Genomic DNA, 51,148 nt, shown 5'->3' with positions numbered 1-51,148 from the left:
AGCTACCCGACTCGTGACGAGCGGCGTCGTCGGCATCGACTATAATTTGGTTATCGTCGACTTTTAGGCCAAACTGAAGAATGCGCTCATAGATTGATCCTAGCTGCTGAACTGATAGGTCGCGAAAATTGATATATCTCGGCTGCCCATCTACGTCTTGATGGGATAGCCCGTATAGAACGTCGGAAATTACTCGATCCGACAGTTGGACACGCTGGAGCAGAGGGGCAGTCTCTTTAGCAAACAGACCACCGTTGTAAGGAGGAATGCCTAGCGTATCATCGCCTTCGGAGATCGCATTGAAGATCGCTTGCAGCTTCGGCCAGTAAGTTGAAACCTTGTCGGAAACGGCTTGCCCGCGGCTAGCGGCGATATCTAACCGGAGTTTCGTTACTGAATAGGGTTTGTAGTTCTCCTGATAGCGCGGGAGCAGATCACGGTCTTCCGCGTAGACTACGAATAGAAGCCTGTAGAGCAACACTAGAGCGTTTTTTCGCACCTCTTCTAGGTATTCACGATCGATGCCCTTCGGCTTGGATTGGTCATGCCGCGGTAGAGCGTCTACGAGACGGGGGAACAGCTGTGAGAAGACGATGCGAGAGAGGTCCTTTGCGACCCTTTCCTCCCACGTCTTGCCGGCCTCACGCGATATCTCATGGAAAGTCCGATTGCCTTCCGACGGCAAGAAGGCCGCCTTGCTAAACATGAGTATGAAGAGGCGCAGCGTCCGTTCCGGATCGAATCGTTCATCGACCCGATCGATCAGATCAAGGCCAAAGCCCGGCAACTCGAGTGCCTTTGCCAGGTCAACTTCGAAGAAGTCCTCAGCAACCGATAGAGCACCTTGAAAATACAAACGCCAGCGCCTGCCATCGGTCAGGATTCCAAAGCGCAATCGACCGCTCGTTTGAACATCGACCCTACTAAGATATTGGAGCATTTGAGTTGAGGGCACACCATCTTCACTCTCGCGACGCTCTGCGCGGTCCAACGAACGGTTCCAACGCTTAGCTTCGACAATGGCTATGCCCGACTGATATCGCTTCCAATGATCCGTTTCTTTGGCGGCTCTCTGCTTAGAGAGATTGTCCGAAAACAGAAGCGCGTCGGGAACTTGTTTACGACCCTTAGTCGAGAGGTTCTGCTGGACCAGCATGTCCTTGAAGCCAAGTGATTCCAGAATAGGCCAAATGAGGTCCTTTTCCGTCTCAGCTTCGCTCGGCCTTTTGTTTTGCAAAAAGGTTCTGGCCAGGCCAGTCAATCTCTTTTTGTGGGCGTCGTATGCTTCGGGGTCCAACGACTTCCAAGCACTCGTGCCGTCAATTCCTTCGGCTAGGTAATCACGCGTGAAAAGATTGCCGGAAATCAAAAGTCGCCCCCCCCCTGCGCCTGAAAGCCGACGCAGGTAATGACTATGCGACCAGGGCTCTGGAAGCAATAATTCTGAAGTTCACGCGCTCGGAACTCGATACTTGCGGCACCTCTTTTGCCCCACGTTGATTCTACGTACCCCTGGACTGACTTGCTTACACCGGTTCCAAGGGGCGAATCCTCAGCGCTCTTTTGATGGAAAGGCCCGTTTCGTCTCGGGTATTAGCGCGAGCTCACGGCCCGGGGCGGTGGTTTCTTCACGAAGGAGGATAACAGAAATCCGCGCTTCACGAGATAACGCAAGGTGGCCGTTTCGGTATTCTCCTCGTAACCACCGACGATTTCGCAGGTCACATCCAGATTGTGGGTGAGGTAAATACGGTCGAAGAGAAGCGAGACTTTCTTGGCCACGCTCTCAAGGGGCCAGACAGCATCGCCGTGATCAGCGTCCGGCGGCCAATCAAGGCCATGGGCAAGGTTCGGCGATATCACCCCCACACGCTGTGACCGGAAATCAATGGGAGTGGCGGCGGCGGTCATTTCTTGGCGAGCCGCTGGAGCGCCTCGGCTTCCGCGTTCGTTAGCCGCAGCAAGACCTGCGGTGGATGAAAGCGATCCCGGATTTCCCGCAGTTCTTCAATCGTGATCGGGCCAACCCGCTTGACCGCGGCTAAGAGGATCGCAACCGCCTCTTGGGTGCCATTAAAATACTCCATGAAAGAGGCGTGGTCGACGCCGGCGCCGCCCCGATGCTTCTGCCAGATCGTACGCGGATGCGCCCGGTTGACGTCGCTGATCGTTGCGACCCCGACTACGGCCGCCGTCGGGCGCGTCGCATAAATCCAGAGCCGCGTACCAGTAGCGAGTTCAGGAATCCGGCGTCGCAATTCTATCGTCTTCGTTCCATCCAGGATCGCATTCGCATAGCCGGGATGGATCGAAATGATTGCGTCGCTTGCCTCAGGCACTTGACCATCCACGATCGAGAACCGCCGCCAACTGGGCGTTGGGCAGCGGAGTTGTTGTTTGAAGGTTCGACGATCCGTCGGCGCCGAGCTGCCTCAGTGTATCGAGTGTGACGGGATTCGGGAACCGAATTAGGCTGTCGAACGATGTCGCCAGAACGTCCGATGATGTCGTCAATGGCTCGAGATCCTCGACCACGGCCCGCTGCAGGAGCTCATCGGACACGCGTTGCTTGGGCAGGATAGTGGCATCCACGATCCGGCCAGCCGCCACAATGGCCGCACGGCCGCCGGAGCGCTTGGATTCGTAGAAGAGAATGGGAACGCCGGGCCGCATCAGCGGGGCGGTCCGTGGGCTATTAAAATAAGTCCGCAGGCTGACGAAGGCTGCGTTTGGGCGGCCGAACATGTAAAGCTGCTCGGCCGTACCAAGCAGGTCGTCGGCGAATGATTTTGCGATTGGAACAATGACGCCATCCCGGCCGGGCCTCACGATCAAGGTTGGCGCGAGGGCGGCTTCCAGCGCGGCGAGTTGAACAGCGATATCGCTTCCATCGGCGCCTCGGACGGAAAGGCCGGATTGAACCGCACTGGCAGGCGGTACGGCTTCGGGCAAGGCGAGGCCGGTCCGTCGGCGCGTCTGGCGTGCAATCGTGGTCCAAGTCGAGGGCGTGAGAGGGCGCCCTAACGCGACCTTGATCAAGATGTCTGAATTGGCAGCAGACAAAAAGCCTCGGAGCTTAGCTGCACGGTTGACGGTCGATTGCCCTGGAATGGCCCTTAGCTCAATGGTGACGGGACCCGAATGACAGGAATCCCGGATCGCTTCGTCGAGGAGATGCTCCGCGAAGGTCTCAGAGGACACGTGATCGGGCCGGACGTGCACCAGCATACGGGCGGGTGCATCGACGCTTGCCGGCGCCCGGTAAATCCCGATCGCCACGAGCTCTCCATCCTCAAAGATTCCATGCGTGTTCGCCCGCTGGAACGCCGCCGCCGACGGAAGATACTCGGCGACCACTCCCTCGCTGACGTTTTGGGAGGCAAGGTAGACTTTCGCTTCACTACTCGTGGCTGTTTTGGTTTCGCACTTCGTACCCTTGAGCTGGCCACGCTCGCGGTTCGGCTCCTCCGCGGGTAACAGCTCCACGAATTCATCCAGGCCCGCAATGTCCACACCGATGAGCTTCAGCAAATCGTCGCGGGCATTCAGCAGTGCATTGTCACTGGTGATATAGCCGGATGCCCGTATCAAAGCTGCTTCGGCAAGGTGCCGCGCGTCGCTAAGCGCCTGGCGTGTCCCGGCTTGCGCGTGGTTTGTATCGACGAATACGGTCTTGTGGATCGCAGTCGCCAGCGGCTCCACATCTTCCTTCGGGAAGGCGGGCAGCTTCGGCAGTTGTCGCGCAAGCTTCAGGGGAGTGTCGTTGCCAGGGTCCTTCGAGGTGCGTTCGAGCTCGATGATGAATTCGGGCGCGACCGCCAGGCGAACGAGATGCGCAAGGGCCGCTCCGAAAAGCCGGTTAGCCGTCGCAGATCTCGCGCGCTCTTTTACCAGGTCGAACAGGACATTGAGATCGATGAGGTACAAAGGTGCCTCAAAGGCACTGCGCGGCCGAAGGCCCAGGTTCACAACGCCCTGCCCGGAGACGGCAGGTGGCGCCATCAACGTGAAGAAGTTCGCTGTATCCAGCTCCCGCGAGCGCAACACGATACGGCGTTGCCGTGCCTGGCCGCCGCTGCGAACATGCCGGGCAATGAAGCCGCGGCTTTCGTAAAAGGCTTGTGCGGTTGCAAGATCGGAGGCGACGGCAGCGGTTATCGCAATGTATCCACGGCTTTCAAGGTGAGACACAAGCCCGCCGACCAGCGCCGACGCAACGCCACTGCGGCGATGCTCCGGGCTGACCGCGACGGCCTGTATGCGGGCATTGGGAAACACACCACTAAACAGGATAAAGCCGGCCACCTGCGACGTGCCGTTTTCGCGGGCCAGCATCACCCTTAGCCGCTTCTGCATGATGGCGTCGCGATAAGCCGCCTCCGGCAAGAAGCCCAGCGCTTCCTTTTCACGATCGGCCAGTGCGCGAATGGCCGTGAATTGCTGCAACAAGGCGGCGGGGTCAATCTCGGTGCGATAAATGAAGCGGCTCGCCGGCTTATGCGATATACCGTTATCCCTCATAGGCAATTACCTGGCGGCAAAACATCGGGCAGACTTTATGCGCTGTATCTTCTGCAAACGGGACTCAACCAAAAGTAGGAGTATAGAGCATATTATTCCCGAGTCCCTCGGAAATATCGATCACGTGCTTCCGCGCGGCGCCGTCTGCGATACCTGTAACAACTATTTTGCGCGCAAGGTCGAAGGGCCATTGCTGGATACGCAATGGTTTCGGCATGCCCGCTCACGGCAATGGGTGCCCAACAAGCGCGGGTTAATACCCCCTATGCGAGGGGTTGTCCCGGGGGCCCGTATGTCAGCCGATGTATGGCTGGACGGCTCGAAGCTTACTTTCGGAGGGAGCAATCAGCGGGAGCGGGATGTTCTTACTGACGCCATTCTGACGGGGCGTGCTCGTTCCGTGTACATTCCGATCATCGAAGCAATTGATCCGCGCTTGATGTCGCGGTTCCTGGCCAAGATCGGTCTGGAGGTGTTGTCGGAGCGGCTTCTCCCGGTTGACGGGTGGAATGAAAAGATCGTCGATATGACGGCGCTCGATCCGCTTCGGCATTTCGCGCGGGTCGGCGATCGCCCGGAGAAATGGCCCTTCTCACGTCGGCGGATTTACGGTGAGGACGATGTCCAACAGGAAGGTGATGATGGCTACCAGGTCCTGCATGAATTCACGATCCTATGTGAACCGTTGCCCGAGCCCGGGCAGCTCGATCTTTACGCCGTCGTGTGCATCTTTGGAGAGGAATTCGCCATCAATCTTGGAGAGCCCGAAATCGCCAGCTATGAACGATGGCTGACGGCTCACGACGGAACGAGCCCACTCTACATTTCCGACAGACTACCTCTCCCGTCTATATTCGAATAGCGCGTAGCCGGAGCGAATCGAAGTCGGTCCCAGCCGCAATTGCTCCGAAAATTTCAGAGATCATAGTAGATCCAGGCCACGCCGCGAACTGCTAAAGTTCTCTTACGTACGTTCTTGAATCCTTTTGAGGCTACGCTAACCCGCCAGCCCCAGAGCAACTCCAACAGATGGCTCGGACTAGGCGTTGTATGTTAGGAGCGTTTCGTCGATGGCGGCGCCTACCATCTGGTTTGAGGGCACCGTGACGAAATTCATCGCCTACTTCCGTGTTTCCACAGAACGCCAAGGTAAATCGGGCTTGGGACTCGCGGCTCAGCATCGGAAGATTTCCGATTTCGTCACTAGAGCCGGAACGCTAATTGCGGAATTTTGCGATGTGCAGTCAGGCAAGGACGATTCTCGCATCGAGCTGCAGCGCGCAATTCAGTTGGCTAGGCGCGAGAACGCCAAAATCGTAATCGCGCGCCTCGACCGCTTCTCGCGACGCGTCAGCTTCATCGCGAGCATTCTTGACCAAGGCATTGGGCTGGTCTGCGCCGAAATGCCAAACGCCACTGACTTCCAACTGCATATTTTCGCTGCGCTGGCCCAAGAGGAACGCCGACTGATTTCCGAGCGAACGAAAGCGGCCTTGGCTGAGGCAAAACGACGGGGAAAGATTCTTGGATTGAATGGTCAGTATTTGGCCGCGAAGAACCGCAAGGCCGCTGACGAATTTGCATCCCAACTCAGGGCGAAATTGGATGCGGATGTATTGCGGCGTTCGTACAGCGAGATTGCGCGGCACCTGAACGATGCGGGAATCACAACGGTGACCGGGCGGAAGTTCTATCCGCAGACGGTCAAGAACTACCTCAGTCGCGAGACTGGCGAGGCTCGACCTTCAGTTCCTCGGCCGAGCGATCAGCTGGGTTAACTCGTCCGGAGTTACAATTTCATACCTAATCAGCTTCGCGCGAGCGGCTTCAACGACCTCAGGGGAAAATCGGCCTGGAAAGTCGATGCCTACTATGTATTCGCCTACCCGATCTTTTAGCCCAAACTTAACCAACCGTTCGAAGCCGGAGCTCATTTTATTTGCGAGGCACCAGTCCATCAGAATTTGCTCGACTGCAGTCGTCCCGCCGCCCAGATCATGGAGCTTCTTTCGCACGCGGCTCGCTCGGCCCCTTTTCAAGGTTTGCTCGTAGACTGCCAGGAGCGAATGAAAAGCAGCCTCCAGAGGATCCGAATAGCCTACGCCGCCCAATTGGGCTAACCGGACATATAACGGCTTTACAAAGTCGACCTCGCCGGCTTGGGTCGCCCGTTTCAGCGCTAAGCGGCAATCGGGCACTGTTTTAAGCACATTGGGGTCGTACAGCATGAATTCTCCCGGCGTATTCGGCCTGCTGTGACAAGGCTCCCATTGTCGCCTTTGGATACACGACGCGTCAATGCCGCTTACGAACACTCGGGGGGACTAAGGTGGCGGCCAAACGCTTGGGAGCAATCCGAGATTCGAATGGTCGGCTCTTGGGGCGAATCTTCGGTGCCTCGTGCAGATCTGAGACCTCCGCAGGCGCTTACTTAATTTGAGCCGATTATTGCCCACGGCAGTTCGGGCCGAGCAACGCAGGAAAAGATCGCTTATGCTGTTGAGCGGCGCGGAATAAGTCGCTCTAACCATTGACCATCAAGAATCATCTGGCCCGACAGCGCGACTTTTCCGGCGTGGGAATTTAAGTTCTCTGAGTGACCTGGTTGGGAATCTTTATTTCTCATCCAGCGCTGGTTCGTCGGCTGGCAATTGGATGACCGCTCCATCAGCGGTAACCATCTCGAAATCCGGTCCCGCGCCACTGACCTTCTGGATGAACTTTGTCGGGTTCTCCGGATCGACGAACAAGGTCATTGCGTGTCCATCACGGAAAGCGACCTCGAACCGTTGGTTGTCCGAGAAGACCGTTAGGCGCAGTTCTCTAATTAGGGACTGGAGCTTCGAAGCGATCTGCGCGCGAAGCTTGTAGACGTCACCGCCCCTGCTCGACCGTACACGCTCGATTAGTCGCGCGACCTGATCAGGGTGCTGGTAGTACGTCAATTCCGTCTGTTCGAGGATCGCGATTTGAGCCCGAAGGTGCTGCACAAGGGTTTTCGACTCAGCGAACTCCTGCTCGCGTTTCTTGATCCTATCAGCCAAGAATTCGCTGTTAAAATCGAGCATCTTCATGCCAAGCTCGAATGCACGGCGAAGCTCCTCTTCAAGAAGCTTCATCCTTCCTTCCGTTGCATCAAGCTGCGAACCTAGCTCGGTCTTCTTGCTGGCGTGCTCGGTGGAGGAGACCAAGGAAGCCAAGTCTAGCTTCTCCACGAAACGCAAGAACATCGTCTCGAACTGATCATATCGCCAGCGTCCGGTCATTTCACAGCCGAGATTTCGGACCGCATTCGAACACACAAGGTACGCCTGCCCCTTTGGTGGCACACCCTTGTTTTGGTAGTGCATCGGCGACCCGCAGTAGTCGCAGACTGCAAGTTTCGAAAACAGGTTGGTGAAGTGCCTGCCTTTCGGTCCTCCACTGCCCTTCTTTCCGTTCTCGGGCTTGGTCCTGCGTGAAAGTCGGTCGCGCTGCGCGGTATCAAAGACTTTCTGCGAGACGACACGAGGGAAGTAGTTGCGGATCGGCTCGCCATCGGGCGTTCGTTTGCCACCCTCCATGCGATTGGGTTGGAACGTCCCAATCGCCGCTGCGCTGCTCAGGATTTTATTGACCGTCGAATTTTGCCAGCCTCCCTTGCCTGTGAAGGTCGGAACGCCATCTTCGTTCAGTCGGCGGACGATCGTGAACGTGCCGATCCCGGAAGCAGCCTCGTCGAAAATCCGGCGGACGATCGCAGATCTCTCCTCGATCACGTCGAAGCCAGTGCGGTCTGCAGTGAGACGCAGCCAGCTCGGACAACGGGCCGTGAGCTTCTTCTGACCAATACTGGCCCGTTTTGCCTTCCAGGCCTGTGACAGACGGTCGCTCTTCCGGGCTGATTCCTCGTTCGCCCGGCTCATCTTCGCGATCGAGATGATTAGGTCTTCGAAGCTGATCTTGCCGTTGAAAACGCGCTCATCATCCAGTGTGACCAGAATCAGGCCCGCCTCAACGATCTCCATGAAGGGCTTGAGGGCCACCACGGGCTCCTGCCGGCTCATCCGGTCGAATGACTCGACAAGCAGGTATGATCCCTTCTCGATCTTGCCCTCCCGAACCGCCTCCAGGAACCGTCCAAAAGCCCCTGATGCGAGATTTTTGCCCTTGTAAGCAGAAACCCCAATGTCATGGAGTTCGAAGTCTTCGACTAGCTCAAGGCCATGTCTTTCGGCGTATCTCGCGGAGGCCTCTCGCTGACGGCGAAGGCTGTCGCCCTTCAGCTGGAGGTCCGTGGACATCCTGACGTAGGAATAGGCCTTGGGAAGACCTTTTGGTTGATCTATAACCATCTGGACTCATTAGCATTTGATAATTTAATTGTCCACCATATCCTGATGATCGGTGCGCCCGGCGCTGGCAAGTCTATGCTCGCAGCGCGCCTGCCCTCGATCCTGCCGCCGCTGTCGCCGAGCGAGCTGCTGGAGGTCTCGATGATCGCCTCCGTCGCCGGCGAGATCGAGGGCGGCGCGCTGACCGCGCGGCGTCCGTTCCGCTCGCCGCATCATTCCGCCAGCATGGCCGCGCTGACCGGCGGCGGCATGCGCGCAAAGCCCGGCGAGATCTCGCTCGCGCATCAGGGCGTGCTGTTTCTCGACGAGCTGCCCGAGTTCGATCCGCGCGTGCTGGATTCGCTGCGCCAGCCGCTGGAGAACGGCGAGGTCGCGGTGTCGCGCGCCAATCACCGCGTCACCTATCCGGCGCGCTTCATGCTGATCGCGGCAATGAATCCCTGCCGCTGCGGCAACGCATTCGAACCCGGCTATGCCTGCAAGCGCGGCCGCATCGACCGCTGCACGGGCGACTATCAGGCACGCATCTCCGGCCCGCTGATGGATCGCATCGACCTGCGCATCGAGGTTCCAGCAGTCACCGCAGCCGACTTGATCCTGCCTCCACCAGCGGAAGGATCAGCCGAAGTCGCCGCGCGCGTGGCCGCGGCGCGCGATATCCAGCTTGCGCGTTACGCGGATGCGGGCCTGCCGCATGTCCGCACCAATGCCGAGGCACCCGCCTCCGTGTTGGAAGACATCGCAAAGCTCGACGCGCAGGGCCAGAAGTTGCTGCGCGACGCCGCCGAGACCATGCGGCTGTCGGCCCGCGGCTATCACCGCGTGCTGCGGGTGGCGCGCACGCTCGCCGATCTCGACGGCGCGGACAAGATCGGCCGGCTGCATCTCGCCGAAGCGCTGTCCTACCGCGCACTCGCGGAGGATGTGCGCCAGATGGCGTGACCGCGCCGTCCATCAACCCGGCGGTAACGAGTTTCCTTTACGCTCTGCAAACCATAAGGCCCAACTCGTGTCCCGGGGCCCGGCGAGTAGAGTGTCATGTTGCGTTTCAAGATCCTGGCCTCGGTGGTTCCCCTGCTGGCGGCAGCGGTGTTTGCCCGCAGCGAGATCGGATCGGTCTCGCATCCCTGCATCGCGCTGGGCGAAACCTCCGTCGAGTTGACCTCCCTGTTCTGGACCGCCGGCGTGCATGTCGCCTTCACCGAGGATCCGGCACGGGCCACGGTGCGGGTCCAGATCACCGACGACGCGGACGCCGCGGACTTCGCCGTGGTCGACGATGGTCTCGGCTCCGAGCCGGAATCCTGCCAGGCCAATCCGGCGACACGCCTCATTGCGATCGCTGCGCAGCCGGTCGACGGCGGTCCGGTGATCTATCTCTCCACCGACGGCCCCGCCGACTACCGTATCTATGTGCGCTCGAGGACGTTCTCGCAGCGCGAGGCGGCCGCGCTGATCGTCGGCGCCCATGGCGGCCTGCGTCCTCTCCAGGCCGCTTCGCTCTGAGGCGTTAACGCCTCGTCAACCCTGTCTGGAAGCCGCCCCGAAGCCTCAAGCTGTTCGCAAGGTCGGCAAGACATCAACGTATCGTCGCTCAGGCGTCCGCGGCAGGAACTGCTCGAAGGAACGGCGTTGGGTAGCATCCATCCCGCGCGACGCAGCAGGCGCTGCTCGATGACCCGTTTGTCAGTGCCCGTCGGCGCAACGACTTCAACCGGCCCGGAACACTCTCCGACGCTGCGCGCCCAGCACGGTCACCGCCGCACAGCACACCAGGTTGAGCACCGCGATCAGCGTGAAGAACAGGTCGTAGATGACGAAAGTACCGTAGGCCACAGCGGTCGCGTTGGCCACGACCCATGATCCCCAGGTGAACAGGGAGATGTCGCGTGCGCCGTCTGTGCTGCGCCAGACCGCCATCAATTGCGGCACATAGGTGAAGACGCGCGCCGCGTTGGTCATAATGTAGAGCCAGGCGATCATTGAGTCTGCCGCCCAGGGGACCGGAATGGAGAGCAAGGTCATCTCGGATGGATCACACCGCGGCTGGGGAAGCGAAACCGCAGTCCAGTTGCTGCTGGCCACCAACCAGCGCGTGGTGCAGCGGCACCGCCTGTGCGTTATGGGCGAATGACCCGCCGCAGAAGGCTGGCATGAAGCGTGAGTTCGATGTGTTGGCGATTTTGATTCTCCTGGTGCTTGCCGACACGGACCTTCTGCGCGCCTCGAACTGGGCGCCGCTGGTCGAAGCATCGCAGGCCGCGGACGACGACCGCGGCAGCAACGGCGTCCTCGCCGAACCCTGGATCCTACACACTGAATATCGAGCACCTCGATGCGCTTGGGTACTACCTAGAAAGGTGGTCCCATCTCTCTTATGCTCACCGAAGATCGGTGATCCGCTCACTCTTTTTGGGGACGACATGCATCCATCTGCGGATTCCACCAATCCACCAATCGACGACGTCTATGCACTTTGGGATCGGCTGGCCGAGTTCTCCGCTGGTGACGGCGATGCCGCACTGATCCATTTGCTAACCAGGCTCTGTGCCATGGTCGCAGCACAGAATGCGCTCTGGGCCGTTGTTGTGCGATTGCCTTCGCCCGCGCCAAAGGATCCTTTGTTCGGCTGGCGTCCACGCTTGATTCGGCTCCTGCATCCGGTACCGGCGGTGGCCGCTTCCGTGCAGGAGCAGTTCGACACGCTCTGGTCCTCCAACGTCGACCTCTCGCAGACCCTGGCCGTGTCAGGGGACGAGCCGTTCCGCACCCGCCTGCTCTTCGAGGCACTGCCACCCGAATGGTTCGAAGGCGAGCACTATCGGCGCCACTACCTCGAAGTCGGCCACGGCGACAGCATCTCGGTGCGTTGCGCGCTCAACGACGATGTGCGGATTCATCTCTTCGTGTTTCGCGATGTGCAGGCACCCCGCTTCTCTGCGCCGGACAGCGAGCTTCTGGGCTTCGTGATGCGTGGGCTGAGATGGTTCTACCGGCAGCAACTGCTCAGCCACGGCCTGCTCATCGCCAACTCGCCCCTGACGTCGGCCGAGCGAAGGGTGCTGCTGGGGCTGCTCGACGGATACACGGAAAAGCAGATCGCGCAGAAGCTCGACCAAAGTCCGAACACGACGCATTTCCACATCAAGTCGATCTACGCCAAGTTCGGCGTCCGGAATCGCTCAGCACTCGCCGCGCTGTGGCTCGGCAAGTTGCGATAGCGAACTGCAGGCGCCTTCTCCACGAACGTCTGCTTGTCCATACCAGCCCTGCCCCCTCACAAAATCAGCGTCTGTTCCTAGCACAAGCGGTTCCATCCCGGTGCGCTGGCGTTAACGCCTCGTCAACCCTGTTTGGAAGCCGCCCCGAAGCCTCAAGCTGTTCGCAAGGTCGGCAAGACATCGTCGCACGCGGCGGTGGCAGGTTTCGGACAAGAGTTCAGGGTTGATGGCGATGGGTCGAACGTTCCGGATCAAGGTGCGCATGCGCCGCTTCAGGCGCCGCTATCCCAAGACCGCCTTCGCGATCCGCTCCTTCATGATCTTCTCGGCGACCTTTGGCGCCGCCTACGGTTTCGTCTCCGGCAGCCGGTCCGAGAATTCCGGCTACGATCCCAACGCATTCGCGATCGGCGCCAGCTTCCTGTTCGCGCTCGCCTGCCTTGGCCTGGCCACGCTGAGCATGCGGCTGCGCTTCGTCAACAAGCGGCTGCGCACGCTGGCCGCCCACAACGAGGTGCTTATCGACCGCAATTGGGAGCTGAAGGAAGCCGAGGAACGCGCCCGCAGCCTGTTCGAACAGCAGGGCGACCTGATCGTGCTGCGCGATCATCAGGGCCGCATCACCTTTGCCAACGACGCTTATTGCGCCCTCGCGGGACAGGCGCGCAGTGCGCTGATCGGCACGCGCTTCGATTTCGACCTGCTAGAGCAGGGCGACAGCGCCCGCGAAGCCAGCGGCACGCGCATCCACGACCAGAAGATCGCCACACCGCTCGGCGCGCGCTGGATCGCCTGGCGCGAAGGCTATGTCCGCCTCGATGCCGGCCAGCCCGCCGAATTGCAGAGCGTGGGACGCGACGTCACGGACCGCACCGAGACCGAGCGTGCGCTGTCCGACGCGCGCGATCAGGCCGACGCCGCCAACCGCGCCAAGTCGCGCTTCCTTGCGATGGCCTCGCATGAGATCCGCACGCCGCTCAACGGCATCATCGGCATGGGCGGGCTGCTGCTCGACACCACGCTGACGCCGGAGCAAACGACTTACGCCAGGGCGGTGAAAACCTCCGGCGAAGCGCTGATGGCGCTGATCGAGGAGCTGCTCGACTATTCCAGGATCGAGGCCGGCAAGCTCGATCTCGAACAACGTCCTTTTGCGCTCTTCACCCTGATCGAGGAGATCACCGAGCTGCTCGCGCCCCGGGCGCAGGCGAAGAAGCTCGAGATCGCCGCCTATGTCGACGAGCGCCTATCGCTGGAGGTCATCGGCGACGCGGCGCGGCTGCGGCAGGTGCTGCTCAACCTCGCCGGCAACGCCATCAAGTTCACTGCGAGCGGCGGTGTCGCGCTGATCGTCGAGCCCGGCATCTGGCCGAACGAGATCAGCTTCCTGGTCCGCGACACCGGCATCGGCATCGCGCCGGAAGCGCAGTCGCGCATCTTCCGCGAGTTCGAGCAGGCCGACGAGCGCGTTGCCCGCACCTATGGCGGCACCGGGCTCGGCCTTGCCATCAGCGAGCGCATCGTCAACCGCATGGGCGGCCGGATCACACTGGAGAGCGAGCCGGGCAAGGGCTCGACCTTCGACGTCGCGGTCCCGCTAGCGGCATCGCAAGCCGGCGCAGGACCGTCGGCATTCCCGAGTCCCGACCTCGCCGGCAAGTCGATCCTCCTGATTGCCGACGGCATCGAGGCATCGCTGATCGCGCGGCGGCTGGAGCGCTGGGGCGGCCAGACCTGCATGGTCTCCGACGCGTCAGTCGCTGAGGCACTGCTGCCCGAGCGATCATGGCATGCGGTGCTGATCGACCGTGCGCTCGGTCCTGGTGTTGTCGACCGCCTGGGCGAGGTCGCCCGCGCGCATGCGGCCCAACGGCTGGTGCTGCTGACGTCGAGCTCGCGCCACGAGAAGATTTCGGCGGCCTTCACCGGCTTTCTGGTGAAGCCGCTGCGCGCGGCCTCGCTCGCCGCACGCCTGGCGCTGACGCCGGAGGTCGCCTCGCCCGATCTGGCGCCGGAGCCTCCGGTTGAATCCACCGCAGGTGCGGTGCCGGCGAAAGGCCTTTCAATCCTCGTCGCAGAGGATAACGAGATCAACGCACTCTTGATGCGCTCGCTGCTGAGCAAGCTCGGACATCGCGTCGTCATCGCCGTCCACGGCGAGGCCGCACTGGAATCCTGGCTCGCCGCTTCATCCGCGGGCACGCCCTATGATCTCGTGCTGATGGACATCCAGATGCCGCAGCTCGACGGCATCGAGGCAACAGAACGCATCCGCGCGCATGAGGCAGCCACGGGCGGCCGCCACACGCCGATCCTGGCGCTCACCGCCAATACGCTGGTGGAGGATCGCTATGCGTGCTTCGAGGCGGGCATGAATGGATTCCTGATCAAGCCGCTCGATCGCGAGAAGCTCGAGGAGGCGCTTGCCGGGCTCGCGGCGTCACGGCATCTGGCCGTGTAGAGAGGTCCCTCCGCCGTCATTGCGAGCGCAGCGAAGCAATCCAGAGTCTCTCCGCGGAAACAGTCTGGATTGCTTCGCTGCGCTCGCAATGACGATGTGGGGACAGTCAAGCCACGAAGCATCCAGCCGTAGGGTGGGCAAAGCGTAGCGTCCCCACCATTCACGTTCGACCACATCGATAGATGGTGGACACGGCGCGCGAAGAGCGCGCCTTTGCCTACCCTACGGAGCTGGGCCTACAGCCGCCTGAGCGCCACGCTCTCCACTGCGTGATCTGCGCCCTTCTTCAGGATCAGCGTCGCGCGGGGACGGGTCGGCAGGATGTTGTCCTCGAGATTGGCGAGGTTGGTACGCTCCCAGATCGCGATCGCTGTGGCGGTGGCTTCCTCGTCCGACAGCAGCGCGTAGCGATTGAAGTAGGATTTTGGATTGGTGAACGCGGTGTCGCGCAGCGCCAGGAAGCGCTTGACGTACCACTGCCGCAGCGCAGCCTCGTCGGCGTCGATATAGACCGAGAAGTCGAAGAAGTCGGAGACCACGGGCACCGCCTTGCCGTCACGCGGCAGCTTACCGGTCTGCAGCACGTTGACGCCTTCGACGATCAGGATGTCGGGCTGGTCGATCTCGATCCATTCGTTCGGCACGATGTCGTAGGTCAAATGCGAATAGACCGGCGAACGCACATGGCGGCGGCCCGCTTTGATATCGGACAGGAACCCGAGCAGCAGCGGCAGGTCGTAGCTCTCCGGAAAGCCCTTCTTCTGCAGGATGCCCTGCTGCTCGAGCAGGGCCTTCGGGTAAAGAAATCCGTCCGTGGTGATCAGTTCGACCTTCGGACGCGGCGACCAGCGCGCCAGCAAGGCCTGGAGCACGCGGGCTGTGGTGGATTTTCCGACCGCGACCGAGCCGGCGACGCCGATGATGTAGGGCACCTTGCGGTCGCGGATGTTGAGGAACTGACGCTCCGCGTAATACAGGCGCTGCATCGCATCGACATAGATCGAGAGCAGGCGCGACAGCGGAAGATAAATGTCTTCGACTTCCTGGAGATCGAGGCGATCGTGCAGCGAACGCAGCCGGTCGAACTCGCCCGGCTCCAGCGTCATCGGCGTGTCGTCGCGCAGACGCGACCACTCTTCGCGCGTATAGATCCGGTACGGATTATACTGCTGCTCGGGAGCGCGGATATCCATGACGCGACCTTCTCCGTTGGGATCTACTGGCCCTTGCGCGAAGCCTTCTCTTCCAACCCTGACATCGAGGTTCGCTTGTCCAGCGCGGCCTCGACCTCTTCCAATTTTACGCCGCGTGCCTTGAGCAGCACAAGGAAGTGATAGAGCAGGTCAGCACTCTCGGCGATCAGATGCGCGCGATCGTTTTCGACTGCTGCGATTACGGTTTCGACTGCTTCCTCGCCGAACTTCTTGGCGCAATGCTCGGCACCCTTGTCGAGGAGCTTGCGGGTGTAGGAGCTCTCGCCGCCGGCCGCCGCACGGGCGTCGATGGTCTCGGCCAGATCGTGGATCGTGAAACGCGACATAGGAATTACTCAGAAATACACCGGGCCGACGGAGGCCATTCCCCGTCGGCCTGTGTAGCACTCTTATGAACCGGAGTCGTCAGGGATCGAGGCGCATGGGCAACCCGCGCCGGGCCATGTGCTCCTTGGCTTCACGGATGGTGAATTCCCCGAAGTGGAAGATCGAGGCGGCCAGCACAGCGGTGGCGTGCCCGTCGCGGATACCGTCGACGAGATGATCGAGATTGCCGACGCCGCCCGAGGCGATCACGGGAACGGAAACGCTGTCGGCGATCGCCCGGGTCAGCGGGATGTCGAAGCCCTGCCTGGTGCCATCGCGGTCCATCGAGGTTAGCAGGATTTCACCTGCGCCGAGCGAGACCACTTCCTGCGCATATTCGATGGCGTCGATGCCGGTCGAGTTACGGCCGCCATGGGTAAATATCTCCCAGCGGTCGGAGCCGCCGGGGCGCTTGACCCGCTTGGCGTCGATCGCGACCACTACGCACTGCCCGCCGAACTTTTCAGCGGCTTCCTTGACGAACTCGCGCCGCGACACCGCGGCGCTGTTGATGGAGACCTTGTCGGCGCCGGCGCGCAGCAACGTCCTGATATCGTCGACCTTGCGCACGCCGCCGCCGACGGTAACAGGCATGAAGCAGGCCTCCGCGGTGCGCCGGACCACGTCCAGCATGATACCGCGGTTCTCATGGGTCGCAGTGATGTCGAGGAAAGTGAGCTCGTCCGCGCCGGCCGCGTCATAGGCGATCGCAGCCTCGACGGGATCGCCGGCATCACGCAGATCGACAAAGTTGACGCCCTTGACGACCCGGCCGTCCTTGACGTCGAGGCAGGGGATCACGCGCACCTTGAACATCTGATGTCTCCTACGCGGCGCGCGCGTTACGGATCAGGGTGAGGGCGGTAGCGGGATCGAGCCGGCCGTCATAGAGCGCACGGCCGGCGATCGCGCCGGCGAGCTTTTTGGCGCGCGGCGTCAGCATCGCCTCGACGTCCTCGATCGAGGCGAGGCCGCCGGAGGCGATCACGGGGATCGAGATGGCGTCGGCCAGCGCGATCGTCGCATCGAGGTTCAAGCCCTTGAGCAGGCCATCGCGCGCGATGTCGGTGAAGATGATGGCGGCAACGCCGGCATCCTCGAAACGCTGCGCGATCTCCAGCACAGTCACCTGCGAGGTCTCGGCCCAGCCTTCGACGGCGACCTTGCCGTCGCGGGCATCGAGACCGACCGCTACGCGGCCAGGGAATTTCTTCGCCGCGGCCTTCACCAGCTCCGGATCGCGCACCGCGGCGGTGCCGATGATGACGCGAGTAATGCCCTTGGCGAGCCAGGCTTCGACGGTCGCGAGATCGCGAATGCCGCCGCCGAGCTGCACAGGGATCTTGATCGTCGTCAGCATGGCCTCGACGGCCTGCGCATTCACCGGCTTGCCGGCGAACGCACCGTCGAGGTCGACGACGTGGAGATACTCAAAGCCCTGCTCGGCAAAGCTCTGCGCCTGCGCGGCGGGATTGAGATTGAACACGGTCGCGCGCGCCATGTCGCCTTGCTCGAGGCGCACGCACTGGCCGTTCTTGAGGTCGATCGCGGGAAAGAGAATCACGGTTTCCATCGCAAAAAGTTCGAGATCAGGGCCAGACCGAAGCGCTGGCTCTTCTCGGGGTGGAACTGGGTGCCGATGGCGGTGTCCTTCGCGACGATCGCGGTGACCGGCCCGCCATAGTCGGCACGCGCGAGCACGTCCGCCTCATTGGCGGCGTTGAGATGGTAGGAGTGCACGAAATAGGCGTGCTGGCCCTTGGGACCGAGCGGCAGCTTGTTCAGCACCGGATGCTCGCGCAGCACGTCCAGCGTGTTCCAGCCCATGTGCGGGATCTTCAGGCTTTCGTCGCGCGGCGTAATCTTTTCGACGTCGCCGCCGATCCAGTTCAGGCCCTCAGTGATGACGTGCTCCTTGCCGCGCGTGGCGAACAGCTGCATGCCGACGCAGATGCCGAACATCGGCCGCGCCTTGACGCGCACAGCTTCGGTGATCGCCTCGACCATGCCGTTGACCGCATCGAGCCCACGCCGGCAATCGGCGAATGCGCCCACGCCCGGCAGCACCAGACGGTCAGCGCCATAGGCCTGGTCCGGATCGCTGGTGACGAAGACCTTCTGCGGATGCTCCAGGCTGCGCGCAGCGCGCTCGAACGCCTTGGCGGCGGAATGCAGATTACCGGAACCGTAATCGATGATGGCGATGCTCATCTTGACCTTCCCGGTTCTGGAAACAATCCGATAATGCCGCCCGCCGGCAGCGGCGGCGGGTTCGAAAATTGCTGACCTGGCGCATTGCGGGTCGGTGGCGGGCCGCCGCGATCAACGGCCCATTGATCGTTGACGATGCCGTGCTGCTTCTGGCTCCAGCGCTCGAAGAAGCGACGCTCGGCGGTATCCTCGTCGTCGGCAATTACGACATCGAGCTGACGCCACTTGCCGCGCGAGAGGGTCCAGCGGCGCAGGCTCGAGGCCTCAAAGCCCATCAGCAGCGCGACGATGACATCGGCGAGGAAGATCGAGCTGCGGCCGATGCCCAGGCTGGAGAGCCCCGCGTTGAACGCGGCGACGAAGATCACCCAGCCGATCAGCGCCAGCCACAGCCGATTCCACAACAGCCAGAGCGGGCCGAAGATCATGGCCCAGAAATGGAAGCCGTCGCGCACGAAGACAAACCTATCGGTCGCGCGCAGATCGGCTCCGGCAGGGGAGGGAGCATGAACTGTATAGACAGGCATGGCGATGCCCCGTTCTTCGAATTCAGTGATACCGCAAGCGGCGCGCGCTGCCGGCCCGAGACGTCAGCCGCCGAGCGAGCCCTTGGTGGACGGGATTTCACCCGCCGCCTTCGGATCGATCGCGACCGCCGCTCGCAGCGTCCGCGCCAGACCCTTGAAGCAGGACTCGGCGATATGATGGCTGTTATCGCCATATAGGGTCTCGACGTGGAGAGTCACGCCCGCGTTCATGGCGAAGGCCTGGAACCACTCGCGCACCAGCTCGGTGTCGAACTCGCCGATCTTGTCGCGGGGGAAGTCGACCTTGAACACCAGGAACGGGCGGCCCGAGATGTCGATGACGACGCGCGACAGCGTCTCGTCCATGGGCATGTGGATGCCGGCATAGCGGGTGATGCCCGCCATGTTGCCGAGCGCCTGCTTGACGGCCTGGCCGAGCGCAATACCGGTGTCTTCGGTCGTATGGTGATAATCAATGTGCAAATCGCCCACCGCCTTGACCGTGAGGTCGATGCGGGAATGGCGGGCGAGGAGATCGAGCATATGGTCGAAAAAGCCGATGCCGGTCGCGATATTGGACACGCCGGATCCATCGAGGTTCACGGTCACCTCGATGTCGGTCTCCTTGGTCTTGCGCTTGATCGTCGCGGTGCGCATGGAAAAGCGGTTTCCACTTTGGTTTTGAGCATGATCTTCTCGGAAAACCGGTACCCACTTTTCCGGATCATGCTCTTTTGAGCCGAAAACGGCGGTCTTTTAACAGCCAAATGACGCCTTCGCTACTGCGGTAACGCCTTAGCAGGGCAGCACTTGAGCTTATCTTGGGCCTATGGTGAGCGAAATTTGAGGCCGGAACGGCCCGTTGTGCCCCTGCCCCTGACCGCCTAAATCAGGCCGGACAACGAGGTATTTCATGCAGAATTCCCAGAACAGCTCGCCGGTCTGGCACGGCACCACGATTTTGACGGTCCGCAAGGGCGGCAAGGTGGTGGTCGGTGGCGACGGCCAGGTCTCGATCGGCCAGACCGTCATCAAGTCCAACGCCAAGAAAGTCCGGAAACTCGGCAAGGGCGACGTGATCGGCGGCTTTGCCGGCGCCACCGCCGACGCCTTCACGCTCTTTGAGCGGTTGGAATCCAAACTCGAGCAATATCCGGGGCAATTGACCCGGGCCGCGGTCGAGCTCGCCAAGGACTGGCGCACCGACCGTTACCTGCGGCGGCTGGAGGCGATGATGATCGTGGCCGACAAGGACGTCTCCCTGGTCCTGACCGGCACCGGCGACGTGCTCGAGCCCGAGGCCGGCGTGATGGCGATTGGCTCCGGCGGCAACTATGCCCTGGCCGCGGCGCGGGCCCTGGTCGACACCGACAAGGACGCCGAAACCATCGTCCGCCGCTCCCTCGACATCGCCGCCGACATCTGCGTCTACACCAACCGCAATGTGACCATCGAAAGCCTGGCGACCGGCTAGGCCATGGCATTGGCCCGCAGCTCCAGCACGACCCAACCCGCGCTCGCGCCGGCACTATGGGTCGGCATCGCCCTGTCGCTGCTGGCGCTGCAGGCCTCGATCCTGTTCGCGATGGGGCGGGTGCCGATCTGCACCTGCGGCTACGTCAAGCTGTGGCATGGCGTGGTGAACAGTTCGGAGAACTCCCAGCACATTGCCGACTGGTACAGTTTTTCGCACGTCCTCCACGGCTTCCTGTTCTACGGCTTGACCTGGCTCTTGTTCGTGCGCCTGCCTTGGCTACTCCTGTCCTGGCCGGCACGGCTGATCATCGCCATGCTGATCGAGGGCGCCTGGGAGCTCGTCGAGAACTCACCATTCATCATCGAGCGCTACCGCGCCGGCACGATCTCACTGGACTACTACGGCGACAGCATCGTCAATTCGGTCTCGGACACGCTGTTCATGGTGCTGGGGTTCCTCACCGCGCGCGTGCTGCCGGTCCCGGCCACCGTCGTGATCGGGCTCGCCTTCGAAATCATGATGGCGCTCCATATTCGCGACAATCTGACGCTGAATATCCTGATGCTGATCCATCCGATCGACGCCGTGAAGCAATGGCAGTCCGGCCCGCCCATCATCTGACGCCGAAAAATGCAGCTTGTCCCGGCCCGCATCTAACCCTAGCTAAGATCCCATGACAGACTTCTCCCCCCGCGAAATCGTTTCCGAACTCGACCGTTTCATCGTCGGCCAGACCGATGCCAAGCGCGCCGTCTCAATCGCGCTGCGCAACCGCTGGCGACGGCAGCAGCTCACTGGATCCTTGCGCGAGGAGGTGCTGCCGAAGAACATCCTGATGATCGGCCCGACCGGCGTCGGCAAGACCGAGATCGCGCGCCGGCTCGCCAGGCTCGCAAATGCGCCGTTCCTGAAGGTGGAAGCCACGAAATTCACCGAGGTCGGGTATGTCGGCCGCGACGTCGAGCAGATCGTGCGCGATCTCGTCGAGGTCGCGATCATCCAGGTGCGCGAGCGCAAACGCAAGGACGTGCAGGCGCGCGCCCAGCTCGCGGCGGAAGAGCGCGTGCTCGACGCGCTGGTCGGTGCCAATGCCAGCTCCGCGACGCGGGAATCCTTCCGCAAGAAGCTGCGCGCCGGCGAACTCAACGACAAGGAAATCGAAATCGAGACGCAGTCGTCCGGCGGCGGCATGCCGATGTTCGAAATCCCGGGCATGCCGGGCGCGCAGATGGGCGCGATCTCGATCGGCGACATCTTCGGCAAGCTGGGCGGCCGCAGCAAGACGCGGCGGCTGACGGTCGAGGGTTCGCACGAGATCCTCGTCAACGAGGAATCCGACAAGCTGCTGGACGCTGACCAGTTGACGCTGGAGGCGATCAGCGCGGTCGAGAACAACGGCATCGTGTTCCTGGACGAGATCGACAAGATCTGCGCGCGCGAGGGCCGCGTCGGCGGCGACGTCTCGCGCGAGGGCGTGCAGCGCGATCTCTTGCCGCTGATCGAGGGCACCACGGTCTCGACCAAGCACGGCGCGGTGAAGACCGACCACATCCTGTTCATTGCATCGGGCGCCTTCCACGTCGCAAAGCCGTCCGACCTGTTGCCGGAATTGCAGGGCCGCCTGCCGATCCGCGTCGAGTTGCAGGCGCTGACCCGCGACGACATGCGGCGCATTTTGACGGAGCCCGAGGCCTCGCTGATCAAGCAATATGTCGCCTTGATGCAGACCGAGGGCGTGACGCTCGACATCACCGACAGCGCCATTGACGCGCTCGCCGACGTCGCCGTGGCCGTCAACTCCACCGTCGAGAACATCGGCGCGCGGCGGCTGCAGACGGTGATGGAGCGGGTGCTGGACGAGATCTCCTTCACTGCGCCCGACCGCAGCGGCGAGACCGTCCGGATCGACGCGGACTTCGTGCAGAAGCACGTCGGCGACCTCGCCAAGAACGCCGATCTCAGCCGGTTCATTTTGTAATTCGGACACCTGGGGCCGCCTGCCCTACAACATCCTCGGCGTGCCTGTTTTCGCGCTGGATTTCGAACTGGGCGGTCTGCCTGATCTCCGCGCAAACGCGTTCCGCGTTTGTCGCGAGGGAAAACCGGTCGCCACTTTTCCGGATCATGCTCTCTAAATTCTAGCCCGGCGGATTCGCACGTAAAGCGCGCCCTCGCCGCCATGGCCGATATGCGCCTCTTCAAATCCGACGACGAAGGCGCGGAATTCCGGCAGGCTCAGCCATTCCGGCACCTGGCGGCGAAGCACGCCGCTTTCGCCGCCGCTCCGGCCCTTGCCGGTGATGACCAGCACGAAGGTCAGGCCGTCGTGATGGGCGCGGTGCAGGAAGCCGGTCAAGGCGCGATGGGCGCGCATCTGGGTCATACCGTGCAGATCGAGGCGCGCCTCGATCTCGCTGCGGCCGCGCGACAGTTTTGCCCGCTCGCGCTTGCCGAGCGGCGCCAGCGGCGGCATGGCCGGTTTTACCACGCGCGGCGCCGGCGCAGCGGCAACGGGCCTTGGCGACGAAGCAGGTCTCACGGCGGGCGCGACGGGTGAAGGCTCGGCGCGCGGGGCGGCTTGCGCCTTTGCCACGCGATGCTTCCTGAGCGGCTTGATATGTTTGGCGACGAGGTCCCACAGCTCGCGCTCTTCCTCGCTCAGCGTGCGGCGGCGCGGCGAGGGACGAGGCTCAAGCACGGGCGGACGAGACGATCGCTTCATTGCCAGTTGGAACGACGATTCACGCGCTTGCGCTGCTCGCGGTCGGGCTTGATGTTGGGACGCGGCTCCGGCAGCGGCACCGGGCTTGCCACCGCAACGGTGGCGTCCCTGGCTTGTGGCACGGTGGAAGAGGCCGCGCCAGCCTTGCTTGATTCAGCCGGCTTCACCGCGGCCGCCGCGCTCTTCGGATCCTTGGCAGAATCCTTGGCGGGATCGGTTTGCGGAAACAGCTTTGCGATCTTTTCCGATGGCCGCGGGTCGGGTACCGGCAGCCGCGCGCCGCGCATAGTGGGATCGAGGCTCTTCGGCACCAGCATCACGAAATGCATCGCGTGGCGCAGCCGGCCCGAGACGCGGCCGGCCTCGTGGCCGGCGCCGAAATAGAGATCGGCACGCGCCGGACCGATGATGGCCGAGCCGGTATCCTGCGCGATCATCAGCCGATGGAACGGCGTCTTCGAGCGCTCCGAATCGATCGGCAGCTCGCCCTCGATGAAGAAGGGCGTGCCGTAGACATGCAGCGACTTGTCGACCGCGATCGAGCGGCCGGCCGTCAGCGGAATGCCTTGCGCGCCGACCGCCTCGTCCTTGTCGGACAGATTGACCTCGCGGAAGAAGATGTAGGCTCGGTTCTGGCGGCGCAGCTCCCTGGCGCCATCGGGGTTCTGCGCCATCCACTCCCTGATCTTCTGCATCGACATCTCTTCCTTCGGAATGATGCCGCGCTCGATCAGGATGCGACCGACCGCCGTGTAGGGATAGCCGTTATAGGCGTCGTAGTTGAGCCGGACCGTGGTGCCGTCGTCGAACTTGATTCGCGCCGAGCCCTGGATCTGGGCGAACAGCAGATCGGTCGGGTCCTTCAGCCAAGCGATTTCCAGCCCGCGGCCGGCGATCTTGCCGTCCTCGATCTCGCCGCGATCGTAATAGGGCACGAGCTTGCGGCGGCCGATCTTGCGATAGACCGGGCCCTTGTTGGGCAGGCTGACCGAGTCCTGCTTGTAGCCGCGCACGAACAGGTTCGACGGGCGGCGATAGACCGGCACGTTGTAGACATCGGTCTGCGTTCGCGATCCCTCCAGCACCGGCTCATAGTAGCCGGTGACAAACCCATCGGGCTCACCGAGACGGGAGATGCGCAGCGGCGCGAAATTCTGCTCGAAGAAGGTTTTGGCTTTGGCGTCGTCGGTGAGCTCAAGCGACTTGGCGGCTCGGCAGGGCTCGCTCAGCGAAGCACCCAGCGCCTTCGGTTCGGGAGCGCCGGTCTGCCCGTTGATCGACCGGCAGCTCGCGCGGAACGTCTTGTAGGCAGCAAGATGATCGTCATCGCTCCAGCCCTTCACGTCTGCCCAGGCCAGCGGCAGATATTGCGCGCCGGGAATTTCGAATGGCAGTGGAAGTTGCGGATAGGGCAAGTGCCGCGGCGGGGCGGCCGGCAATTCCGGGAGATGATGATGGCTGCGATAGTGGCGCCGCGCCGCCTCGGCGCCGAGCGAAAACGAGGAGAGCGCGACGACACCTGCGCAGAGCGCCGTCGCGCTGTTCTTCAGGAAAACCTTAATTAGCGCTTCCGGTGCCAACCAGCTTCCAGTTCGGATCGCGAGAGGTGGTATCGCGGGCGAAAGTCCAGATGTCGGTGATGTCGGCGACCGTGTCGGCGCTGCCGTCGACGATGCTGCCGGCCTTGTCGCGGGTGACCGAGATCATCTGCGAGACGAAGCGCACGGTGAGCTGGGCGGTACGATCGCGCAGCTCGGCGCCGACGAGCTCGGCCTTGTCGATCGAGACGAACCGCGTCTCGGTCTTCTGCTCGTTCTTCTCGCGGTCCTTGATCGCAGCATCGAAGCTTTCATAGACCTCTGACGACAAGAGATCGCGCAGCGCGCGGCGGTCGCCATTGGCGAAGGCCAGCACGATCATCTCGTAGGCACCACGGGCGCCCGAGATGAAGTGGCGCGGGTCGAAGGTGGAATCCTTGTCGACGATAGCATCGAGACCCTGAGCGAGCGCAGTGCCCGGCTCGGCCAGGCCCTTCCAGCGGTCGGAGGGCGGGGTCGGCTCGGCCGTCGGCGCCAGCGGGGCCTGGTCGATCACCTTGCCCGGCATGGTCACGACGTTCTTGTCTTGGGCACCCCCCAGCGCGTTGCGGGCGGCGGTGCGGTCGAAAGGCGGCCGCTCATTGCCCGTCCGCTGTCCCAGCACGCTGCGCAGCCGCAGGAAAATAAAGACCGCCAGCGCCAGGAAGATGATGGTGTAGATGTCCACGTCGTATTCGCTTTCTGGTCTTCTCTAGAAAGGGGCCGTCTAAAAGGGGTCGCCGCCGGGAAAATCAATCCGGCCAGTAGACCGTTCCATACGGAAACGGCAAGTCTACATCACCATTTTAGGTCCGCGTCAGGTCCGTGGCATGTAGGCACGAAATCTTGCCCGGCCAATGGCGCCTTTTGGCACAGCGGCGAGTGTAGCGCGTTTTATGCTTAAGGGGAAACCCGATCCTGCCCGGAAATCGCGCATCTTCAATCGTTTAACGTGCGATTTCGCCGAAGGAGCGGGGTGAACGTGACAGTTGTGGGCGCGGCCCGGATTCCCCATCCGGGACCGTTCGTCCTTGTGGAATGAGGCGGCCTTATGTTAGCCAACCGCCGCGAAATTCAGCCCCAATCGGGTAAGGAGAGACTCTTATGACCAACGGCAATGGCACCCCTCCCGAGGCGGCCCAGGCTCCCCAGCTCAACGTGCTGGCGCAATATACCAAGGATCTTTCGTTCGAAAATCCGAACGCGCCGAGCTCGCTCCAGCAGCAGGGCCAGCAGCCCCAGATCAACATTCAGATCAACGTCAGCGCCAACAATCTCAGCGAACATGAGTTCGAGGTGACGCTGTCGGTCGAGGGCAAGGCCGAGACCGCGGGCAAGGTGATGTTTTCGTTCGAGCTCGCCTATGCCGGCGTGTTCCGGATCGTCAACGTGCCGAAGGAAAATCTGCACCCGCTGGTCATGATCGAATGCCCGCGCCTGCTGTTCCCGTTCGCCCGCGAGATCATCGCGACCGCGGTGCGCGACGGCGGGTTCCCGCCCCTGATGCTGGATCCGGTCGACTTCGTCGGTCTCTATCGTCAGAACATGGAGCGGCAAATGGCCGCCGGTGGTCAGCCGGCCGGCCAAGCCTAACCGGCCGGAGGGGCGGCTGGAGCGGGCAGGAACTCGTTCCAGATCGCCTTGTCGCCGAGCGTTGCGATGAAGGCCCGGTGGGCCTCGCGCTCGGCGTCTGAAATCCGCGGCGCAAGCGGCACAGGCCGCAGCCGCCGGGGCGCGTCGCCGGCCGCATTGACACGGATCTCGTCGCTCTCCGAAGCCAGGAGCAGCTGCGACTGCCGCGCTCCGACCAGGTCGACATAGACCTCAGCCAGGAGCTCGGCGTCGAGCAACGCGCCGTGCTTGGTGCGGTGTGAATTGTCGATCGAATAGCGCGAACAGAGATCGTCAAGTCGGTTCGACACACCCGGATGCTTGCGCCGCGCCAGCAGCAGCGTATCGACCAACCGCTCCCGCGGGATCGCCGCGCGCTTGATCTTGTCGAGCTCGGCATTGATGAAGCTGATGTCGAACGAAGCGTTGTGGATCACCAGCGGCGCATCGCCAATGAACCCCAGAAACGCGTCGACGACCTCGTGGAATAACGGCTTGGTCGACAGGAATTCGGCTGACAGCCCGTGCACCGCAAAGGCTTCCGCCGGCATGTCCCGTTCGGGATTGATATAGACGTGATACGTCTGACCCGTCGGCATGCGGTTGAAAATCTCGACGCAGCCGATTTCAACCAGCCGATCGCCGCGGAGCGGATCGAGGCCGGTGGTTTCGGTATCGAGAACGATTTCACGCATGATTTTGGGACGCCGTATAAAGGCGACGAATCAGGCTCGCCGCTGCGGCATCTTAACGACCTCGGCCAGGATGTGCGTGATTTGCGTCCGCACAGGCTCAAGTCCGTATGACGTATCCACCACGAAATCGGCACGCCGGCGCTTTTCGGCGTCGGGCGTCTGCTTGGCGATGATGGCGTCGAGTTTTGCCTCGTCCATCGTGCCGCGCGCCAGCACGCGCTCGCGCTGCAGTTCCGGCGAGGTCGACACGACGACGACAGCGTCGACGCGCTTCTCGCCGCCGGTCTCGAACAGCAGCGGGATGTCGAGAACCACGACCGGCGCTTTGGCCGCTTCAGCGTCGCCAAAGAATTTTTGCCGGGAGGCGCCAAGCATCGGATGGACGATCTGCTCGAGCTGCTTGATCGCGGCAGGATCGTGCACGACGCGCGCGGACAGTTTTGGCCGATCGACCTTGCCGTTCACGGTGGTCCCCGGGAAGGCGGCCTCAATCGCCGGGGCAGCCTCGCCCTCGTAGAGCTGGTGGACGGCAGCGTCGGCGTCGTAGACGGGAACGCCGGCTTCCGCGAACAATTTCGCGGTGGTGGATTTGCCCATTCCGATCGAGCCGGTCAGTCCAAGGATCCGCATCAGCCCACAGCCATGTCTGTCATTCACACCGCAACTAGCCGTTCGCGCCGCAGGAACGCAAGCAGGGGCAGCAGCGGCAGGCCGAGAATGGTGAAATGGTCGCCCTCGATGCGCTCGAACAGATGGACGCCAAGGCCCTCGAGCTGATAGGCGCCGACGCTGGTCGTGACCGCATCGCCGGCGGCGTCGAGATAGGCTGAAAGATCAGCCTCGGTCATCTGCCGCATGGTCATGCGGGCCACGGAGACATCCTCGAAGACAATCTTGCCGTCATGCGCCACAGCCACGGCGGAATTCAGCTCATGGCAGTTGCCGGCCAGATCGCGCAACTGCGCCGTCGCCTGCACACGGCCGGCGGGCTTGTTGAAGAGACGCTCGCCAAGGGCCAGCGTCTGATCGGCGCCGATCACGTAGCTGCCCGGGCGATTGGCCGATACCGCCTTTGCCTTCTCACGCGCCAGCAACAGGGCGATCTCGCGCGGGTTTGAAAGTTTCGAAGCGGTCTGAATCCCGCGCTCATCGATGTCGGCTGTGACTGCCTCGAATTCGAGACCGGCATTCGCCAGCAGCATTTTGCGCGCGCTGCTTTGCGACGCCAGGATCAACGGAGAATTGCCGAGCCACTGACCCATCGCGAAGACTATTCCGAGGGCCGGTTACGCTGGCGGTCGGTATAGAGCTTCATGATCGCCGCAGCAGTTTCCTCGATCGAGCGCCGGGTCACATCGAGCAGGGGCCAATCGTGCTTGGCGCTGAGCTTGCGGGCGAACGCGACTTCGTCGGCGACCGCCTGCCTGTCGGTATAGGTGTCACTGCCCGAATTGGCGCCCATGGAGAGCAAACGGTTCTGGCGAACCTGGATCAAGCGTTCCGGTGTCGCATGCAGACTCACCACGAGCGGCCGGATCAGCGTCTCCAGTTGCGAAGGCACCGGAATGCCTGGAACCAGCGGAACGTTGGCGGTGCGGATGCCGCGATTGGCCAGATAGATCGAAGTTGGCGTTTTGGAGGTGCGTGAGACGCCAACGAGCACGACGTCGGCATCATCGAGACCTTCGACGTGCTGGCCGTCGTCATGAATCATCGTGTAGTTCAGCGCGTCGATGCGCTTGAAATATTCCGCATTGAGGACGTGCTGGGCGCCGACACGACCCGTGGTCGCAGCGCCAAGATAGGCCTCGAACAGCTGCATCACCGGACCGATGATCGACAGGCTCGGAACATTGATCTCCTTGCACTTGTCCTCGAGCCGCGAGACCAGATCCTTCTCGAGCAACGTGAACAGCACAATCCCCGGCGCTTCCTCGATCTCGTCGAGCACGCGATCGAGCTGCTTCTGGCTGCGCACCAGCGGATAGACATGCTCGACCGGCGTCACGTTGGCGTATTGGGCGGCGACCGCGCGCGCCACGGTAATCAGCGTCTCGCCGGTGGAGTCGGAGACGAGGTGAAGATGGAAATAATTGTTCGAGGTCGGCACAAAAACTCTTTGAATTTCGACGGGGCAGTTTGTGGATTTCTGTGGAGCTTAACCCCTCGGAAAGGGATGTGCGACACCAGGGGCGGGACAACGGCCAATTTTCTTCACACCGCTGCCCGTCAGAACAAGTCCGGCGCCCTGTCGAGACGGAAACGGGATTGCGCGGACAACCCCCTTGATAAGCTCCCGACAGAAACGCGCAAGCCTTTGAAGCTGGCCGACTTATCCTGAGCGACCAGAGCCATCCGGGATATGTTGACGGATGTGAACAAACGCGCGTGAACTTGCGGACGGAATTGCGTGAGTCCAATCCACGGTCACATAGACTCAAACCTTAAGAATCTAAGATTCTAGATTTGAGAAGGGCACTACGGACGGATATGTGTGCAGGTGAGACCTTAACGAGTTCTTACTATCCCCAGCGATCGCTACGCCGAGCGCGCAATTCGGACCCAGGACATGTTTGAAGACCTCTATCTCTGGATCAAGGCGCTGCACGTGATCGCCGTCATCTCCTGGATGGCGGGCATGCTCTATCTGCCACGACTGTTCGTTTATCACTGCGAGGCCGAAATCGGCTCGAAACAGTCCGAAACCTTCAAGGTGATGGAACGCCGGCTGCTCAAGGCGATCATCAACCCCGCGATGATCGTGACCTGGCTCGCCGGGCTCTATCTCGCCTGGGCCGGCCATTGGTTCACTTTCGGCTGGCTGCACGTAAAACTGGCACTGGTTCTGGTGATGTCCGCGGTCCACGGCTTTTTTTTCGCGCTGGCTGAAGGATTTCGCCGCCGACCGGCGTCCGCGGAGCCAGAAATTCTATCGGATTATCAATGAGGTGCCGACCGCCCTGCTGGTTGTCATCGTCATCATGGTGATCGTGAAACCGTTCTAGGCAAGACCGGCAATCAATCGCCCCGCGCTTCTGCTTGCGGAGCGGGAAGCGATTTTCTATATTATCGACATCCCACCCAACGCAGGCGGATGTGGTTGTGTCCGAGCTTCTTGAAGGCCGGACGCCGCATCAGGTTTGAAGCCTCACCGGCACTCACCTTGCCAGACCTGCGGACCTTACCTTCTCACGTCCGCATTTCAGAGCCTCCTCGCACCCCTCCCAAGGTTACCCCACAGGACCACCCCAATGCGGGAAATTAAACTTCAGGACCTCAAGTCGAAAACGCCGGCCGAGCTCGTCTCGTTCGCGGAAGAGAACGGGGTCGAGAATGCCAGCACCATGCGCAAGCAGGAGCTGCTGTTCGCCATCCTCAAGCAGCTTGCGCTGGCTGAAACCGACATCGTCGGCGAAGGCGTCGTCGAGGTACTCTCCGACGGTTTCGGCTTTCTCCGCTCGCCGGACGCCAATTATCTGCCGGGCCCGGACGACATCTACGTCTCGCCATCGCAGATCCGTCGATTCGGCCTGCGCACCGGCGATACCATCGAAGGCCACATCCGCAGCCCGAAAGAAGGCGAACGCTATTTCGCGCTGCTGAAGGTCAACACGCTCAATTTCGAGGATCCGGAAAAGGCCAGGCACAAGGTCAATTTCGACAACCTCACGCCGCTGTTTCCGAATCAGCGTTTCCGCATGGAAATCGACGATCCGACGCGGAAAGATCTTTCGGCACGCGTGATCGACATCGTTGCGCCGATCGGCAAGGGCCAGCGCGCCTTGATCGTCGCGCCGCCGCGCACCGGTAAAACCGTGCTGATGCAGAACATCGCGCATTCGATCACCGCGAATCACCCGGATTGCTATCTGATCGTGCTTCTGATCGACGAGCGTCCGGAAGAAGTCACGGACATGCAGCGCTCGGTGAAGGGCGAGGTCGTGTCCTCGACCTTCGACGAACCGGCGGTGCGCCACGTCCAGGTCGCCGAAATGGTGATCGAAAAGGCCAAGCGTCTCGTCGAGCACGGCCGCGATGTCGTGATCCTGCTCGATTCGATCACCCGCCTCGGCCGCGCCTACAACACCGTGGTTCCGTCATCCGGCAAGGTGCTGACGGGCGGTGTCGACGCCAACGCGCTCCAGCGCCCGAAGCGCTTCTTCGGTGCCGCCCGCAACATCGAGGAGGGCGGCTCGCTGACCATCATCGCGACCGCGCTGGTCGATACCGGCAGCCGCATGGACGAAGTCATCTTCGAAGAGTTCAAGGGAACCGGTAACTCCGAACTCATCCTGGACCGTAAGGTCTCGGACAAGCGCACCTTCCCGGCGATCGATATCTCGCGCTCCGGCACCCGCAAGGAGGAGCTCATTACCGATCCGCAGGTGCTGAAGAAGATGTACGTGCTCCGCCGCATCCTGAACCCCATGGGCACCATGGACGCGATCGACTTCCTGCTCGACAAGCTGCGCTCGACCAAGAGCAATTCGGAGTTCTTCGATTCGATGAACACGTAAGCCTGCTGCGGCTGAAACGATCGAAAAGGGCGCCTTTTGGCGCCCTTTTTTTGTGCGGCGTTGCTGCAGGAAAAGTGCAGCAAAGCGAATGAGTTGGCGATCGACTGGATTGAATTTAAGTATCTGTTTTTATTATTATATTTTTAAATTAGGGCCAACGACGCAGAACACTCCTCAGGAACTTCTCCAGCAAAACGCTGTTTCCAATGTTGCATTGCAATATAGAGGTTACTGCCAGCAGGCCCGTGGCAAGGGGGGTCGCGAGAGCCCCCAAAACGGGCGTTTGCCTTTTTGCTGGTAGCCGGACAAATAGGCCATGCATCCGCGAGACCAGACCATCTTTGCGCTGTCGTCCGGCCGAGCGCCGAGCGCGATCGCCGTGGTGCGCGTCTCGGGCCCTCAAGCCAGCTTCGTGCTGACGACGCTTGCGGGCAAGCTGCCCGAACCGCGGCTGGCGAGTCGCCGGCTGCTGCGTGACCCCGATCGCCAGCCGATCGATGACGCGGTCGTGCTCTGGTTTCCCGGGCCAGGCAGTGCCACGGGTGAGGACATCGCCGAATTTCACGTCCATGGCGGCCGCGCGGTGCTGGCCGCGCTTCTCGCCGCAATTTCTAAAATTCCGAATGCGCGGGCGGCCGAGCCGGGCGAGTTTACCAGGCGTTCTTTCGAGAACGGCAAGCTCGACCTCACCGAGGCCGAGGGCCTCGACGATCTCATTCACGCCGATACCGATCGCCAGCGTCGTCAGGCGTTGCGTCAGTTGCAGGGCCTCTTGGGTCATCGCGCGCGCGACTGGCGTGAGCGTATCATCGAGGCTTCGGCGCTGATCGAGGCCGGCATTGATTTCTCTGATGAAGGCGACGTGCCCGCCGAGTTGATGGCGCCCGCGGTCAAGGCGATCAAGGCCCTGCATGACGAAATCGCAGAAGTCCTTGCGGCACAGGGACAAGCTGAACGTCTGCGCGATGGCCTCGTTGTTGCGATCGCCGGAGAGCCGAACGTCGGCAAGTCGACGTTGATCAATCAGCTCGCACGTCGCGAGGTCGCGATCGTTTCGCCGCACGCCGGCACCACGCGCGACGTGATCGAGGTGCAGCTCGATCTCGATGGTTACCCGGTTACGGTGATCGACACCGCCGGCATTCGCGAGACGGATGATCCGGTCGAACAGGAGGGTGTGCGCCGGGCGCGGGCGCGGGCCGAAGACGCTGACCTCGTGCTGTGGCTGGTGGAGGGCGAGCAGGCCGTCGATCCCGACTCGATGCGGTCGCTGTGGAAGTCCGGCGATAGAAGCGGTCTGTCCGGCGGCTCGGTCTGGATCGTGCGCAACAAGATCGATCTCGGTGGGGCCGGGGAAGTCGGGCCGCGCGGCGAGTTCGGTATCTCGGCGAGCCAGGGGGATGGCATTCCCGAACTGGTCGATGCCCTGGTGAAGTTTGCTGCCGAGTTCTTTGGAACCAGTGAGGGCGCCGTGGTGACCCGGGCCCGCCAGCGGGACTTGTTGCGCCGGGCCTCGGACAACTTGCGCCGGAGCCTCGAGCTTGTAGAAGAGGGCGAAGAGCTCGCCGCCGAAGAGCTGCGCGCCGCCGCCTATGCTCTGGGCCGGTTGTTGGGTCGGGTGGACGTCGAGGACGTCCTCGGAGCCATATTCCAGAAATTTTGCATCGGAAAGTAGCGCTAGTTCTTCATTGTAGGACTAGCACTTGTCCCACTTCTTGACCCTTTTTTACGTGAAGCAAAGGCAGGATGGGTTCTGGTTTGTTTCACGTGAAACAGGAGATCCCTGATCGGCGCTCCAGGATTTCGTATGTTCCCGCCGGTCATTTGGCCTCACCGCGACGGCGGTGGCGGTCGGGAACGCAGGCTGCGGCCTCAATCTCGTCATTGCGAGGAGCCCTTGCGACGAAGCGATCCAGGCTGTTGCCGCAAAAGGATTCTGGATTGCTTCGCGGAGCCTGTCATCGGGCCGCGCTTCGCGCGGACCCGGCGGCTCGCAATGATGGAGTATCGCGTCGCAATCGCTCCTCCGATCGGAACGCCGCTGCGTGGAAGCACGACAACCTTGTCTCGACCCCTTTTCACCGCCCGACCCATCTTGTTTCACGTGAAACATTAATTGGTCCGAGGCGCTTTCTACTTTGCATGGGGTTGTTTTCGCGAAACTGCTTTCGTCCCTTGGCGGTTCTGTTTCACGTGAAACAGCCGCCTCACCAGTTTCCACTTCCGGCTTTCCCGCCTCTGCGATAGAAGTCCGCCCATGCGAACAGAGCGAGAGAGCTTCGACGTCATCGTGATTGGCGGCGGTCATGCCGGCTGTGAAGCCGCGTCTGCTTCGGCCCGGATGGGCGCTACGACGGCTTTGGTAACGCACCGTTTCTCGACCGTCGGCGCAATGTCCTGCAACCCCGCTATCGGGGGACTCGGTAAGGGGCATCTGGTTCGCGAAGTCGACGCGCTCGACGGTCTCATGGGCCGGGTAGGCGATGCCGGCGGTATCCAGTTTCGCGTCCTCAATCGCCGGAAGGGCCCGGCCGTCCGTGGTCCCCGTGCTCAGGCCGACCGGAAGCTCTATGCCGCGGCAATGCAGGCAGCGATCCGTGAGACCAATGGTCTTTCCGTCATCGAGGGTGAAGCCGACGAGCTGATCGTGGTTGAGGGTCGGGTGACCGGCCTTCGTCTGGCCGACGGTCGGGAGCTTCGGGTAGGGGCGGTTGTCGTCACCACCGGCACCTTTCTCCGCGGTCTGATCCATCTCGGTGAGAAGAATTGGCCGGCTGGCCGGGTCGGCGAAGCGCCGGCGATGGGCCTTTCCGGGTCCTTTGAGCGCGCCGGGTTCACCCTTGGACGGCTGAAAACCGGTACTCCACCCCGTCTGGACGGCTCGACGATCGACTGGTCAGCGGTCGAAATGCAGCCGGGAGACGAGCCCCCGGAGCCGTTCTCGGTCATGACGGAACGGATCACGACGCCCCAGATCCAATGCGGGATCACCCGGACCACGGCTGCGACCCATGAAGTGATCCGGGCCAATGTCCATCGCTCCCCGATGTACTCCGGCCAGATCAAGAGCTCCGGACCGCGCTACTGTCCCTCGATTGAGGACAAGATCGTCCGCTTCGGTGACCGCGACGGCCACCAGATCTTCCTGGAGCCGGAGGGACTCGACGATACGACCGTCTATCCCAACGGCATCTCGACCTCACTCCCGGAGGAGGTCCAGCTCGCGATCCTCGCCAGCATTCCTGGTCTGGCGCAGGTGAGGATGGTCCGTCCGGGCTATGCGATCGAATACGACCACATCGATCCACGCGAGCTCGATCCGACCCTCCAGACCAGGCGTCTCCGCGGTCTGTTCCTGGCCGGGCAGATCAACGGCACCACCGGGTATGAGGAAGCCGCCGGCCAGGGCATCGTGGCCGGCCTGAATGCTGCACTCTCCGCCGGCGGCGGCGCGCTGACGGTGTTCGACCGGGCAGATGGCTATCTCGGCGTGATGATCGACGACCTCGTCACCCGCGGGATCAGCGAGCCCTATCGGATGTTCACCTCGCGGGCCGAATACCGGCTGACGCTGCGGGCGGACAATGCCGATCAGCGCCTGACCGAGAAGGGCATCGCCCTGGGGTGCGTTGGCAGCGCCCGAACCCTGCATCACCGGTCTAAGATGGACGCCCTGAATGCGGCCCGGACGCTGTCGAAGTCCTTGACCATCACCCCCAACGAAGCCATCAAGCACGGGCTGTCGCTCAACCGAGATGGTCAGCGCCGGTCGGCCTTCGAACTGATGGCGTATCCGGATATCGGCTGGAGTCAGGTCCGCGCCATCTGGCCGGAGCTGTCGGCCATTGATCCCGTCATCGCGACCCATCTCGAGATCGACGCCAAGTACGATGTCTATCTGGAGCGCCAGAGCGCCGACGTCGAAGCCTTCAGGCGGGACGAGGGGATGGTGTTGTCGGAGGTCGACTACCAGCAGGTCCCGGGCCTCTCCAACGAAGTGCGGGCCAAGCTGGAGAAGGCGCGGCCGTTCACAGTCGGCCAGGCCGGACGGATCGACGGTATGACGCCGGCCGCACTCGGCATCCTTGCGGCTTATCTCCGGCGCGAGGCACGGAAGACTTCCAAAGCGATCGCATAGGCGTTTCACGTGAAACAACGCGGGCCGGGTGGCGGCAGATCTTCATCGCGACGACCTGAAGCGGGCGAGGGGGCCGGGCATCAAGCCGGGCCAGTGCCGGCCAGCCAGAAGATCGACAAGGCGAGTGCCAACGATCAATCGCTGGACTCCATCATCGCTGCCGACAAGATCGCGGCGCTCAAGCTGGCGCCTGTTTCACATGAAACGGAAGCCCGGCTCGATCGCTACATCGCGCTGCTCCGGGCGTGGCAGGCCAAGACCAATCTCGTTGCGCCCTCGACCCTGCCACACCTCTGGACGCGGCACATCGCTGATTCGCTTCAGCTCGTCGATCTCGCGCCATCTGCAAAACGCTGGGCCGACCTTGGCAGCGGTGGCGGATTTCCGGGTGTGGTCCTGGCTTGCGCCATGGCCGACACGGCGGGCGCAAGCGTCCATCTCGTCGAGCGAATCGCCAAGAAGGCGGCGTTCCTGCGCGAGGCGATTCGAATCACGGCTTCGCCGGGGGTCGTACATCTCGCAGAGATCGGGGATAATGTGGATAGAATCACTGGCTCGGTTGATTGCGTCACCGCGCGAGCACTGGCTCCGCTACATCAACTCATCGGCTTTGCGGAGCCGCTGATGCGCCAAGGCGCAAAAGCGTTGTTTCTTAAGGGTCAAGATGTAGAGGCTGAATTGACCGAAGCCGCTAAATATTGGAATATTCAGCCTCAGCTCCACCAAAGCCGCACCGGGGACGGCTGGATCGTGGAGCTCAATGCCGTCGAACGGCGCGGCTGAGGCTATCAGGGTTGAGTGGGGGAATTTCGATGACCGTGATTGACGAACCGCAGCAACAACAGACCGCCGAAGTCCCGCATGGCCACCCGCGCATCCTGGCGCTGGCGAATCAGAAGGGCGGCGTTGGAAAAACAACCACGGCGATTAATCTCGGAACGGCACTCGCTGCGATCGGCGAACGCGTCCTGGTCGTCGATCTCGATCCGCAAGGCAACGCCTCCACCGGCCTCGGCATCGATCGCCGCAACCGCTCCTGCTCGACGTATGACGTGCTGGTCGGCGAAGCCAATTTGCGCGAGGCGGTGGTCTCGACCGCGGTGCCCCGGCTGCACATCGCGCCCTCGACCATGGATCTCTCCGGCCTCGAGCTCGAGCTCGGCACCACGCCCGGCCGTGCGTTCAAGCTGCGCGATGCCATCAGCGCACTCAACAACAACGTCTCGCCGGACGCCGACTACACCTATGTGCTGATCGACTGCCCGCCTTCACTCAACCTGCTCACGGTGAACGCGATGGCGGCCTCCGATGCGATCCTGGTGCCGCTGCAGTGCGAGTTCTTCGCACTCGAAGGTCTGTCGCAATTGCTGCAGACGGTGGAGCAGGTGCGCTCGACGCTCAATCCGAACCTGTCGATCCACGGCATCGTGCTGACCATGTTCGACTCGCGCAACAACCTCTCCAACCAGGTCGTCGCCGACGTCCGGCAGTTCATGGGCGAGAAGGTCTACAAGACCATGATCCCGCGCAACGTGCGCATCTCCGAGGCGCCGTCCTACGGCAAGCCGGTCCTGGTCTACGATCTCAAATGCGTCGGCAGCGAAGCCTACTTGCGGCTCGCCACCGAAGTGATCCAGCGCGAGCGCGAGCTGCGCACCACGCACTGAAGCGACGTTGATCCGTAGGATGGGTAGAGCGAAGCGAAACCCATCACCTTACGCGCAAACAGCGATGGGTTTCGCTTCGCTCTACCCATCCTACTAGTTTCGAAATTCAGTTCTGGAGTACTGCTACGTGAATCCAAGGGAGCTGGCGATGGCCGACGAAGCGCGTTCGCGACTGGGCCGGGGTCTTGCGAGTCTGATCGGCGATGTCGGCGGCGAGGCCGCGCATGTCGAGCGTCCGCGTGCGCAGCGCAAGGTGCCGATCGAATTCATCAAGCCCAATCCGCGCAATCCGCGTCACACTTTCTTGGAGACCGAGCTCAAGGAGCTCTCCGATTCGATCAGGCAGCACGGCGTGATCCAGCCGATCGTGGTGCGTCCGGTGAAGGGCACGCAGGACCGCTACGAGATCATCGCCGGCGAACGGCGCTGGCGCGCCTCGCAGCTCGCAGGCCTGCACGAAGTTCCGATCGTGCCTGTCGACATCAGCGACAGCGATGCGCTGGAGTTCGCGATCGTCGAGAACGTGCAGCGCGAAGACCTCAACCCGCTGGAAGAGGCGCAGGGCTATCACGCGCTCGCCAACGAGTTCAAACGCAGCCAGGAAGATATCGCCAAGGTCGTCGGCAAGAGCCGCAGCCATGTCGCGAACATGATGCGGTTGACCAAGCTGCCGGCCGAGGTGCAGGCGTTCATCGCGACCGGCGAGCTGACAGCCGGTCACGCCCGTGCGCTGATCGGCGTGCCCGATCCGCTCGCCGTGGCCAAGCGCATCGTCGAGGAAGGCCTCAACGTCCGCCAAGCCGAAGCGCTCGCGCATGAAGAGGGCGTGCCGGAACGCAAGCCGCAGAAGGCGCGCGCGGGGGCCAAGCAAAAGGACCCCGACACGATCGATCTGGAAAAGCGCGTCAGCGACGCGCTCGGGCTCAAGGTCACCGTCAATCACCGCGACCCCGGCGGCTCGGTCCAGATCAACTATCGCAACCTCGATCAGCTCGACGAGGTGATGAAGCGGCTCGCGAAGGGCAACCTTTAGCCCCTCGATCGTCTCCGGCGTGCGACTTGTCCGCCCAAGCTCAACGAGCGAAGGCGGACTCGCGAACCTGGAATCTCGCGCCACAAAAAACAGTCTGTCACCCTCACCCTGAGGAGCCGCGAAGCGGCGTCTCGAAGGGCGAGGGCCCCGGGCCTTCATCCTTCGAGACGCGCGTTCCGCGCTCCTCAGGATGAGGAGTTGGCGCCGTTACTCCGTCATTGCGAGCCAACGGGTCCGCGCGAAGCGCGGCCCGATGACAGGCTCCGCGAAGCAATCCAGAATCTCTCCGTGGAAAGATTCTGGATTGCTTTGTCGCAAGTGCTCCTCGCAATGACGGGGTTGAGAGAGTTGCGCTCGCAATGACTTGGAAAGAGCGAGGGCTCAGCCCCGCCGTTTCGCGTTCGCGGCGATCGCCATCAGCGTGCGCTGGGCGATGGCGGCGGCGAGGGTGGATTGCTTGCGGGTGTCGAGCGCGGCGGTCGCGAGCTGCTCGATGATGGCGGCGAGCCGTGCCACGCTGAAATTACGCAGCGCGGTTTCGACCGCCGGCTTTCGCGAAAAATGCAGGCGCGGAAAGCCGCCATCGAGCACGGCGGAGGCCGGCGTGCCGTCGGCAATCGCGAGCGCCGATTTGTGCAGCCACGCGGCCTGGCGCTGAGCGGCCGAGATGATCACGCCGGGATAGGTGCCGGCGATCATGGCCTTCGCAAACTCTGTCTCGACGATGTCGGGCCGGCCAGCGAAGGCGCCATCGACGATCGGATCGAGTTTCAGCTCGGACGCATCGGCGACCACGGACATCACGTCGTCCAGTGTGATCTCGCCTTTGCCATGGGCATAAAGCGTGAGCTTGCGCAGCTCGTTGCGCGAGGCCTGGCGGTCGCCGCCGAGGAACGACATCAGCGCGGCGCGGGCATCCTGCGCGATGCGCAAATTGGCGATGCGAAGCTCGTCTTCCATCAGCTTGGCGAGGTCGCGCTCGGTGTCGGGATAGCAGCCGATCGCTACGGCCGTCTTGGCGCGCTCGCAGGCTTTTCGCAGCGGCGATTCCGGGCGCAGCTCGCCGGCCTCGATCACGATGCGGCAATCCTTCACGCCCATCTCGGCCAGCGTGTCGATGCCACTGGCAAAGCTACGCGAGCCGGCGCGGACACGGATGGCGCGTCGGCCGCCGAACAGCGGCACCGTCATGGCCTCATCGACGAGGCGCGACGGCTCGGCGGAAAGCTCGTCGCCGTCAAGCTTGACCAGAGAGAAGGGATCGTTGGGATCGTCGACAGCCGAAGCGATCAGCGCATCGGCGCGTTCCCGCACGAGGCCCGCGTCGGGACCATAGAGCAGGATGATCGGACGGCCCGCATCGGGGCGGGCGAGGAAGGCGTCGATCTCTTTTCCGCGCAGCGCGACCATCGGGCCTCAAGAACGTCATTCCGGGGCGCGCGTAGCGCGAACCCGGAATCCAGAGGTTGGGAATCGAGACTCCGGGATCTCGCTTCGCGAGCCCCGGAATGACGGGAATGAATCAGGTACCCGCGGTGAAGAACGAGGCGAGCCGGGTCGTGATGTTCTCGGCGATCTCGTTGGCCGCACGATCTTCGGCGTCGCGCAGCGCGCGGTTGCGGCTGAAGCGCTGGTAGGAGCCGGGCATGTCGTAGGACACGCGGGAGAACGTCGAGCCGGTCATCACCGACTTCCCGGTGACGACCTCGATCAAATTGTACTGGGCGTCGATGCCGTAGTTTTCACTGGTCGGCAGACCCGTACTGGGATTGATCATCAGGGACGTCTTGCTGGTGTTGAAGCGGATCACCAGGCGGTGGGTCGGCGGCATGCCGGTCGCCGTACCGTAGAGCTTGAACGCCAGCGCGTTGCGGACTTCGACCCCGACCCGGGCCTCGCGAGAGGCATTCGCCTTGTCGATCGGCGGAAGGTCGACCCCCATCAGCTTCTCGCGCAAGCCGGGGGTGCCGTCGGTATGCTCGGCATACATCGGCTGGAAGCAGCCGGCCGTCAGCGCCGCCAGTGCGGCGACCGCCAGCAAGCGGGCTGCGATGCGGATCCTAGCCGACAACATTCACGATCCTCTTGGGGACGATGATCACCTTGCGGACGGGCTTGCCATCCAGGGCCAGCTTTACCGCATCGAGGGCCAAAACGGCAGCCTCGATTTCCGGATTCTGGGCCGCTGTTGCAACCGTGACCTCACCCCGCTTCTTGCCGTTGACCTGGACCACCAGGGTCACGCTGTCTTCAACCAGCAAATCGCGTTCGATTTGGGGCCAATTGGCCTCCGAAACCAGCCCGCTCTGGCCCAAAACCTGCCAGCACTCCTCAGCCAGGTGCGGCATCATCGGGGAGAATAGCTGCACCAGGATCTGGCCGGCCTCCCGGATCGCCCAAGCCAAATCTGGAGCGAGGTCGGCCGCCGGCTGGCCGGGGCGCTGCAGCACCTCGGAGAACGCATTGGCGAATTCGCGGATATGGGCGAGGCAGACGTTGAAGTGCAGCCGCTCGATTCCGGTGGTGACCTTGTCCAGCGCGCCATGGGCGGCCTTGCGCAAGGCGGTCGCATTGGGGCCGAACGAGGCCGGCCGGGCCGCAGGGGCGCCCTTGCCGAGTTCGACAGCGTCGTTCACCAGCCGCCACAGCCGCTGCACGAAGCGCGAGGCGCCCTGGACGCGCTCGTCGCTCCAGATCACGTCGCGGTCGGGCGGGGAGTCCGACAGCATGAACCAGCGAGCGACGTCGGCGCCGTAGGTCTCGATGATGTCGTCGGGATCGACCGTGTTCTTCTTCGACTTCGACATCTTCTCGATCGCGCCGATCTGGATGTCTTCGCCCGTTGTCATCAGAGTGGCGCGGCGGTCGTTGCCGGCGCCCTCGATCTTCACCTCGACCGGCTGCACATAGGTGCCGTCGGCCTTCTGGTAGGTCTCGTGCACCACCATGCCTTGCGTGAACATGCCGGCGAACGGCTCGTCCAACGCAACATGCCCGGTCGCCTTCATCGCGCGGGTGAAGAAGCGGCTATAGAGCAGATGCAGGATCGCGTGCTCGACGCCGCCGATATACTGGTCGACCGGCAGCATCCGGTTGGCGACCGCGGGCGTCGTCGGCGCGTTCTCATTCCAGGGATCGGTGAAGCGCGCGAAGTACCAGGACGAATCCACGAAGGTGTCCATGGTGTCGGTTTCGCGTTGCGCCTTGCCACCGCATTTGGGGCAGGTGACGTGCTTCCAGGTTGGGTGATGGTCGAGCGCATTGCCCGGCTTGTCGAAGGTCGCGTCGTCGGGCAGCTTCACCGGCAGGTCGGCATCCGGCACCGGCACCACGTCGCATTTCGGGCAGTGGATGACGGGAATCGGGCAGCCCCAATAGCGCTGACGTGAAATGCCCCAGTCGCGCAGGCGGAAATTCACCTGACGCTCGCCGACCGGCGCATTGCCGCGCAGCTCGCCCTCGAGACGCCTCGCTACATCTTCCTTGGCCTGATCGATGGTCATGCCGTCGAGGAAGCGCGAATTGATCATGCGGCCGTCACCATCATAGGCGGTGTCGGTGATCACGAATGTCTTCGGATCCTGGCCCTCGGGGCACACGACGGGCGTGTTGCCAAGATTGTACTTGTTGACGAAGTCGAGGTCGCGCTGGTCGTGCGCGGGGCAGCCGAAGATCGCGCCGGTGCCATATTCCATCAGCACGAAGTTCGCGACATAGACCGGCAGCTTCCAGCTCGGATCGAACGGATGGACCGCGCGGATCCCCGTGTCAAAGCCCTGCTTCTCAGCGGTGTCGATGATCTCCTGCGCGGTGCCGATCTTCTTGATCTCGGCGATGAACTCCGCAAGCTCAGGGTTCTTCGCGGCCGCGGCCTGCGCCAGCGGATGATCGGCCGAGATCGCCATGAACTTGGCGCCGAACAGCGTGTCCGGGCGCGTCGTGAAGATCTTCAGCTCGTTCTCGCCGGCGGGCGTCGTCGCGGCATCGAGCGCAAAGCGGATCAACAGGCCCTCTGAGCGGCCGATCCAGTTGCGCTGCATCAGCCGCACCTTGTCGGGCCAGCGGTCGAGCGTATCCAGCGCGGCCAGCAGCTCCTGCGAATACTTCGTGATCTTGAAGACCCACTGGTTCATCTCGCGCTGCTCGACGACAGCGCCGGAACGCCAGCCCTTGCCGTCGATCACCTGCTCGTTGGCGAGGACGGTCATGTCGACCGGGTCCCAGTTCACCTTGCGCTTCTCGCGCTCGGCGAGGCCTTCGCGCAGGAAGTCCAGGAACATCTTCTGCTGGTGCTTGTAATAGGAGGGATCGCAGGTCGCGATCTCGCGGCTCCAGTCCAGCGACAGCCCTATCGAGCGGAGCTGCTTCTTCATCGCGGCGATGTTGTCGTAGGTCCAGGCCTTGGGCGCGACCTTGCGCTCGATAGCAGCGTTCTCGGCCGGCAGGCCGAAAGCGTCCCAGCCCATCGGGTGCAGCACGTTGAAGCCCTTGGCGCGCATGAAGCGGGCCAGCACGTCGCCGAGCGTGTAATTGCGGACATGGCCGATATGGATGCGCCCGGACGGGTAGGGGAACATCTCGAGCACATAGTATTTCGGCCGCGAATCGTCGTTCCTCGAGACGAAGATTGCCTGTTCGTCCCAGGCGGCTTGCCAGCGCGGTTCGGCGTCGCGGGCGTTATAGCGTTCGGAGGTCATGGAATCGTTGGTTTTTCTCGGATGCGGCCGTCTAAAGACGGCGGACTAGGCCATAGAAGTCCTCAAGGGGTCAATGGGTTGCCGCCGGCAGCGGGGCCCCGCAATGCTGCTCCGCAAAAGTACGGAGGACCTATTGGGATCGGATTAAGGGGTCGGTGCGAGGTTGGCCGCCAACAGCACCCGTGCCAGGCGATGGATTCCAGTTTCGATGATCCCGATTACGACTATGCCGCGTCCATCGCCGGACGGGCGATGCGGTGCATGGCCGAACAGCGGATTGCGCCGACGCCAACCAACTTTGCCGTCTGGTTCCAATATTTCGCAGGCGGCCATGACGACCTGCGCAACGCCATCGATCTCCTGATGGACCACAATCGTCCCTTCGACCCCCGGACCAATCAGGGTCTGTTCAGGACTTACGTCGCGCCCCAGGTGAGTGCCGTCGCCGTCGACACGTCCGAGCGGCTGCATACCCTCATGGGCGCGGCGAAGGAGTTCCTGGCGACCGCGATCGCCGACAACCATTCGCAGATGCAGGCGATCAGCCAGGTTGCCGACCAGGGTAAGGCCGGTGTCGATCCGAAGGCGCTGGTCGCCCAGCTCATGAACGAGCTGGCCCGCGCCGCAACGAGGGCGACACGGCTTGAGGCAGGCTTTGCGGAAAAGACCCGCGAGCTCGACGTGATCCGCCATTCGCTCTCCAGGTCGGAGGAGCGCGCCCGGACCGACACGCTGACGGGGCTGGCGAACCGGCGGGCGCTCGATGAATTCCTGCGCAAGGCGCAGGCGACTGCGGAATGGGGCGAGCCGCTCAGCGTGCTGATGCTCGACATCGACCACTTCAAGACCTTCAACGACAATTTCGGTCACGGCGTCGGCGACCAGGTGCTGCGCCTGATGGCAAAGGTACTGCGCGACAAGGTTCGCGAGCAGGATCTGTCGGCCCGCTATGGCGGCGAGGAGCTGATCGCCGTGCTGCCGGATGCCAATCTCGCTGCCTGTGCCGAGATCGCCGAGTGCATCAGGCGCGCGATCGCGGACTGCAGGATCACGCGACGTTCGACCGGCGAGGTTCTGCCGAACATCAGCGTGTCGATCGGCGTGGCGCAGTACCGGGTCGGCGAAGCGATCAGCGATCTCATCGAACGCTGCGATCGTGCGCTCTATCTCGCCAAGGGTGGCGGCCGCAATCGCGTGGTGACGGAGAACGAGCTCGATCGCGCCATAGCTGCGGGCTAACGTCAGCCCGCCATCATCATTTCCGCCGCGCCGTTCTCGATCGGTTGCACGCCGTGCTCGACGACGTTGTTGCGGCCGCGGTGTTTTGCAGCGTAGAGCGCGGCGTCGGCGGCTTCGATCAGATCACCTGGACGCAAGCTCTCGTTGGGCCGCGCCGCGGCGACGCCGATCGAGACGGTGACGATCATATGGCTGGACGTGATGTGCGGCAGGCACAGCTTCAGCACGGCCGCACGCACCTGTTCGCCGATTTCGACGGCGCGGTTCACATCGGTGTTCGGCAGCAAGAGGCAGAATTCCTCGCCGCCATAGCGCGCCGCGAAGCCCATCGTGTCGGCGGCAATGCCGGACAGCGACTCGCCGAGCCTGGTCAGGCAGGAATCGCCTTCAAGATGGCCGTAGGTGTCGTTGAAGAGCTTGAAATGGTCGACGTCGATCATCAGCAGCGCGAGGTCGTTGCCATATTGCTGCGCGCGCATCCATTCGAAATCGAGCCGGCTCTGGAAACCGCGGCGATTGGCCAGCCCAGACAGCATGTCGATCGAGGCCATCACCGTCAGGCGGTCGTTGCTCGCGACCAGCTCGCGCTCGCGTTGGCTCAGTTGCGCGGCCATCGCATTGAACGCGCGGGCCAGCGCCACGAACTCGGACGGCAGGCGATTGCGTGCCGCGCGCGCCGACAAGTCGCCTTCGCCAAGACGCTTGGCCATGTCCGCGAGCATCTCGATCGGCTTGATCACCAGTTTCTCGGCCGCGATCAGCGCGCCGAGCAGGACGAACACGACAACGAAAGCGAGCTGGAGATAGGCGGTGCGGATATCGCGGCTGACCGCCGCAGACACCTTGTCCTCGTCGATGCTGGCGATCAGGCGGGCATTGGTGCCCGCGATGCGGATATAGCTGACCGCGCGGCGGCTGCCGTCGGCGGCCAGGAAGGAAAGTGAGCCCTCATCCTGGTCCGAGCGCAGCGCCCGGTCGGCGATCGCCGACATCAGCGGCATGTTGTCGAGAGGACGACCGACCGCGCTGTGCTGGTCGGCCGGCGCGGCCAGCACGGTGCCGGCGCTGTCGACCAGCACGGCGGTGATGCCGGCGCGGCCGCCGAGATTGCTCATGACCTTCGACATCCAGTCGAGGTTAACGGTCGCAAGCACGATGGCATCCGCGACGCCGCTGAAGGCGGACACCGGATAAACCGCCATGACGGTCGGTGTCGGGACGGGCCGCGACAGAATGAAATCGCTCAGCACGAAGCGGCCGGTTTCCTGCGCCTGCTGGAAGTAAGGCCGGTCACTGAGATCGAGGCCGACATACATATGGTTGGTGGCGCACTGGATACGCCCGTCCTGGCCGGCGATCAGAAGCGTGCGGATCCAGGGAAGGTTCGACGGCAGGCTCGCGCGCAGCACGTCGCAGCTCTTGCTGATGCCGCCGGCGGAGGCGCGGATGAAGGCTTCCGATTTCAGGATGGTCTCGACCGACGAGATCACCTCGCGCTGCGCATCGGCGCTGTGTCTTGCAATGGTGGTGAATTCAGCCGCCGCCTGCGCGATCTGCCGCGCGCGCGTTTCCTCGAGCGATCGGATGCGCTCAAACATCAAAGGCGTCACCAGAATCACCGCGAGCAACGCAAGCCGCGCCCGGATTCCGAGAACCTGCTTGAGTTTCGCTCGTTTGCGGTTGAAACTCACGTTTGCCATCTTCGCGACCCACCCCATGGGCAAGGTAAAGCGAAGGGTTCAAAAACTCTTTCTTGAACTCGGTAAAATTGGACTTACCTCGGTTACGAACACAGCCAATCGACGTCATGACAGAAGCCAACGCCGCGCCGGTAACCGGCCATTCACCAAACGCGCTCGCCGCGGTCGAAGCCGAAATCGCGCGTGCCTGCAAGGATGCGCGGCGCGACCGTGCCTCCGTGACGCTGATCGCGGTTTCGAAGACTTTCGCGGCGGACGCAATTACGCCTGTCATCGACGCCGGCCAGCGCGTATTCGGCGAGAATCGGGTGCAGGAGGCCAAGGGCAAATGGCCAGCGTTAACGTCTGCTTACTCCGGTATTGCACTGCATCTGATCGGGCCGTTGCAGTCCAACAAGGCGAAAGAGGCGGTCGCGCTGTTCGATGCCATCCATTCGGTTGACCGTCCGAGCATTTGCCAGGCGTTAGCCAAGGAAATCGAATCTCAAAACAAGCGCCCGGAACTGTTCGTCCAGATCAACATCGGCGAGGAGCCGCAGAAGGCCGGCGTCGCCCCCGGCGAGGCCGATGCCTTCATCGCGAGCTGCCGCGACACCTATGGGCTCACGATCTCCGGGTTGATGTGCATTCCGCCGGTCGACGAACCGCCAGCGGCGCATTTCGCGTTGACCGCCAAGATCGCGGAGCGCAACGGATTGAAGAAGCTCTCGATGGGCATGAGCGCGGATTTTGCGACCGCCATCATGCTGGGCGCCACGCATGTGCGCGTGGGTAGTGCGATTTTCGGGCATAGGTAGTTGCTGTCGTCCCGGACAAGCGCAGCGAAGCGGAGCGCAGATCCGGGACCCATACCGCGTGATCTCTGATTGGCAGGCGGTGCTCGTACCGGCGAAAGTTAGGTGAGTCCTGGTCTTCGCCAAACTGCTTCCTGGGATTATGGGTCCCGGATCTGCGCTTCGCTTGTCCGGGACGACAGCGGAATGTGAGGCTACTTACGCGAACCTCACCGACACTTTCCCGAGCACGCCGAAATCCGCGGCAAAATGATCACCGGCCTGGATCGGCAGCGGCGGATGGCACGTGCCTGTGGTCACTACCTCCCCTGCCCGCAAGGTGATGCCGAGCCCGCGCAGCTCGTTCGCAAGCCAGGCGAGCGCAACGCGGGGGTCGCCGAGCACGTTCTTGCCGTGGCCGACATAGCGCTCGCCCCGCAGCGTGATCTGCGGGCGCTCCTCGACGAGATCCATCGCGCGCCAGTTCGCGGAACTCGCTGCGCCCAGCACGAACAGATGCGCACAGGCATTGTCGGCGATGAGCTGCGCCTCGCCCGCGCTGACGAAATCGGCAAAGCGCGAATCGGGAATCTCGATCGCCGGATGCAAGCTCTCGACGGCGGCCAGCACTTCATCGACACTGTACGGTGCCGCGCGCGGCCCCAGATCGCCTCCCATGCGGAAGGCGAATTCCGGCTCGCCGACGCGCATCTCGTTGCCCTTCATCGACGCGGTGCCGCCATCGGCGATCATGGTGTCGCTCATGATGCGTCCGGCCAGTGGTCCCGCGACATTGATGTGCTTCTGTCCGGCCTCACTCGTTGCCGCGATCTTCCAGCCGAACAGTCTTCCAAGCGATTGCGCCTCAAGCCCGGCCTGAACCGCGTAGCCCTCGGCGCGGCTCTGTGGGCGCAAATTTGCCGCCAGCGCGTCGAGCTTGGTGCCGGCGTGCCAATGTTGAACGAGAACGCGCGATGCGGCGGCGATCTGATCCTTGTCCAGCATCTGTCCTCACCCGATGATGATTTTTGTTCGTGGTCCCAGCCGCCGCAGCAATTGCAGCATCGCAGATTTCGTCATGGAGACGCAGCCCGCGGTCGGCCCGAAATTGTCGCGGGCCAGGTGCAAAAACACCGCGCTGCCGCGGCCGGCGATTCGCGGCCTGGTGTTGTGGTCGATTTCGATGATGAAGTCATAGAGATGGTCGGCCCGCTTGAGCCGGTCGCCGCCCTGCTCCCGTCCGAGCCGGATGGGCTGATTGTAATGGCGATCTCCGGGGTCTTCGCACCAGGCGTCCGCGTTGCCGATGACCCGGGCGGGCAGAAAAGTCCCCGGGCGGCTGTGCCGGTCGCCCCTCCACCACAGTTGCCGCGGCCGGTAGCTGCCCCTTGGCGTGCCGCCATCGCCCTCGCGCTTGTTCGCCAGGATGCCGCCGCGCCCCAGCGCCACCGGTATCGTCAGGTGTCCGGCCGTCAGCCAGCCCCGGCGCGGATTACCCGCGGCAGGCCTGACGCGGATCGCCGAAAGCGGTCCGGAGCTTCGATTCCTGGTGTAACTAGCTGAAGCAGCTTTGTTTTTCATGTGAACGTGCAATGTCGAATTCATTACAGGACATTCATCAAAACGCCCAGCTATTCTGGGTTAGAGTGGTTCTGGCTTGTGAATCGGTAACAGCCCACTACTTCAACACGAATAACAATAATAACGGCGACCCCTAACTTCCCCTCGCGGCTGGGTGCGGCATGCATGCGCGCCGAGCCGGACCCAAAAGGATGATACCCTATGGCCAATGCCCGCAAGATCCTGATCGTGGATGACGATACCGATCTGCGCGATACGTTGGTGGAGCAATTATCGCTGCACGAAGAATTTGAAGCCTCCGCCGTCGATACCGGCGCCAAGGGCGCAAGCGCTGCAAAGGCCAATTCTCCCGATCTCGTCCTGATGGATGTAGGGCTGCCCGACACCGACGGCCGTGAGGTTGTCCGCTCCCTGCGCAAGGGCGGCTTCAAGGCTCCGATCATCATGCTCACCGGGCATGACACCGATTCCGACACGATTTTGGGGCTGGAATCCGGCGCCAACGACTATGTGGCAAAGCCCTTCCGTTTCGCCGTGTTGCTGGCCCGCATCCGCGCCCAGCTTCGCCAGCACGAGGCCAGCGAGGACGCAGTGTTCTCGGTCGGCCCTTATAGCTTCCGTCCGGGCTCGAAGATGCTGACCGCGGCCAATGCGCGCAAGGTACGGCTGACGGAGAAGGAAACCGCCATCCTCCGCTTCCTCTACCGGGCCGGCCAGATGCCGGTGTCGCGCGAGACCCTGCTCCAGGAGGTCTGGGGCTACAATTCCGGCGTCACCACCCACACGCTGGAAACCCACATCTACCGCCTTCGCCAGAAGATCGAGAAGGATGCCGCCAACCCGGAAATCCTGGTGACGGAAGCCGGTGGCTACAAGCTGGTGCCGTGATACGTTCCGGAAACGCGCGATTCGTCGTAAAATCGCGCGTTCCCTAGGCCTCGGACCGGAATGTCAATCGACGACGACGTAGCGATTCTCGAGCGTGTCCCGACACTGCGCCTGTTGGGAGACGCCTCGTTGCGCATGCTGGCGATCGGTTCCGAGCAGCGTGACTTCGTCCGCGGCGACGTGCTGTTCAATCTCGGCGATAACGCCGATGCCGGCTTCGTCGTCCAGCGCGGCGCCTTCCGGGTCGAAGACGGCGCCGGCGCCGAAATGATCGCAGGTCCCGGCGCACTGATCGGCGAGCTCGCGCTGGTCGTGCCGATGAAGCGGCCGTCGAGCGCGATCGCGCTGGAGCCCTCCACCGTCATCCGCGTCGCGCGCAGCCTGTTTCAGCGCGTGCTCGAAAGCGACCCCGCCGCCGCGCTTCGCCTCCGCGACGAATTCGCGGTTCGCTCCAGCCAGATCGCCAGCGATATCCTGATGGCGGGGACGAAGCTGACGTCGTGAACGATCCTCATGGTGAGGAGGCGCGTCAGTGCCGTCTCGAACCATGAAGGCCCGGCTTTCGCCCGCGGCCATCCTCCGGGACGCGCGCAGGCGCGCTCCTCAGGATGAGGTCCTCAATCATGGCTGACGACGATCAAACCTCCAGCGTCACCGTCACCGGGACGTGGTCCGACGGTCGCTCCCAGCTCCGCGCGTCGCGCAGGATCTTGAAATCACTGACCGCATCCTTCAGCGCGCGCGAAACCCAGATGTGATCGAGCCTGCGGCCGCGGTCGCCGACGGTCCAGTCGGCGGACCGGTAGCTCCACCACGTGTAGACCTTCTCCGACATCGGGATGCGCTCGCGTGCAACGTCGACCCATTCGCCGGCATCGAGCGCCGCCTTGAGCTTCTCGGTTTCGATCGGCGTGTGCGAGACCACCTTCAGAAGCTGCTTGTGCGACCACACGTCGTTCTCGTGCGGGGCGACGTTGAGATCGCCGACCAGGATGTGGCGATCCTCACCGCGCGGATGCAACGGCTCGCAGGCTTTCATTTCGTCGAGGAAGCGAAGCTTGTGATCGAATTTTTCGTTCAGCGCCGGGTCGGGAATGTCGCCACCGGCGGGAACGTAGAAATTATGCAGCACCAGCGGCCTTGCGATGTTGGCCTTTTCGCCGAACGACACCGAGATATGGCGCGAATCGATCTTGTCGCAGAAGGTGCGGATGTCCTTTGACTCGAACGGAATCTTCGAGACGATGGCGACGCCGTGATAGCCCTTCTGCCCGTTCAGCGCGACGTGCTCGTAGCCGAGCCGCTTGAATCGCTTCAGCGGAAAGGCGTCGTCGATGCACTTGGTCTCCTGCAGGCACAGCACGTCCGGCCGCGTGCTCTTGAGAAATTTCGCGACAAGGTCGATGCGCAGCCGCACCGAATTGATGTTCCAGGTTGTCAGGGAAAGACGCATGAGGGGTGCGTCTTAGCAAGCTCTCGTAGGGTGGGCAAAGGCGCAGAGCGCCGTGCCCACCGTCTTTTCATGCTTGGGAGCAATGGTGGGCAAGCTCCGCTTTGCCCACCCTACGGCTTGCTCTCGTGCCCCGGATGCTGCGCTGCACGAAGTGACGCGCTGCAGAGCCGGGGCCCATCGTGCGACATTCTGGGTCCCGGCTCTGCGCCGCACAGCCATAGCGCGTCACAGACGCGCGTGAACGCGCTTACGGCGCTGCACCGCGTCCGGGACGCGAGATCGCGCCTAGCCCGGCGACGGGCCGTAGTTGGTGAAGTCGATCTTGAACATGCTGGGATCGAGCTTCTTGCTCGAGTCCAGATTGTAGACCGCGATCGTGGTGTCGTAGCCCTGCGGGTCGGTGACGGTCCACTGTTTCAATTGGCCGTCCTTGGCGCCGAACATCAGCAAGAGCCGGCTGGTGCCGACCAGCGCCTGCTTCTCCTCGATGGTGACGCTGACGAAGAGGTCGTCGGCCGAGACGTT

General features: G+C 62.6%; 47 protein-coding genes and 4 pseudogenes (1 of these 51 only partly in view). 22 read left to right on the top strand and 29 right to left on the bottom strand.

Translation table 11 applies throughout. The features are described 5' to 3' along the window. From AC630_RS08215 to AC630_RS08200, 4 genes and pseudogenes are all read right to left on the bottom strand, one after another. Positions 1-1,369 (bottom strand): annotated as a pseudogene (locus AC630_RS08215) (hypothetical protein); the annotation flags it as partial. Positions 1,370-1,593: 224 nt separating this feature from the next. Next, the gene (locus AC630_RS08210) at positions 1,594-1,911 is read right to left on the bottom strand and encodes a hypothetical protein (protein ID WP_143197901.1); all 318 of its coding nucleotides are present in this window, start codon (positions 1,909-1,911) and stop codon (positions 1,594-1,596) included. Then, positions 1,908-2,339: an ASCH domain-containing protein gene (locus AC630_RS08205; protein WP_074117983.1), complete on the bottom strand. Its 432-nt coding sequence runs from the start codon at positions 2,337-2,339 to the stop codon at positions 1,908-1,910. Before AC630_RS08205 ends, AC630_RS08210 begins: the two co-directional genes overlap by 4 nt. Beyond that, positions 2,332-4,521, bottom strand: coding sequence for a GNAT family N-acetyltransferase (locus AC630_RS08200; RefSeq protein WP_074117982.1), 2,190 nt, complete (start codon positions 4,519-4,521; stop codon positions 2,332-2,334). The genes AC630_RS08205 and AC630_RS08200 overlap by 8 nt, the downstream gene beginning before the upstream one ends. Between AC630_RS08200 and AC630_RS48230 the strand changes: the two are divergent. The 3 genes and pseudogenes from AC630_RS48230 to AC630_RS08190 form a co-directional block, all read left to right on the top strand. Then, a pseudogene (locus AC630_RS48230) lies at positions 4,478-4,702 on the top strand (HNH endonuclease); the annotation flags it as partial. The gene AC630_RS08200 and the pseudogene AC630_RS48230 sit on opposite strands and share 44 nt — an antisense overlap. Before the next feature lie 111 nt (positions 4,703-4,813). Beyond that, a complete protein-coding gene (locus AC630_RS46775; protein WP_245330302.1) occupies positions 4,814-5,383 on the top strand; it encodes a hypothetical protein in 570 nt (189 codons plus the stop codon). A 208-nt stretch (positions 5,384-5,591) separates the two neighbouring features. After that, entirely contained in the window at positions 5,592-6,299 is a 708-nt protein-coding gene (locus AC630_RS08190; RefSeq protein WP_074117980.1) for a recombinase family protein, read from the top strand. Here AC630_RS08190 and AC630_RS08185 read toward each other — a convergent pair. Next, positions 6,267-6,749 carry a hypothetical protein gene (locus AC630_RS08185; RefSeq protein ID WP_074117979.1) on the bottom strand — a complete coding sequence of 161 codons (483 nt, stop codon included), beginning with the start codon at positions 6,747-6,749 and terminating at the stop codon, positions 6,267-6,269. The genes AC630_RS08190 and AC630_RS08185 overlap by 33 nt on opposite strands. Positions 6,750-7,136: 387 nt before the next feature. Continuing rightward, positions 7,137-8,855: a recombinase family protein gene (locus AC630_RS08180; protein ID WP_074117978.1), complete on the bottom strand. Its 1,719-nt coding sequence runs from the start codon at positions 8,853-8,855 to the stop codon at positions 7,137-7,139. Between the two features lie 33 nt (positions 8,856-8,888). Between AC630_RS08180 and AC630_RS08175 the strand changes: the two are divergent. Further along, positions 8,889-9,797, top strand: a pseudogene (locus AC630_RS08175) (YifB family Mg chelatase-like AAA ATPase); the annotation flags it as partial. A gap of 96 nt (positions 9,798-9,893) precedes the next feature. Then, positions 9,894-10,361, top strand: a complete 468-nt coding sequence (locus AC630_RS08170; protein ID WP_074117976.1) for a hypothetical protein — start codon at positions 9,894-9,896, stop codon at positions 10,359-10,361. A gap of 204 nt (positions 10,362-10,565) precedes the next feature. On the opposite strand, the gene AC630_RS08165 is transcribed toward AC630_RS08170, so the two are convergent. Continuing rightward, a complete protein-coding gene (locus tag AC630_RS08165) occupies positions 10,566-10,880 on the bottom strand; it encodes a hypothetical protein (RefSeq protein ID WP_143197900.1) in 315 nt (104 codons plus the stop codon). Positions 10,881-10,885: 5 nt separating this feature from the next. On the opposite strand from AC630_RS08165, the gene AC630_RS08160 reads away from it, so the two are divergent. After that, on the top strand, positions 10,886-12,076 hold the full coding sequence (locus AC630_RS08160; protein ID WP_245330301.1) for a helix-turn-helix transcriptional regulator: 1,191 nt from the start codon (positions 10,886-10,888) through the stop codon (positions 12,074-12,076). Positions 12,077-12,302: 226 nt separating this feature from the next. Then, positions 12,303-14,537, top strand: coding sequence for an ATP-binding protein (locus tag AC630_RS08155; protein WP_083636148.1), 2,235 nt, complete (start codon positions 12,303-12,305; stop codon positions 14,535-14,537). A gap of 236 nt (positions 14,538-14,773) precedes the next feature. On the opposite strand, the gene coaA is transcribed toward AC630_RS08155, so the two are convergent. The 7 genes from coaA to hisB all read right to left on the bottom strand — a co-directional run bounded on the left by coaA (position 14,774) and on the right by hisB (position 19,512). Continuing rightward, positions 14,774-15,730: a type I pantothenate kinase gene (gene coaA, locus AC630_RS08150; protein WP_074117974.1), complete on the bottom strand. Its 957-nt coding sequence runs from the start codon at positions 15,728-15,730 to the stop codon at positions 14,774-14,776. A 23-nt stretch (positions 15,731-15,753) separates the two neighbouring features. Continuing rightward, positions 15,754-16,077, bottom strand: coding sequence for a phosphoribosyl-ATP diphosphatase (locus AC630_RS08145; protein WP_074117973.1), 324 nt, complete (start codon positions 16,075-16,077; stop codon positions 15,754-15,756). 79 nt (positions 16,078-16,156) lie between these two features. Next, entirely contained in the window at positions 16,157-16,933 is a 777-nt protein-coding gene (gene hisF / locus AC630_RS08140) for an imidazole glycerol phosphate synthase subunit HisF (protein WP_074117972.1), read from the bottom strand. A 10-nt stretch (positions 16,934-16,943) separates the two neighbouring features. Next, positions 16,944-17,681 carry a 1-(5-phosphoribosyl)-5-[(5-phosphoribosylamino)methylideneamino]imidazole-4-carboxamide isomerase gene (gene hisA, locus AC630_RS08135; protein WP_074117993.1) on the bottom strand — a complete coding sequence of 246 codons (738 nt, stop codon included), beginning with the start codon at positions 17,679-17,681 and terminating at the stop codon, positions 16,944-16,946. Continuing rightward, complete coding sequence (hisH, locus tag AC630_RS08130) at positions 17,678-18,328, bottom strand: imidazole glycerol phosphate synthase subunit HisH (protein ID WP_074117971.1); 651 nt, start codon at positions 18,326-18,328, stop codon at positions 17,678-17,680. Before hisH ends, hisA begins: the two co-directional genes overlap by 4 nt. Next, positions 18,325-18,855 carry a DUF2628 domain-containing protein gene (locus tag AC630_RS08125; protein WP_074117970.1) on the bottom strand — a complete coding sequence of 177 codons (531 nt, stop codon included), beginning with the start codon at positions 18,853-18,855 and terminating at the stop codon, positions 18,325-18,327. The genes hisH and AC630_RS08125 overlap by 4 nt, the downstream gene beginning before the upstream one ends. Positions 18,856-18,918: 63 nt before the next feature. Continuing rightward, positions 18,919-19,512, bottom strand: a complete 594-nt coding sequence (gene hisB, locus AC630_RS08120; RefSeq protein ID WP_074117969.1) for an imidazoleglycerol-phosphate dehydratase HisB — start codon at positions 19,510-19,512, stop codon at positions 18,919-18,921. Positions 19,513-19,768: 256 nt separating this feature from the next. Here hisB and hslV point away from each other — a divergent pair, with 256 nt between their 5' ends. From hslV to hslU, 3 genes are read left to right on the top strand one after another with little or no spacing between them, the layout of a single operon-like run. Continuing rightward, positions 19,769-20,329, top strand: a complete 561-nt coding sequence (gene hslV, locus AC630_RS08115) for an ATP-dependent protease subunit HslV (protein WP_074117968.1) — start codon at positions 19,769-19,771, stop codon at positions 20,327-20,329. A gap of 3 nt (positions 20,330-20,332) precedes the next feature. Continuing rightward, the gene (locus AC630_RS08110; RefSeq protein WP_074117967.1) at positions 20,333-20,953 is read left to right on the top strand and encodes a DUF2585 domain-containing protein; all 621 of its coding nucleotides are present in this window, start codon (positions 20,333-20,335) and stop codon (positions 20,951-20,953) included. A 52-nt stretch (positions 20,954-21,005) separates the two neighbouring features. After that, on the top strand, positions 21,006-22,310 hold the full coding sequence (gene hslU, locus AC630_RS08105; RefSeq protein ID WP_074117966.1) for an ATP-dependent protease ATPase subunit HslU: 1,305 nt from the start codon (positions 21,006-21,008) through the stop codon (positions 22,308-22,310). A gap of 153 nt (positions 22,311-22,463) precedes the next feature. Here the strand turns inward: hslU and AC630_RS08100 are convergent, their stop codons facing one another. From AC630_RS08100 to AC630_RS08090, 3 genes are read right to left on the bottom strand one after another with little or no spacing between them, the layout of a single operon-like run. Then, complete coding sequence (locus AC630_RS08100; RefSeq protein WP_074117965.1) at positions 22,464-23,054, bottom strand: Smr/MutS family protein; 591 nt, start codon at positions 23,052-23,054, stop codon at positions 22,464-22,466. Continuing rightward, positions 23,051-24,634: a murein transglycosylase A gene (gene mltA / locus AC630_RS08095; RefSeq protein WP_074117964.1), complete on the bottom strand. Its 1,584-nt coding sequence runs from the start codon at positions 24,632-24,634 to the stop codon at positions 23,051-23,053. The genes AC630_RS08100 and mltA overlap by 4 nt, the downstream gene beginning before the upstream one ends. Beyond that, entirely contained in the window at positions 24,612-25,319 is a 708-nt protein-coding gene (locus AC630_RS08090; protein WP_074117963.1) for a Tim44/TimA family putative adaptor protein, read from the bottom strand. The genes mltA and AC630_RS08090 overlap by 23 nt, the downstream gene beginning before the upstream one ends. 416 nt (positions 25,320-25,735) lie before the next feature. Here AC630_RS08090 and secB point away from each other — a divergent pair, with 416 nt between their 5' ends. Next, positions 25,736-26,224: a protein-export chaperone SecB gene (gene secB, locus AC630_RS08085; protein ID WP_074117962.1), complete on the top strand. Its 489-nt coding sequence runs from the start codon at positions 25,736-25,738 to the stop codon at positions 26,222-26,224. Here the strand turns inward: secB and dnaQ are convergent. Genes dnaQ through AC630_RS08065 form a run of 4 tightly spaced genes read right to left on the bottom strand, consistent with a single transcriptional unit; the run spans position 26,221 to position 29,047 of the window. Continuing rightward, positions 26,221-26,937 carry a DNA polymerase III subunit epsilon gene (gene dnaQ, locus AC630_RS08080; RefSeq protein ID WP_074117961.1) on the bottom strand — a complete coding sequence of 239 codons (717 nt, stop codon included), beginning with the start codon at positions 26,935-26,937 and terminating at the stop codon, positions 26,221-26,223. The two genes, secB and dnaQ, sit on opposite strands and share 4 nt — an antisense overlap. Before the next feature lie 30 nt (positions 26,938-26,967). Beyond that, positions 26,968-27,567 carry a dephospho-CoA kinase gene (coaE, locus tag AC630_RS08075; RefSeq protein WP_074117960.1) on the bottom strand — a complete coding sequence of 200 codons (600 nt, stop codon included), beginning with the start codon at positions 27,565-27,567 and terminating at the stop codon, positions 26,968-26,970. Between the two features lie 23 nt (positions 27,568-27,590). Next, complete coding sequence (locus AC630_RS08070) at positions 27,591-28,199, bottom strand: Maf family nucleotide pyrophosphatase (protein WP_074117959.1); 609 nt, start codon at positions 28,197-28,199, stop codon at positions 27,591-27,593. Positions 28,200-28,207: 8 nt separating this feature from the next. Continuing rightward, positions 28,208-29,047: a pyruvate, water dikinase regulatory protein gene (locus AC630_RS08065; protein ID WP_074117958.1), complete on the bottom strand. Its 840-nt coding sequence runs from the start codon at positions 29,045-29,047 to the stop codon at positions 28,208-28,210. A gap of 459 nt (positions 29,048-29,506) precedes the next feature. On the opposite strand from AC630_RS08065, the pseudogene hemJ reads away from it, so the two are divergent. The 7 genes and pseudogenes from hemJ to AC630_RS08030 all read left to right on the top strand — a co-directional run bounded on the left by hemJ (position 29,507) and on the right by AC630_RS08030 (position 38,292). Further along, positions 29,507-29,942 (top strand): annotated as a pseudogene (gene hemJ / locus AC630_RS08060) (protoporphyrinogen oxidase HemJ). Between the two features lie 246 nt (positions 29,943-30,188). Beyond that, entirely contained in the window at positions 30,189-31,454 is a 1,266-nt protein-coding gene (rho, locus tag AC630_RS08055; RefSeq protein WP_074117957.1) for a transcription termination factor Rho, read from the top strand. Between the two features lie 316 nt (positions 31,455-31,770). Beyond that, a complete protein-coding gene (gene mnmE / locus AC630_RS08050; RefSeq protein ID WP_074117956.1) occupies positions 31,771-33,129 on the top strand; it encodes a tRNA uridine-5-carboxymethylaminomethyl(34) synthesis GTPase MnmE in 1,359 nt (452 codons plus the stop codon). Positions 33,130-33,711: 582 nt separating this feature from the next. Further along, complete coding sequence (gene mnmG, locus AC630_RS08045) at positions 33,712-35,592, top strand: tRNA uridine-5-carboxymethylaminomethyl(34) synthesis enzyme MnmG (protein ID WP_074117955.1); 1,881 nt, start codon at positions 33,712-33,714, stop codon at positions 35,590-35,592. 141 nt (positions 35,593-35,733) lie between these two features. Continuing rightward, positions 35,734-36,375 carry a 16S rRNA (guanine(527)-N(7))-methyltransferase RsmG gene (rsmG, locus tag AC630_RS08040; protein WP_245330303.1) on the top strand — a complete coding sequence of 214 codons (642 nt, stop codon included), beginning with the start codon at positions 35,734-35,736 and terminating at the stop codon, positions 36,373-36,375. A gap of 29 nt (positions 36,376-36,404) precedes the next feature. Then, on the top strand, positions 36,405-37,259 hold the full coding sequence (locus AC630_RS08035) for a ParA family protein (protein ID WP_074117953.1): 855 nt from the start codon (positions 36,405-36,407) through the stop codon (positions 37,257-37,259). Positions 37,260-37,407: 148 nt separating this feature from the next. After that, positions 37,408-38,292 carry a ParB/RepB/Spo0J family partition protein gene (locus AC630_RS08030; RefSeq protein ID WP_074117952.1) on the top strand — a complete coding sequence of 295 codons (885 nt, stop codon included), beginning with the start codon at positions 37,408-37,410 and terminating at the stop codon, positions 38,290-38,292. A gap of 381 nt (positions 38,293-38,673) precedes the next feature. Here AC630_RS08030 and holA read toward each other — a convergent pair whose 3' ends face one another. The 3 genes from holA to leuS all read right to left on the bottom strand — a co-directional run bounded on the left by holA (position 38,674) and on the right by leuS (position 42,989). Beyond that, the gene (holA, locus tag AC630_RS08025; RefSeq protein ID WP_074117951.1) at positions 38,674-39,702 is read right to left on the bottom strand and encodes a DNA polymerase III subunit delta; all 1,029 of its coding nucleotides are present in this window, start codon (positions 39,700-39,702) and stop codon (positions 38,674-38,676) included. A gap of 112 nt (positions 39,703-39,814) precedes the next feature. Next, entirely contained in the window at positions 39,815-40,366 is a 552-nt protein-coding gene (gene lptE, locus AC630_RS08020; RefSeq protein ID WP_074117950.1) for an LPS assembly lipoprotein LptE, read from the bottom strand. Continuing rightward, positions 40,353-42,989 carry a leucine--tRNA ligase gene (gene leuS / locus AC630_RS08015; protein WP_074117949.1) on the bottom strand — a complete coding sequence of 879 codons (2,637 nt, stop codon included), beginning with the start codon at positions 42,987-42,989 and terminating at the stop codon, positions 40,353-40,355. The genes lptE and leuS overlap by 14 nt, the downstream gene beginning before the upstream one ends. A gap of 192 nt (positions 42,990-43,181) precedes the next feature. On the opposite strand from leuS, the gene AC630_RS08010 reads away from it, so the two are divergent. Then, entirely contained in the window at positions 43,182-44,228 is a 1,047-nt protein-coding gene (locus tag AC630_RS08010) for a GGDEF domain-containing protein (RefSeq protein WP_208866976.1), read from the top strand. 2 nt (positions 44,229-44,230) lie between these two features. On the opposite strand, the gene AC630_RS08005 is transcribed toward AC630_RS08010, so the two are convergent. Next, the gene (locus AC630_RS08005; protein WP_074117991.1) at positions 44,231-45,928 is read right to left on the bottom strand and encodes a sensor domain-containing diguanylate cyclase; all 1,698 of its coding nucleotides are present in this window, start codon (positions 45,926-45,928) and stop codon (positions 44,231-44,233) included. 107 nt (positions 45,929-46,035) lie between these two features. Here AC630_RS08005 and AC630_RS08000 point away from each other — a divergent pair, with 107 nt between their 5' ends. Then, positions 46,036-46,725 carry a YggS family pyridoxal phosphate-dependent enzyme gene (locus AC630_RS08000; RefSeq protein ID WP_074117948.1) on the top strand — a complete coding sequence of 230 codons (690 nt, stop codon included), beginning with the start codon at positions 46,036-46,038 and terminating at the stop codon, positions 46,723-46,725. A 195-nt stretch (positions 46,726-46,920) separates the two neighbouring features. On the opposite strand, the gene AC630_RS07995 is transcribed toward AC630_RS08000, so the two are convergent. Both AC630_RS07995 and AC630_RS07990 read right to left on the bottom strand, forming a co-directional pair. Beyond that, the gene (locus tag AC630_RS07995) at positions 46,921-47,706 is read right to left on the bottom strand and encodes a 2-keto-4-pentenoate hydratase (protein WP_074117947.1); all 786 of its coding nucleotides are present in this window, start codon (positions 47,704-47,706) and stop codon (positions 46,921-46,923) included. 6 nt (positions 47,707-47,712) lie between these two features. Further along, the gene (locus AC630_RS07990) at positions 47,713-48,282 is read right to left on the bottom strand and encodes a L,D-transpeptidase family protein (protein WP_074117946.1); all 570 of its coding nucleotides are present in this window, start codon (positions 48,280-48,282) and stop codon (positions 47,713-47,715) included. 201 nt (positions 48,283-48,483) lie between these two features. Here AC630_RS07990 and AC630_RS07985 point away from each other — a divergent pair, with 201 nt between their 5' ends. Continuing rightward, positions 48,484-49,170 (top strand): response regulator transcription factor, encoded by a 687-nt coding sequence (locus tag AC630_RS07985; RefSeq protein ID WP_008142830.1) that lies wholly within the window; start codon positions 48,484-48,486, stop codon positions 49,168-49,170. A gap of 60 nt (positions 49,171-49,230) precedes the next feature. Next, the gene (locus AC630_RS07980) at positions 49,231-49,674 is read left to right on the top strand and encodes a Crp/Fnr family transcriptional regulator (RefSeq protein ID WP_074117945.1); all 444 of its coding nucleotides are present in this window, start codon (positions 49,231-49,233) and stop codon (positions 49,672-49,674) included. A 133-nt stretch (positions 49,675-49,807) separates the two neighbouring features. On the opposite strand, the gene xth is transcribed toward AC630_RS07980, so the two are convergent. Together xth and AC630_RS07970 are read right to left on the bottom strand one after the other, a co-directional pair. Further along, positions 49,808-50,623 carry an exodeoxyribonuclease III gene (xth, locus tag AC630_RS07975; RefSeq protein ID WP_074117944.1) on the bottom strand — a complete coding sequence of 272 codons (816 nt, stop codon included), beginning with the start codon at positions 50,621-50,623 and terminating at the stop codon, positions 49,808-49,810. Between the two features lie 285 nt (positions 50,624-50,908). After that, positions 50,909-51,148 carry the 3' portion of an outer membrane lipoprotein carrier protein LolA gene (locus AC630_RS07970; protein WP_074117943.1) on the bottom strand. The gene runs 516 nt beyond the window's last position, so only the last 240 of its 756 coding nucleotides appear in the window; its start codon lies off the right edge, out of view — the gene reads right to left on this strand; it ends in the stop codon at positions 50,909-50,911.

The organism is Bradyrhizobium sp. AS23.2 (assembly GCF_001908185.1).
Lineage (GTDB): Bacteria > Pseudomonadota > Alphaproteobacteria > Rhizobiales > Xanthobacteraceae > Bradyrhizobium.
This window is presented reverse-complemented; position numbering and strand designations above follow the sequence as displayed.

What these genes read in the sequence shown, in the direction of transcription:
- AC630_RS08210 (WP_143197901.1), bottom strand. Translation starts at nt 1,911, where the DNA reads ATGACCGCCGCCGCCACTCCCATTGATTTCCGGTCACAGCGTGTGGGG.
- AC630_RS08200 (WP_074117982.1), bottom strand. Translation starts at nt 4,521, where the DNA reads ATGAGGGATAACGGTATATCGCATAAGCCGGCGAGCCGCTTCATTTAT.
- AC630_RS46775 (WP_245330302.1), top strand. Translation starts at nt 4,814, where the DNA reads ATGTCAGCCGATGTATGGCTGGACGGCTCGAAGCTTACTTTCGGAGGG.
- AC630_RS08190 (WP_074117980.1), top strand. Translation starts at nt 5,592, where the DNA reads ATGGCGGCGCCTACCATCTGGTTTGAGGGCACCGTGACGAAATTCATC.
- AC630_RS08185 (WP_074117979.1), bottom strand. Translation starts at nt 6,749, where the DNA reads ATGCTGTACGACCCCAATGTGCTTAAAACAGTGCCCGATTGCCGCTTA.
- AC630_RS08180 (WP_074117978.1), bottom strand. Translation starts at nt 8,855, where the DNA reads ATGGTTATAGATCAACCAAAAGGTCTTCCCAAGGCCTATTCCTACGTC.
- AC630_RS08170 (WP_074117976.1), top strand. Translation starts at nt 9,894, where the DNA reads ATGTTGCGTTTCAAGATCCTGGCCTCGGTGGTTCCCCTGCTGGCGGCA.
- AC630_RS08165 (WP_143197900.1), bottom strand. Translation starts at nt 10,880, where the DNA reads ATGACCTTGCTCTCCATTCCGGTCCCCTGGGCGGCAGACTCAATGATC.
- AC630_RS08160 (WP_245330301.1), top strand. Translation starts at nt 10,886, where the DNA reads ATGGATCACACCGCGGCTGGGGAAGCGAAACCGCAGTCCAGTTGCTGC.
- AC630_RS08155 (WP_083636148.1), top strand. Translation starts at nt 12,303, where the DNA reads ATGGCGATGGGTCGAACGTTCCGGATCAAGGTGCGCATGCGCCGCTTC.
- coaA (WP_074117974.1), bottom strand. Translation starts at nt 15,730, where the DNA reads ATGGATATCCGCGCTCCCGAGCAGCAGTATAATCCGTACCGGATCTAT.
- AC630_RS08145 (WP_074117973.1), bottom strand. Translation starts at nt 16,077, where the DNA reads ATGTCGCGTTTCACGATCCACGATCTGGCCGAGACCATCGACGCCCGT.
- hisF (WP_074117972.1), bottom strand. Translation starts at nt 16,933, where the DNA reads ATGTTCAAGGTGCGCGTGATCCCCTGCCTCGACGTCAAGGACGGCCGG.
- hisH (WP_074117971.1), bottom strand. Translation starts at nt 18,328, where the DNA reads ATGAGCATCGCCATCATCGATTACGGTTCCGGTAATCTGCATTCCGCC.
- AC630_RS08125 (WP_074117970.1), bottom strand. Translation starts at nt 18,855, where the DNA reads ATGCCTGTCTATACAGTTCATGCTCCCTCCCCTGCCGGAGCCGATCTG.
- hisB (WP_074117969.1), bottom strand. Translation starts at nt 19,512, where the DNA reads ATGCGCACCGCGACGATCAAGCGCAAGACCAAGGAGACCGACATCGAG.
- hslV (WP_074117968.1), top strand. Translation starts at nt 19,769, where the DNA reads ATGCAGAATTCCCAGAACAGCTCGCCGGTCTGGCACGGCACCACGATT.
- AC630_RS08110 (WP_074117967.1), top strand. Translation starts at nt 20,333, where the DNA reads ATGGCATTGGCCCGCAGCTCCAGCACGACCCAACCCGCGCTCGCGCCG.
- hslU (WP_074117966.1), top strand. Translation starts at nt 21,006, where the DNA reads ATGACAGACTTCTCCCCCCGCGAAATCGTTTCCGAACTCGACCGTTTC.
- AC630_RS08100 (WP_074117965.1), bottom strand. Translation starts at nt 23,054, where the DNA reads ATGAAGCGATCGTCTCGTCCGCCCGTGCTTGAGCCTCGTCCCTCGCCG.
- secB (WP_074117962.1), top strand. Translation starts at nt 25,736, where the DNA reads ATGACCAACGGCAATGGCACCCCTCCCGAGGCGGCCCAGGCTCCCCAG.
- dnaQ (WP_074117961.1), bottom strand. Translation starts at nt 26,937, where the DNA reads ATGCGTGAAATCGTTCTCGATACCGAAACCACCGGCCTCGATCCGCTC.
- coaE (WP_074117960.1), bottom strand. Translation starts at nt 27,567, where the DNA reads ATGCGGATCCTTGGACTGACCGGCTCGATCGGAATGGGCAAATCCACC.
- AC630_RS08070 (WP_074117959.1), bottom strand. Translation starts at nt 28,199, where the DNA reads ATGGGTCAGTGGCTCGGCAATTCTCCGTTGATCCTGGCGTCGCAAAGC.
- rho (WP_074117957.1), top strand. Translation starts at nt 30,189, where the DNA reads ATGCGGGAAATTAAACTTCAGGACCTCAAGTCGAAAACGCCGGCCGAG.
- mnmE (WP_074117956.1), top strand. Translation starts at nt 31,771, where the DNA reads ATGCATCCGCGAGACCAGACCATCTTTGCGCTGTCGTCCGGCCGAGCG.
- mnmG (WP_074117955.1), top strand. Translation starts at nt 33,712, where the DNA reads ATGCGAACAGAGCGAGAGAGCTTCGACGTCATCGTGATTGGCGGCGGT.
- AC630_RS08035 (WP_074117953.1), top strand. Translation starts at nt 36,405, where the DNA reads ATGACCGTGATTGACGAACCGCAGCAACAACAGACCGCCGAAGTCCCG.
- AC630_RS08030 (WP_074117952.1), top strand. Translation starts at nt 37,408, where the DNA reads ATGGCCGACGAAGCGCGTTCGCGACTGGGCCGGGGTCTTGCGAGTCTG.
- holA (WP_074117951.1), bottom strand. Translation starts at nt 39,702, where the DNA reads ATGGTCGCGCTGCGCGGAAAAGAGATCGACGCCTTCCTCGCCCGCCCC.
- lptE (WP_074117950.1), bottom strand. Translation starts at nt 40,366, where the DNA reads ATGTTGTCGGCTAGGATCCGCATCGCAGCCCGCTTGCTGGCGGTCGCC.
- leuS (WP_074117949.1), bottom strand. Translation starts at nt 42,989, where the DNA reads ATGACCTCCGAACGCTATAACGCCCGCGACGCCGAACCGCGCTGGCAA.
- AC630_RS08010 (WP_208866976.1), top strand. Translation starts at nt 43,182, where the DNA reads ATGGATTCCAGTTTCGATGATCCCGATTACGACTATGCCGCGTCCATC.
- AC630_RS08005 (WP_074117991.1), bottom strand. Translation starts at nt 45,928, where the DNA reads ATGGCAAACGTGAGTTTCAACCGCAAACGAGCGAAACTCAAGCAGGTT.
- AC630_RS08000 (WP_074117948.1), top strand. Translation starts at nt 46,036, where the DNA reads ATGACAGAAGCCAACGCCGCGCCGGTAACCGGCCATTCACCAAACGCG.
- AC630_RS07995 (WP_074117947.1), bottom strand. Translation starts at nt 47,706, where the DNA reads ATGCTGGACAAGGATCAGATCGCCGCCGCATCGCGCGTTCTCGTTCAA.
- AC630_RS07990 (WP_074117946.1), bottom strand. Translation starts at nt 48,282, where the DNA reads ATGAAAAACAAAGCTGCTTCAGCTAGTTACACCAGGAATCGAAGCTCC.
- AC630_RS07985 (WP_008142830.1), top strand. Translation starts at nt 48,484, where the DNA reads ATGGCCAATGCCCGCAAGATCCTGATCGTGGATGACGATACCGATCTG.
- AC630_RS07980 (WP_074117945.1), top strand. Translation starts at nt 49,231, where the DNA reads ATGTCAATCGACGACGACGTAGCGATTCTCGAGCGTGTCCCGACACTG.
- xth (WP_074117944.1), bottom strand. Translation starts at nt 50,623, where the DNA reads ATGCGTCTTTCCCTGACAACCTGGAACATCAATTCGGTGCGGCTGCGC.